At 67.1% G+C, this 56,438-nt stretch carries 50 protein-coding genes (2 of these 50 only partly in view); 21 read left to right on the top strand and 29 right to left on the bottom strand.

Features of this window, described 5'->3' with window-relative positions; all coding sequences use genetic code 11:
- Positions 1–2, top strand: a 2-nt sliver of a protein-coding gene (locus tag FHR95_RS13725; protein WP_040184579.1) for a nicotinamidase. The gene continues 565 nt to the left of window position 1, outside the view; a 2-nt sliver of its 567-nt coding sequence is all that appears in the window; its start codon lies off the left edge, out of view; only part of the stop codon is in view: it crosses the left edge, with 2 bases visible at positions 1–2.
- A protein-coding gene (locus FHR95_RS13720) for a nicotinate phosphoribosyltransferase (RefSeq protein ID WP_183314839.1) crosses the window boundary here: on the top strand, positions 1–1,345 show its 3' portion. 2 nt of this gene lie to the left of the window's left edge; the window shows 1,345 of its 1,347 coding nt (coding positions 3–1,347); only part of the start codon is in view: it crosses the left edge, with 1 base visible at position 1; its stop codon occupies positions 1,343–1,345. Before FHR95_RS13725 ends, FHR95_RS13720 begins: the two co-directional genes overlap by 4 nt.
- Positions 1,346–1,465: 120 nt before the next feature.
- Here FHR95_RS13720 and FHR95_RS13715 read toward each other — a convergent pair whose 3' ends face one another.
- The 3 genes from FHR95_RS13715 to FHR95_RS13705 all read right to left on the bottom strand — a co-directional run bounded on the left by FHR95_RS13715 (position 1,466) and on the right by FHR95_RS13705 (position 3,634).
- Positions 1,466–2,203 carry an SDR family oxidoreductase gene (locus tag FHR95_RS13715; protein ID WP_040184577.1) on the bottom strand — a complete coding sequence of 246 codons (738 nt, stop codon included), beginning with the start codon at positions 2,201–2,203 and terminating at the stop codon, positions 1,466–1,468.
- Positions 2,204–2,415: 212 nt separating this feature from the next.
- Positions 2,416–3,018, bottom strand: coding sequence for a TetR/AcrR family transcriptional regulator (locus FHR95_RS13710; protein ID WP_183314838.1), 603 nt, complete (start codon positions 3,016–3,018; stop codon positions 2,416–2,418).
- Positions 3,019–3,073: 55 nt separating this feature from the next.
- Positions 3,074–3,634, bottom strand: a complete 561-nt coding sequence (locus FHR95_RS13705) for a DJ-1/PfpI family protein (protein ID WP_040184574.1) — start codon at positions 3,632–3,634, stop codon at positions 3,074–3,076.
- A gap of 171 nt (positions 3,635–3,805) precedes the next feature.
- On the opposite strand from FHR95_RS13705, the gene FHR95_RS13700 reads away from it, so the two are divergent.
- The 6 genes from FHR95_RS13700 (at position 3,806) to betT (ending at position 10,508) form a co-directional block, all read left to right on the top strand.
- On the top strand, positions 3,806–4,489 hold the full coding sequence (locus tag FHR95_RS13700; RefSeq protein WP_183314837.1) for a hypothetical protein: 684 nt from the start codon (positions 3,806–3,808) through the stop codon (positions 4,487–4,489).
- Positions 4,490–4,546: 57 nt separating this feature from the next.
- Positions 4,547–5,473, top strand: a complete 927-nt coding sequence (locus FHR95_RS13695; protein ID WP_183314835.1) for a LysO family transporter — start codon at positions 4,547–4,549, stop codon at positions 5,471–5,473.
- 140 nt (positions 5,474–5,613) lie between these two features.
- Positions 5,614–7,053, top strand: a complete 1,440-nt coding sequence (locus tag FHR95_RS13690) for an ATP-binding protein (protein ID WP_040184572.1) — start codon at positions 5,614–5,616, stop codon at positions 7,051–7,053.
- A complete protein-coding gene (locus tag FHR95_RS13685; protein WP_052448635.1) occupies positions 7,050–7,769 on the top strand; it encodes a response regulator in 720 nt (239 codons plus the stop codon). Before FHR95_RS13690 ends, FHR95_RS13685 begins: the two co-directional genes overlap by 4 nt.
- A 94-nt stretch (positions 7,770–7,863) precedes the next feature.
- Positions 7,864–8,310, top strand: coding sequence for a hypothetical protein (locus FHR95_RS13680; RefSeq protein ID WP_183314833.1), 447 nt, complete (start codon positions 7,864–7,866; stop codon positions 8,308–8,310).
- Between the two features lie 149 nt (positions 8,311–8,459).
- Entirely contained in the window at positions 8,460–10,508 is a 2,049-nt protein-coding gene (gene betT, locus FHR95_RS13675) for a choline BCCT transporter BetT (RefSeq protein WP_040184570.1), read from the top strand.
- A 154-nt stretch (positions 10,509–10,662) separates the two neighbouring features.
- Here betT and FHR95_RS13670 read toward each other — a convergent pair whose 3' ends face one another.
- Positions 10,663–12,171, bottom strand: coding sequence for a carbohydrate porin (locus FHR95_RS13670; protein WP_040184569.1), 1,509 nt, complete (start codon positions 12,169–12,171; stop codon positions 10,663–10,665).
- A gap of 517 nt (positions 12,172–12,688) precedes the next feature.
- Here FHR95_RS13670 and FHR95_RS13665 point away from each other — a divergent pair.
- The 7 genes from FHR95_RS13665 (at position 12,689) to FHR95_RS13635 (ending at position 20,849) form a co-directional block, all read left to right on the top strand.
- Positions 12,689–13,957 carry an ABC transporter substrate-binding protein gene (locus FHR95_RS13665; protein ID WP_183314831.1) on the top strand — a complete coding sequence of 423 codons (1,269 nt, stop codon included), beginning with the start codon at positions 12,689–12,691 and terminating at the stop codon, positions 13,955–13,957.
- Between the two features lie 14 nt (positions 13,958–13,971).
- Complete coding sequence (locus tag FHR95_RS13660; protein WP_183314829.1) at positions 13,972–14,958, top strand: carbohydrate ABC transporter permease; 987 nt, start codon at positions 13,972–13,974, stop codon at positions 14,956–14,958.
- A complete protein-coding gene (locus FHR95_RS13655; protein ID WP_183314827.1) occupies positions 14,955–15,797 on the top strand; it encodes a carbohydrate ABC transporter permease in 843 nt (280 codons plus the stop codon). The genes FHR95_RS13660 and FHR95_RS13655 overlap by 4 nt, the downstream gene beginning before the upstream one ends.
- Before the next feature lie 25 nt (positions 15,798–15,822).
- A complete protein-coding gene (locus FHR95_RS13650; protein WP_183314826.1) occupies positions 15,823–17,439 on the top strand; it encodes an alpha-glucosidase in 1,617 nt (538 codons plus the stop codon).
- 57 nt (positions 17,440–17,496) lie between these two features.
- Positions 17,497–18,603, top strand: a complete 1,107-nt coding sequence (locus FHR95_RS13645; RefSeq protein ID WP_183314824.1) for an ABC transporter ATP-binding protein — start codon at positions 17,497–17,499, stop codon at positions 18,601–18,603.
- A gap of 121 nt (positions 18,604–18,724) precedes the next feature.
- Complete coding sequence (locus tag FHR95_RS13640; protein WP_183314822.1) at positions 18,725–19,774, top strand: substrate-binding domain-containing protein; 1,050 nt, start codon at positions 18,725–18,727, stop codon at positions 19,772–19,774.
- Positions 19,775–19,907: 133 nt separating this feature from the next.
- Positions 19,908–20,849, top strand: coding sequence for a carbon-nitrogen hydrolase family protein (locus FHR95_RS13635; RefSeq protein ID WP_183314820.1), 942 nt, complete (start codon positions 19,908–19,910; stop codon positions 20,847–20,849).
- Positions 20,850–20,884: 35 nt separating this feature from the next.
- Here FHR95_RS13635 and FHR95_RS13630 read toward each other — a convergent pair whose 3' ends face one another.
- From FHR95_RS13630 to exaC, 3 genes are all read right to left on the bottom strand, one after another.
- Complete coding sequence (locus FHR95_RS13630; RefSeq protein ID WP_040184560.1) at positions 20,885–21,304, bottom strand: secondary thiamine-phosphate synthase enzyme YjbQ; 420 nt, start codon at positions 21,302–21,304, stop codon at positions 20,885–20,887.
- Positions 21,305–21,394: 90 nt separating this feature from the next.
- Positions 21,395–22,003 (bottom strand): methyltransferase domain-containing protein, encoded by a 609-nt coding sequence (locus tag FHR95_RS13625; protein WP_183314818.1) that lies wholly within the window; start codon positions 22,001–22,003, stop codon positions 21,395–21,397.
- 166 nt (positions 22,004–22,169) lie between these two features.
- Complete coding sequence (gene exaC, locus FHR95_RS13620; protein ID WP_040184557.1) at positions 22,170–23,690, bottom strand: acetaldehyde dehydrogenase ExaC; 1,521 nt, start codon at positions 23,688–23,690, stop codon at positions 22,170–22,172.
- Positions 23,691–23,828: 138 nt separating this feature from the next.
- Here exaC and FHR95_RS13615 point away from each other — a divergent pair, with 138 nt between their 5' ends.
- Positions 23,829–24,509, top strand: coding sequence for a response regulator (locus FHR95_RS13615; RefSeq protein ID WP_183314815.1), 681 nt, complete (start codon positions 23,829–23,831; stop codon positions 24,507–24,509).
- On the opposite strand, the gene FHR95_RS13610 is transcribed toward FHR95_RS13615, so the two are convergent.
- Both FHR95_RS13610 and nosP read right to left on the bottom strand, forming a co-directional pair.
- Positions 24,501–25,904 (bottom strand): ATP-binding response regulator, encoded by a 1,404-nt coding sequence (locus FHR95_RS13610; RefSeq protein WP_183314813.1) that lies wholly within the window; start codon positions 25,902–25,904, stop codon positions 24,501–24,503. The genes FHR95_RS13615 and FHR95_RS13610 overlap by 9 nt on opposite strands.
- On the bottom strand, positions 25,834–27,030 hold the full coding sequence (nosP, locus tag FHR95_RS13605; protein ID WP_183314812.1) for a nitric oxide-sensing protein NosP: 1,197 nt from the start codon (positions 27,028–27,030) through the stop codon (positions 25,834–25,836). Before nosP ends, FHR95_RS13610 begins: the two co-directional genes overlap by 71 nt.
- 232 nt (positions 27,031–27,262) lie before the next feature.
- Between nosP and FHR95_RS13600 the strand changes: the two genes are divergently transcribed.
- Positions 27,263–27,766 carry a hypothetical protein gene (locus tag FHR95_RS13600; protein ID WP_183314810.1) on the top strand — a complete coding sequence of 168 codons (504 nt, stop codon included), beginning with the start codon at positions 27,263–27,265 and terminating at the stop codon, positions 27,764–27,766.
- A 16-nt stretch (positions 27,767–27,782) separates the two neighbouring features.
- On the opposite strand, the gene pgi is transcribed toward FHR95_RS13600, so the two are convergent.
- From pgi to ptsP, 4 genes are read right to left on the bottom strand one after another with little or no spacing between them, the layout of a single operon-like run.
- On the bottom strand, positions 27,783–29,462 hold the full coding sequence (pgi, locus tag FHR95_RS13595; protein WP_183314808.1) for a glucose-6-phosphate isomerase: 1,680 nt from the start codon (positions 29,460–29,462) through the stop codon (positions 27,783–27,785).
- Between the two features lie 47 nt (positions 29,463–29,509).
- Complete coding sequence (locus FHR95_RS13590; protein ID WP_040184546.1) at positions 29,510–31,282, bottom strand: PTS fructose-like transporter subunit IIB; 1,773 nt, start codon at positions 31,280–31,282, stop codon at positions 29,510–29,512.
- Positions 31,279–32,253: a 1-phosphofructokinase gene (pfkB, locus tag FHR95_RS13585; RefSeq protein WP_183314806.1), complete on the bottom strand. Its 975-nt coding sequence runs from the start codon at positions 32,251–32,253 to the stop codon at positions 31,279–31,281. Before pfkB ends, FHR95_RS13590 begins: the two co-directional genes overlap by 4 nt.
- A complete protein-coding gene (ptsP, locus tag FHR95_RS13580) occupies positions 32,253–35,162 on the bottom strand; it encodes a phosphoenolpyruvate--protein phosphotransferase (RefSeq protein ID WP_183314804.1) in 2,910 nt (969 codons plus the stop codon). The genes pfkB and ptsP overlap by 1 nt, the downstream gene beginning before the upstream one ends.
- A 219-nt stretch (positions 35,163–35,381) precedes the next feature.
- Between ptsP and cra the strand changes: the two genes are divergently transcribed.
- Complete coding sequence (cra, locus tag FHR95_RS13575; protein ID WP_183314802.1) at positions 35,382–36,389, top strand: catabolite repressor/activator; 1,008 nt, start codon at positions 35,382–35,384, stop codon at positions 36,387–36,389.
- A gap of 4 nt (positions 36,390–36,393) precedes the next feature.
- Here the strand turns inward: cra and FHR95_RS13570 are convergent, their stop codons facing one another.
- The 8 genes from FHR95_RS13570 to FHR95_RS13535 form a co-directional block, all read right to left on the bottom strand.
- Entirely contained in the window at positions 36,394–38,577 is a 2,184-nt protein-coding gene (locus FHR95_RS13570) for an ATP-binding protein (protein WP_343065219.1), read from the bottom strand.
- Positions 38,578–38,602: 25 nt separating this feature from the next.
- On the bottom strand, positions 38,603–39,121 hold the full coding sequence (locus tag FHR95_RS13565) for a putative pterin-binding protein (protein ID WP_040184529.1): 519 nt from the start codon (positions 39,119–39,121) through the stop codon (positions 38,603–38,605).
- 136 nt (positions 39,122–39,257) lie between these two features.
- Positions 39,258–40,076, bottom strand: coding sequence for a DUF2189 domain-containing protein (locus FHR95_RS13560; RefSeq protein ID WP_040184535.1), 819 nt, complete (start codon positions 40,074–40,076; stop codon positions 39,258–39,260).
- Between the two features lie 399 nt (positions 40,077–40,475).
- Positions 40,476–40,904 (bottom strand): universal stress protein, encoded by a 429-nt coding sequence (locus FHR95_RS13555; RefSeq protein ID WP_040184528.1) that lies wholly within the window; start codon positions 40,902–40,904, stop codon positions 40,476–40,478.
- An 11-nt stretch (positions 40,905–40,915) separates the two neighbouring features.
- Positions 40,916–43,513, bottom strand: a complete 2,598-nt coding sequence (locus tag FHR95_RS13550) for a TRAP transporter fused permease subunit (protein ID WP_183314800.1) — start codon at positions 43,511–43,513, stop codon at positions 40,916–40,918.
- Positions 43,514–43,651: 138 nt separating this feature from the next.
- Positions 43,652–44,632 (bottom strand): TAXI family TRAP transporter solute-binding subunit, encoded by a 981-nt coding sequence (locus tag FHR95_RS13545; protein ID WP_040184526.1) that lies wholly within the window; start codon positions 44,630–44,632, stop codon positions 43,652–43,654.
- 232 nt (positions 44,633–44,864) lie between these two features.
- Positions 44,865–46,253 (bottom strand): KamA family radical SAM protein, encoded by a 1,389-nt coding sequence (locus tag FHR95_RS13540; RefSeq protein WP_183314799.1) that lies wholly within the window; start codon positions 46,251–46,253, stop codon positions 44,865–44,867.
- Positions 46,254–46,487: 234 nt separating this feature from the next.
- Entirely contained in the window at positions 46,488–46,730 is a 243-nt protein-coding gene (locus FHR95_RS13535; protein ID WP_040184524.1) for a DUF2798 domain-containing protein, read from the bottom strand.
- 105 nt (positions 46,731–46,835) lie between these two features.
- Here FHR95_RS13535 and FHR95_RS13530 point away from each other — a divergent pair, with 105 nt between their 5' ends.
- Together FHR95_RS13530 and FHR95_RS13525 are read left to right on the top strand one after the other, a co-directional pair.
- Positions 46,836–47,660, top strand: coding sequence for a carbon-nitrogen hydrolase family protein (locus FHR95_RS13530; RefSeq protein WP_183314797.1), 825 nt, complete (start codon positions 46,836–46,838; stop codon positions 47,658–47,660).
- A 28-nt stretch (positions 47,661–47,688) separates the two neighbouring features.
- Positions 47,689–48,213, top strand: coding sequence for a macro domain-containing protein (locus FHR95_RS13525; RefSeq protein ID WP_183314795.1), 525 nt, complete (start codon positions 47,689–47,691; stop codon positions 48,211–48,213).
- A 4-nt stretch (positions 48,214–48,217) separates the two neighbouring features.
- Here the strand turns inward: FHR95_RS13525 and FHR95_RS13520 are convergent, their stop codons facing one another.
- From FHR95_RS13520 to FHR95_RS13510, 3 genes are all read right to left on the bottom strand, one after another.
- Positions 48,218–49,525, bottom strand: a complete 1,308-nt coding sequence (locus FHR95_RS13520; protein WP_040184520.1) for a TRAP transporter large permease — start codon at positions 49,523–49,525, stop codon at positions 48,218–48,220.
- On the bottom strand, positions 49,515–49,991 hold the full coding sequence (locus FHR95_RS13515; RefSeq protein WP_040184519.1) for a TRAP transporter small permease: 477 nt from the start codon (positions 49,989–49,991) through the stop codon (positions 49,515–49,517). Before FHR95_RS13515 ends, FHR95_RS13520 begins: the two co-directional genes overlap by 11 nt.
- 75 nt (positions 49,992–50,066) lie before the next feature.
- Entirely contained in the window at positions 50,067–51,089 is a 1,023-nt protein-coding gene (locus tag FHR95_RS13510; protein ID WP_183314793.1) for a DctP family TRAP transporter solute-binding subunit, read from the bottom strand.
- A 270-nt stretch (positions 51,090–51,359) separates the two neighbouring features.
- Between FHR95_RS13510 and FHR95_RS13505 the strand changes: the two genes are divergently transcribed.
- Entirely contained in the window at positions 51,360–52,220 is an 861-nt protein-coding gene (locus tag FHR95_RS13505; RefSeq protein ID WP_183314791.1) for a DMT family transporter, read from the top strand.
- A 1-nt stretch (position 52,221) separates the two neighbouring features.
- On the opposite strand, the gene FHR95_RS13500 is transcribed toward FHR95_RS13505, so the two are convergent.
- The 5 genes from FHR95_RS13500 to FHR95_RS13480 all read right to left on the bottom strand — a co-directional run bounded on the left by FHR95_RS13500 (position 52,222) and on the right by FHR95_RS13480 (position 56,241).
- Positions 52,222–52,767, bottom strand: a complete 546-nt coding sequence (locus tag FHR95_RS13500; protein ID WP_183314790.1) for a DUF192 domain-containing protein — start codon at positions 52,765–52,767, stop codon at positions 52,222–52,224.
- Between the two features lie 10 nt (positions 52,768–52,777).
- The gene (locus FHR95_RS13495) at positions 52,778–53,926 is read right to left on the bottom strand and encodes an ABC transporter ATP-binding protein (RefSeq protein ID WP_343065218.1); all 1,149 of its coding nucleotides are present in this window, start codon (positions 53,924–53,926) and stop codon (positions 52,778–52,780) included.
- Positions 53,919–54,587 (bottom strand): molybdate ABC transporter permease subunit, encoded by a 669-nt coding sequence (gene modB, locus FHR95_RS13490; protein WP_040184514.1) that lies wholly within the window; start codon positions 54,585–54,587, stop codon positions 53,919–53,921. Before modB ends, FHR95_RS13495 begins: the two co-directional genes overlap by 8 nt.
- Entirely contained in the window at positions 54,587–55,387 is an 801-nt protein-coding gene (modA, locus tag FHR95_RS13485) for a molybdate ABC transporter substrate-binding protein (protein ID WP_183314787.1), read from the bottom strand. Before modA ends, modB begins: the two co-directional genes overlap by 1 nt.
- 125 nt (positions 55,388–55,512) lie before the next feature.
- A complete protein-coding gene (locus tag FHR95_RS13480) occupies positions 55,513–56,241 on the bottom strand; it encodes a GntR family transcriptional regulator (protein WP_183314786.1) in 729 nt (242 codons plus the stop codon).
- Positions 56,242–56,438 lie beyond the last annotated feature (197 nt).

Genomic DNA, 56,438 nt, shown 5'->3' with positions numbered 1-56,438 from the left:
GAGCGAGCCGATTCCCCTGCAGGTCGAGGAGGGCGAGCTGGCCCTGCTCACCGACCTCTACCAGCTGACCATGACCCAGGCCTACTGGAAGGAGGCGATGCACGAGCGGGCCACCTTCAGCCTGTTCTTTCGCAAGATGCCGCCCACGCGACGTTTCATGCTGGCCTGCGGCCAGCAGCATGCCGCGGCACTGCTCAGCCGCTTGCGCTTCGGCGACCAGGCCCTCGAGCGCCTGGCCGATACCGGGCAGTTCGATCAGGGCTTTCTCGACTGGCTGAGCAACTGGCGCTTCGAGGGCGACATCTGGGCCCTTCCGGAGGGTACCCCGGTGTTTGCCAATGAGCCGCTGCTGGAAGTGGACGCGCCCATCGCCCAGGCCCAACTGCTCGAGAGCCTGGTGATGAACCTGGTGCAGCCGGAAACCGTGCTCGCCTCCAAGGCGGTACGCATCGTGATGGCGGCTCGCGGTCGCCCGGTGGTGGATTTCGGCATGCGCCGCATGCATGGCGTGGATGCCGCGATGCGGGGCGTGCGCGCCTACCGCACCGCGGGACTGGCCGGGACCAGCAACGTGCTCGGCGGCCTGCGCCATGACCTGGCGATCAACGGCACCATGGCGCACAGCTATATCCTCGCCCACGACGACGAGCGAGAGGCCTTCCGTGCCTTCGCGCGGCTCTACCCCGGCACCACCCTGCTGGTGGACACCCACGACACCCTGGAGGGGGTTCGCAAGGTAATCGAGATCATGCGCGAGGAGCCCGAGCTCGGCGTCAAGTCCATCCGCCTCGATTCCGGCGACCTGGGCGAACTGGCCAAGGGCGCACGCCAGTTGCTCGACGAGGCCGGGCACGACGACATCACCATCGTCGCCAGCAGCGGCCTTGACGAGTTCAAGATCGCCGCCCTGCTCGAGGACGGCGCGCCCATCGATGCCTTCGGCGTCGGCACTCAGATGGGCGTGTCGGCGGACGCGCCGGTGATCGACCTTTCCTACAAACTGGTCGAGTATGCCGGCACGCCGCGGGTCAAGCACTCGCCGGGCAAGATCAATCTGCCCTGCCGCAAACAGGTATATCGCCGCCGGGACGAACAGGGCCGCTTTGTCGGCGATATCATTGCCCTGCGTGACGAGGCCATCGACGACGGAGAACCTCAGCTGCGGCCACTGGTACGAGCGGGGCGGCTCGATGAGGACGAGATGGCCCTGGCCGACCAGGCTCGCGAGCGGGCCGCGGATGCCCTCGAATGCTTCCCCGAGGGCGTCAGACAACTCGCGGAGGGTGAGAGCGACTACCCCGTCACGCTCAGCCCGGAGCTCGAGCGTCTGCAGTCTCGATCCTGAGCGACCAACCGGTTAACGCGCGCAACCCGCGCAACGCAACAGGGCACGGCGCATTGGCGCCGTGCCCTGGTTCGTGATCACTGCTTGCCCGGCGGCACTGGCCCTCGCCGGGCGCGACGCTTAGAGCGGCTGCTTGGTCGGGCGGATGATCAGCTCGTTGACGTCGACGTCCGCCGGCTGCTCGATAGCATAGACGATCGCGCGGGCGATAGCGTCGGCATCGATGGCCATCTCGTAGAGCTCATTCACGTTCTGCGCGGTATCAGGATCACTGATGGTAGTGGTCAGCTCGGTGGCTACCGCGCCCGGCGAGATGTTGGTGGAACGGATCTCCTCGCCGCCCTCCTGGCGAATGCCCTCGGAGAGCGCCTTGACCGCATACTTGGTGGCGCTGTAGACGGCCGAGGCGGGAAAGACCACATGGCCCGCCACCGACGAGAGGTTGATGATGTGTCCGGCATGCTGCTCGCGCATGGTCGGCAGCACGGCGGCGAGGCCGTAAAGCACTCCCTTGATGTTGACGTCGACCATCTGCTCCCACTCGTCGACCTTGAGCTGGTCGAGCGGTGAGAGCGGCATCAGGCCCGCATTGTTGACCAGCACGTCGATGCGGCCATAGGCCTGCTTGGCGGCGCTGGCCAGGGCCTCGACCTGATCGCGGTCGGTCACGTCGGTGACCTGATAGATGGCCTCGCCGCCCTGTTCGACGATGGCATCGCGCAGGGACTGCAGGCGTTCCTCACGGCGAGCGCCGAGCACCAGCTTGGCGCCGCCCTTGGCCAGACGATGGGCGGTGGCTTCGCCCAGGCCGCTGCTGGCCCCGGTAATGATCACGACCTTGCCATGGATCTCGGACATGGACTCTTCTCCTCTGGATTGCATCGGGTTATAAGGCCCGCGGTTGCCGCGACCGAAGGCTCTGAGGCTTCACGCCGGCTGCTCGGCCAGTCTCGAATCGTCTGGCGTCGCAGCGGCGACAATGAAATGCCGGAAAGCGTTCTTTCCGGATCGCTTTTTTAGACCAGTCTACTAGTTGCCAAACACGGTTAGACGAAGACGCGGGCAGGAAATCAATCGACCGCGGGAAGCTCGCTGTCCAGTACCTGGCGAAACAGAATCGCCTCGAAGGAGTCCATGGGCGCCAGCGACTTGACGGTCTTGGCACGCAGGATGGCACCTTCCCAGCCGGCCATGATGAAGCCTGCCAGCGCCTCGGCATCGAGCTCATGCGGCACCTCGCCGGCGCGGCGAGCCTCTTCGAGGCAGGCAACCAGCCGCCGCTCCCAGGCCCGGAACACCTGATCCAATCGGGCTCGGAAGACCTCGCTGCGCGCCGAAAGCTCTTGGCCCAGGTTGCCGATCAGACAACCACGGGCATGATCGCAGGAGAGCATGTCGGCCTTGCCGGCGGCGAAGTAGCGACGCAGGCGCACGAGTGGCGCCGCGTCGGTGGACTCGAAGATCGCCGCCAGACGTGCATCATACTGCTCGGCAAAGGCGTCGATCACGGCGAGGCCGAAGTCCTCCTTGCTGGCGAAATAGTGATAGAAGGACCCCTTGGGGACCCCGGCACGACTAAGCACCGCGTTGATCCCGGTGGCGTTGAAGCCCTGCTCGGCAATCAGGTCGGCGCCGATCTCGATCAGCTTGTCACGGGTGGCGTGCGTCTTCATGCCGGCCAGATTAGACCAGTCGTCTAGTGACGTCAAACCGCCGTGCCATGCGGTCTCAGTCGAGCATGGCGGCGAAACGCTTGAGCCAGGCAGGGTGAGCCGGCCAGGCGGGGGCGCTAACCAGCTTGCCGCTGGCCACCGCCTCATCGACGTTGATCTCCGCATAGTCGCCGCCGGCCAGGCGCACTTCCGGCGCACAGGCCGGATAGGCCGAGACCCGATACCCCTCGAGGGAGACCGCCGCGGCCAGCAGCTGGGCGCCATGGCAGATGGCCGCCACCGGCTTGTCATGGTCGAAGAAGTGACGAACCATCTCCAGCACCCGCTCGTCGAGGCGCAGGTACTCCGGCGCACGCCCGCCGGGAACGACCAGCCCATCGTAGTCGGCGACCTCCACCTCGGCGAAGGTGGCATTCAGGGTGAAGTCGTGGCCGGGCTTCTCGGAGTAGGTCTGGTCGCCCTCGAAGTCATGAATAGCGGTACGCACCTTGTCGCCCTCGCGCTTGTCGGGACATACCGCATCGACCGAGTGGCCCATGGCCTGCAAGGCCTGGAAGGGCACCATGATCTCGTAGTCCTCGACATAGTCACCGGCGATCAGCAATAGTCTGGCCATGGTAGTCTCCTCGAATGGGTTTGACGTTAGCGGAAGTCCCACCCCCGCATGAGCAGCCTAGCAGTCCCTCGGGCCGGCCGCCGGTGCAGCGCACACGAAACGTGCCGTCGGGAACCCCCGTTCGCGGGAAGACTCTCATCACTGCCTCATCGCTGGCCACGGAGTCCTCGCATGTCCCCACTGCAGCGCCGTTGCGCCACCCTCGCCCTGCTCCTGCTGCTGGCCGCCGGCAGCGCCCTCGCCGCACAGCCGCGTGCTTTCGATGCCCGCTACCGTCTCGAAGTCGCCGGCTGGCCCAGCACCAGCGTCCAACACCGCCTGAGTCGTGATGGCGCCCACTGGCAGAGCGACATGCGCGCCTCCATCGCGGTGGCTCGCGGCCATGAGCGCAGCCGATTCATCGCCGACGAGACCATCCGTGCGCTGCACTATGCCAGCAGCTACCGCCTGCTGGGGATCGGCAAGAACTATGAACTGGAGGGCGAGGCGCTGGCCCGGCTACCCGACCGCCAGAGTGCACTCTTCGACCTCTCCCGACGCGCCGTTGGCGACGACTGTGAAGCATCCTGCCGACTGCGCTACCTGGATCACCGCGGCCGCGAGGAGCAGATCGACTACCGCCGACTGGAACGAAGCATGCTGGAATTGCCCGCCGGACGCTTCGAGGCGATCCGGGTGGAGGTCACCGAACCGGACGCCCCCGAGCGTCGCATGGTCTTCAGTTTCCACCCCGACGTGCCGGGGCTACTGCTGGCCATGGAGTACCATCGCGACGACGAGCAGCGCAGCCAGCTGACCCTCACCCATCTGACGCTCGACGGCACCGACCTCGCTTCCTCCCCGAAGGGAAATTGACTAGAGTGGACGGCTTTCGGTCGCCGCCGGCGGCCGCTGGACGAGAAGGGAGTCTCGATGCTGAGCGGTCTGTTGATCGTGTTGCTGCCGCTGGTGCTGGGGTATCTGGTGCCGGTGCGCAACGCCCTGCTGCTGCGCCTGATCAATCGCGGCGTGAACGCGTCGATCTACGTGATTCTGCTGCTGATGGGCGTCAGCCTGGCGGGCCTGGACGACCTGGCCGGGCAACTCTCGCGCCTGGGCGGCCAGGCCCTGCTGCTGTTTGCGGTGATCTCGACCTGCAACCTGGCCGCCCTGTGGTGGCTGTCGCGGCGTCTGGGCCTTAGCGCGACCCCCACCTCGGCGATAGCGGGCGCGCCCATCAGCAAGTGGGCCGCCATGGCGGGCTCGCTGGCGCTGGTGGCGGTGGTGGTGGCCGGCGTGGTGCTCGGTCTGCTGCTGGCGTGGCTCACCGGCAGCGGGCTCTTCGCCCTGGCCGAGACCCTCGCCGAAGCGGTGCTCTACGCCCTGCTGGCGCTGATCGGCTGCCAGCTGCGCAATTCCGGCATGCCGCTGCGCCAGATCGTGCTCAACCGCTTCGGCCTGGCGATAGCCGTGACGCTGGCCGCCAGTTCGCTGGTCGGTGGACTGCTGGCGGCGCCGCTGCTGAACCTGGCCTGGAACGAGGGAGTGGCGCTGGCCGCCGGTTTCGGCTGGTACTCGCTCTCCGGCATCCTGGTCGGCGACCAGCTGGGCCCGCTGATGGGCGGGGTGGCCTTCTTCAACGACCTGGCCAGGGAACTGGTCGCCTTCGTGCTGATCCCGCTGATCATCCGCCGCCATGCGGCACTGGCGATTGGCTATGGCGGTGCCACCTCCATGGATTTTACCCTGCCGGTGATCCAGCAGCATGGCGGCGTAGCCTGCGTACCGGTAGCCGTGGTCAGCGGCTTTCTGCTCTCGCTGCTGTCGCCGCCGCTGATCCTTCTGCTGCTCTCGCTGTGAGCGTGCGCCTGTCGCTCGCGGCAAGGTGACAGAGGCTGCCCCGATACTGCACATTGCTTGCACTGTCAGTGACCGATGGCTGCACGCCCAGCGGCGATAGTGACTGACACTTTCGCCGCCTCTGCTCCTGGAGCTCTTCCATGCGCTCGCCACGCCTCCCCCGCCCAGCCGTCTCACGGCTCGGCATCAAGCTGTTCGCGATCATTCTGCTGGTCAACGTGGCCATCGCCGGGCTGGTGTTCCTGGCGGTCTCGCGCAGCCTCGACCAGGGCTTCATCGAGTACCTCGATCAGACCCAGACCCGCCGCGCCGAGACCCTGGCCGAGGGGCTCGCCGAGGAGTGGGCCAGCCGCGGTGACTGGCAGTGGCTGCGCCAGTCACCGCGGGCCTGGCACCGTCTGGTACGCCGCCAACTGTGGCCCGGCGATACGCCGCCGCCGGAGGGCATCGAGCGGCGTCTGGGGGACCCCAAGGACTTCGTGCTACACGATGCGACCGGCCTGCCGGTGATCGGTCTGCCGCCCGACGGCGACCAGGAGGCGGCAGCGCTGCGCTGGCTGCCCATCGAGCATGCGGGCGAGCGGGTCGGAATGCTTGGCTACCGGCCACCCCAGCAACTGATGGCCCGCATGGACCGCATCTTCCTCTCCCGCCAGCAGCGTAACCTGGGCATCATCGTAGCCTCACTGGGCCTGGCCTCGCTGCTGCTGGCCGGAGGCCTCTCCTGGTGGCTAGGGCGGCGCACCCGCGGCATGGCGCGGGCCACCCGCCGCCTCACCGAGGGTGACTACACGACGCGCCTGGCGGAGCACGGCCGCGACGAGCTGTCGAGCCTCGCCCACGACTTCAACGTACTGGCCGCCACCCTGGAGGCCAGCCGCGAGGCGCGCAACCGCTGGGTCTCCGATATCGCCCACGAACTGCGCACGCCGCTGGCCGTGCTGCGTGGCGAGATCGAAGCCATGCAGGACGGCATCCGCTCCCTGGACCAGGACAACCTGCACTCGCTAGCCCAGGAAGTCGGCCAGCTGGAGCGCCTGGTGGCCGACCTGCGCCTGCTTTCGCAGAGCGATGCCGGCGCCCTGGAGGTCCAGCTGGCGCCGCTGGACCTGGCGGAGAGCCTCGCCTCGCGCCTCGACGAAGCCAGTGGCTGGCTCGGCGACAGCGCCATCCGGCTGGAGCGCGATATCGAAGGACCGGCCTGGATCCGCGGCGACACCCAGCGGCTGCGCCAGCTGTGGAACAACCTGATCGACAATACCTGCGCCTATACCGCGGCCCCGGGACGGCTGCGCGTGCGCCTGTCAGCCCATCAGGGGCAGGTGCAGGTGACCTGGGAGGACAGCGCGCCGGGGGTGCCCGAGGCCGAGCTGCCACGTCTCACCGAGCGGCTCTACCGGGTCGAGGGGTCGCGGAGTCGCGCCAGTGGCGGCAGCGGCCTGGGGCTGTCGATCGCCATCGCCCTGGCCCGTGCCCACGGTGCGCGCATGGAGGCCTCCCCTTCGCCGCTCGGCGGGTTATGCTGGACCCTGACCTTTCCCGCCATCAAGGACCACCCGCTCAGGGAGGATGCCGTATGAGCACGCCGGACGCCCACCAGGACCTGGACCAGGACCAGGTCCTGATCGTCGAGGATGAGCCCAAGATCGCCCGCCTGGTTGCCGACTATCTGCAGGGCAGCGGTTTCACCAGTCACCATCTGGACCACGGCGATGCCGTGCTGCCGTGGCTCGAGGATCGCCCGACACGCCCGGAGCTGGTGCTGCTCGACCTGATGCTGCCGGGGACCGACGGCCTGACGCTGTGCCGGGAGATCCGCCAGCGCTGGCCGGCAGTGGCCATCATCATGCTCACCGCCCGGGTCGAAGAGGTCGACCGCCTGCTGGGCCTGGAACTGGGTGCCGACGACTATATCTGCAAGCCCTTCAGCCCCCGTGAAGTGGTGGCCCGGGTCAGGGCGGTACTACGCCGCAGCCGGGCTGCCAGCTCTCCCGCCGATGGCAGCAGCGACCTGATCCTCGACGAGGAGGGCTGGCGAGCCCTGGCCGATGGTCGGGATCTAGGTCTCACCGCGGTGGAGTTCAAGCTGCTGAAGGTGATGATGCACTCCCCCGGGCGCATCTTCACCCGCGAGCAGCTGATGGACCACATGTATCGCGACCACCGCATCGTCTCCGAGCGCACCGTCGACAGTCACGTCAAGAAGCTGCGCCGCAAGATCGCCGAGGCCTGGCCAGAGCGCGAGGTGATCCGCTCGGTCTATGGAGTGGGCTACAAGTATCAGCCGGAAGAGTGAGCCCTGGCGAATGCACGACCTTTGCACCGTCGCTGCATGCCGCTTGCACCCGCGGCGACGAGAATGGCAGCGTCACCCACAAAGGAGAACCGCCATGACACGCTCTTTCACCCGCACCCTGCTGGCTCCCGCCCTGCTCGCCGTCGCCATCGCCCCCCTGGCGCTTTCCGCCAGCGCCGCCCCCGGTGGCGAGGACGGGAAGCAGGGCTGGAGCAAGGAACATCGCCAGCAGCACGAGCAACGCCGCGAGACACTGCAACAGCGCCTGACCGAGCTGGTCGACAGCTGGGAACTCTCCGAGGCCGATCGCGAGGCGCTGCGCGATGCCCGCAAGGCGGTCTATGCCGATATGCAGGCGCTGCGCGAGGGCGACGTCGGCTCCCGCCAGGAACGTCGCGAGGCCGTGCGTGAACTGCGCGAGGAGCACCACGAGGCGCTCGCTGAAATCCTCAGTGACGAGCAGATCGAGGAGATGCGCACGGTTATCTCCCGCCACGGCAAGAACGCCGGCGGTCGCCAGGGCGAAGGCGACGCCAACTGACGCCTGCCCCCTCTAAAACGCTCCTGTTACTCCCTGTTTCGCCCGGCCTCGCGCCGGGCGTTTTCGTTCGAGCCTTGAAGTTCCAGCGCGGGGTCTGTATTTTATTTGAACGTTCATTCAATAAAAATTCACCGACACTGGAGTTCTGCATGTCGCTTGATCCCTCCCTCCCCGAACGACGAGACCGGCTCAACCGGGTCGTCTTCCATGGCAGCATGGCCGGCATCCTGGTCTTCCTGGTGCTGACCATGCTGTTCACCGAACAGGCCGGCGCCTTCTTCGATACTGGCCTGGCCTGGGTCAACGACACCTTCGGCTGGTACTACATGCTCGCCGCGGTGATCTACCTGGTGTTCGTCATCGTCATCGGCGCCTCTCGCGTGGGCAGTATTCGCCTGGGGCCCGACCACGCCAGACCCGAGTTCTCGCTGGTCTCCTGGGCCTCGATGCTGTTTGCGGCCGGTATCGGCATCGACCTGCTGTTCTTCTGCGTGGCCGAGCCGCTTGCCCACTACCTGGCGCCGCCCGATCTCGCCCCCGCGAGCGAGGCGGCCATGCGCGCCGCCCTCCCCCAGACCTTCCTGCACTGGGGGCTGACCGGCTGGGGCATGTACGTGCTGATGGGCATGGCCCTGGCCTACTTCAGCTATCGCCATCGCCTGCCGCTGGCGATCCGCAGTGCCCTCTACCCGCTGCTCGGCCAGCGCATTCACGGCCCCATCGGCAATGCCGTGGACATCACAGCCGTCATCTCCACGGTGTTCGGCATCGCTACCAGCCTCGGCATCGGCGTGATGCAGCTCAACTACGGGCTGACCTACATGTTCGATGTGCCGGAAAGTCTCTCCGTGCAGGTAGTGCTGATCGCGCTGGTCGTGGTGCTCGCGACCATTTCTGTGGTCAGCGGCGTCGAGAAGGGCATCCGTCGTCTCTCGGAGTTCAACATGCTGCTGGCGGCCGCGCTGCTGCTGTTCGTGCTCTTCCAGGGTGACACCCTGCACCTGCTCGATGCCCTGGTGCTCAATGCCGGTGACTACCTGGGCGGCTTTGTCGGCGCGAGCTTCGACACCTATGCCTTCGCCGGCGAGGAGGCCCAGCAGTGGAAGGGCTGGTGGACCATCTTCTTCTGGGGCTGGTGGATCGCCTGGACGCCCTTTGTCGGCCTCTTCCTGGCGCGTATCTCCCGCGGTCGCACCATCCGCGAGTTCGTCATCGGCGCGCTACTGATTCCGCTGGGCTTCATGATGGCCTGGATGTCGATCTTCGGTAACAGCGGCATCGAGATGGTGGCCGACCAGGGGCTGGCCATTCTCGGCGAACAGGCACTCAACACGCCGCAGACCACCATCTACACCCTGCTCGAGCAGTATCCCTACATCGGCCTCACCGCCTCGGTGGTGACCGTGCTGGGCATCGTTTTCTTCATCACCTCGGCCGATTCCGGCGCCCTGGTGCTGGCCAACTTCACCTCGATCCTGTCCGACGTGAACCATGATGCGCCGATCCGCCTGCGAATCTTCTGGTCGGTGATCATCGGCCTGATCACCATCGCACTGTTGATGGCCGGTGGGCTTGGCGCCCTGCAGAGCGCCGTGGTGATTACCGCGCTGCCCTTCTCGCTGGTGATCTTTGCCATCATGGCCGGCATGGCGCGAGCCCTTAAGCTCGAGAGCAGCAAGGCCGACGCGCGCCGCCAGGTCAGCGGCACCGCTCCCGGGGGCGACTGGCGTGAACGCCTCGACCGTGCCCTGGACACCTCGACCCGGGCCGGTGCGGCGGCAACGCTGGAACACGCCATCCGCCCGGCCCTGGCCCAGTTCGCCAGCGAGCTCGAAGCACGAGGACAGCGGGCCTCGGTGAGCGAGGAGCCGCTCGAGAACGAGCCCCTGCCGCGCCTGACGCTGCAGGTCGACTTCGACCAGGCCCAGAGCTTCGTCTACCAGGTGTGCGCCAGCCGTCTGCGCACGCCGAGCTTCCTGCCGGTGGACGACGACTACTATGTGCGCCTCGACGTGCATCTGGCCGAGGGCGGCACGGGACAGGACCTCAACGGCTACACCCGGGGCCAGGTGATCGGCGATGTGCTCTCCGAGTACGAACGCCACCTGCACTTCCTGGCGCTGTCGGACGACGGCGGCGCCGTGCAGGCCATGCCGGGTGCCACGGGCGAGCCGCCCGCCAGCGCTACACCGGCGTAATCACCCGGCGTAAACCCTGGTCGCATCTGACAACGGCGACGCCTCTGGCGTCGCCGTTGGCGTTTCCGGCCGACAAAAAAGCCCGCGGCATCACGGCACGGGCAAGCATCGAAGCAGCAGACAGCCAACGCCCGGCAGGCGCCGGGCGTCCCCCTCAGAACCAGACTTCGGTCTGCACGCCAAAGGTCCACTGGCTACCGGTGAACTCGTCGCTGCCGAAGGCGTCACCCGCGCTATAGTCGTTGAGCTCCTCGTCCCAGTCGCTCCAGCTGGCGAACAGACGGATCTCCGGGCGCTGCCAGAAGCCACCCACCTGAGGCTTGAAGGTCGGAGCGAGAGTGAACTTGGTGTAGTCGCCCTCGACGGCAGTGCGGCCCTCGACGCCCTGGGGATCAAGGTCCATCCACTGGTAGCTGGCCTCGTACTGCATCTCGAAGTTCTGGGTCAGCTCATTGGCCAGGCGCACGTTGAGGGTCGCCCAATCATACTGGTCGCCCTCGACGTAGCGGTCTTCGCTGGTCTCGGCAAGGATTGCCGGGGCCACGCGCCATTTGGGGGCCAGGTAGGTGGTGCCGTAGAGGGCCAGGCGGGTGGCACTGGCATCCTCGGTCAGGTCGCCACGTGCACCGATGCCCTTGGTCTCGGCGCCCAGGCCCTGTCCGTGTAGCACGGCGGCCTTGAAACTGCCCTCGCCCAGGCCGAAGAAGCTGTCGCCATGGTAGGCCACCATGGTGTGGACGCCGTTGTCGGCGGCGGTGTCGCCGCTGTCGAGCGCGCGCTCATCGAGGTCGGCGGCGGACATGCCGTTGAGCATCCACTGCCAGTTACCGAAATAGTTATTGGAGGTCAGAATAAGGTTGTCGGTATCGCCGCTGTCATCGCCTGGCGACTCGCGGGTCACGGGGAAGTCGCTGAAGCTGCGGCCGTAGAGCGAGAGGTTGGATGTCCAACTGTCGGCCAGCTGCATGTCGTAGATCCCCGCCCCGGTACCGGACAAGAATACGATGTCGCTGTCGAGCCAGTGGATATCGAAGTTGTCGCGATCGAAGCGCTTGCCGGCCCAGATGGCAGCGTTCTCAAAGACGCCGGTGAAGCTCGGCAGGTCGCTGAACTCGGCGTAGACCTGGCGCACGTTGAGGTTGGATTCATCGGCGGTCCAGTCGTTGCTGGTGGTGGTACCGTCGGCGATCATCGTCCGATAGTGGGCCTTAGCGCCGTTGTCGAAGCGCATCTTGTAGTTGAAGATCGCCTCGGCGTAGGTGTCCGGCTCGTTGCCCAGGCGTCCCACGGCCCCCCCGAGCGAACCGGCCGGGGTCACGTAGGGACCGCCTTCGGCGCTCTTGCCGTCCTCGCCGATCAGCAGGCCCGAGCGGGCGTAGACGTTGAAGGAAAAGCCTTCCTCCCCGCTGGCCTGGCGCTCGACCTTGGCCAGGCGTTCCTCGACTTCCTCCTGCGAGACTCCCTCCTCCTCGGCCTGCTGCTCGGCAAGGGCGGCGCGCTGTTCGGCGGCATCGGCCCGCTGCTCGGCGGCAGCGATACGCGCTTCCAGTTCGGCGAACCGCTGTTCGAGGGAGACGTCATCGGCGCCCGCCATCCCGGCGAGACCCAGGCTGGCGGAAGCAATGGCGATGGCGAGCGGCGTCTTGAGCGTGACAGTGTGCATTGTCGTTCTCGTCCTTTGTTGTTGTCGCGACTGGTGGTCATCACGAAGGGTAGGGGCCTGTCCCCGAGGGCCGGACCTCGGGGCCCGGCACGGATCACACCAGGAACTTAATCGATTCAGATCGCGGTCACAAAAATATTTTGTAATCTTACTACCAATGTCTAACCGATCGTCGTGAAACGCGCACATTAGCTGTAATAAAACCACAAGTCGCGTCCTGCCAAGGCGTACTCTGCCTGACAGGCGATACGACGCGGCACGTGATGAGCCCTGGACATACCTCTCCCTCATGCCGGGACATTGTCGTGCGCACAGCCCGTCGGCACGACGCCGCCTGACGGCCTGAAGAGCTGCGACCAAAGTCGCGGTTGAACTCCGGCGTAAACGGCAGCTAACTTGTCGCCACGATCTTAATCGTTTAAGTGCTTCGAGAGCCGCCGCACGTTCTGCCTGCCGGCGACCCATCGCGACCGGCTCTACTGAAACAGCGACAACAACAAGCCATGAGGAACGCCATATGCTCAAGAAGACCCTGATTACCGCCATCGCCCTGGGCGGCACCGCTGCCGGCGGCAGCCAGGCGCTGGCCGCAGAACTGACCATTTCCTGTGGTGCCGTGGGTGCCGAGCTCACCCTGTGCGAGCAGGGCGTCGCCCAGTGGGAAGAGCAGACCGGCCATGAGGTCGACATCGTCTCCACGCCCAACTCTTCCACCGAGCGCCTGTCGCTCTACCAGCAGATCCTCTCCGCGCAGTCGAGCGACATCGACGTGATGCAGATCGACGTGGTATGGCCGGGCCTGCTGGCCAACCATCTGCTGGACCTCGGCGAGACTCTCGGCGAGGAGGCCGCCGCCGGCCACTTCGAGACCATCGTCGCCAACAACACCATCGATGGCCGCCTGGTGGCGATGCCCTGGTTCACCGATGCCGGCGTGCTCTACTACCGCAAGGACCTGCTCGAGCAACACGGCGTCGAAGCCCCGGAGACCTGGGAAGAGATGACCGAGATCGCCACCGAGATCCAGGCCGCCGAGCGTGAGGCCGGCAACGACCGGATGTGGGGCTACGTCTTCCAGGGTCGCGCCTACGAGGGCCTGACCTGCAACGCCCTGGAGTGGGTCGCCAGCTACGGTGGCGGCACCATCGTCGACGCCGAGGGTGAGATCACCATCGACAACGAAAGGGCCGCCGAGGCGCTCGACCTCGCCGCCAGCTGGATCGGCAACATCTCGCCGAAAGGTGCCCTCAACTACACCGAGGAGGAGGCCCGCGGCATCTTCCAGAGCGGCAATGCGGTGTTCATGCGCAACTGGCCCTATGCCTGGTCACTGGCCCAGAGCGAGGAGAGCAACGTGCGCGACAAGGTCGGCGTGGTCAAGCTGCCCAGCGCCGAAGGCCAGGAAAGCGCCGCCACCTTGGGCGGATGGAACCTGGCGGTGTCCCGCTACACCGAGAACCCCGAGCTCGCCGCCGACCTGGTGGCCTTCCTGACCGGCGAGGCCGAGCAGAAGCGCCGGGCCATCGAGGGCGCCTACAACCCCACCCTGGCCTCTCTGTATGACGATGAAGAGGTGCTGGCGGCCGTGCCCTTCTTCGGCACCCTCTACGACACCTTCACCAACGCCGTGGCGCGGCCCTCCGCCCCCACCGGCGACAACTACGGCCGGGTCAGCAACAGCTTCTTTAATGCCGTGCACCAGGTGCTCTCCGGTGACCAGAGTGGCGCCGAGGCCGTCTCTCAGGTGGATAGCGAACTCTCGCGCATCAAGCGTCGCCGCTGGTAACCCAGGAGGTCTCCATGTCGACTCCCGTAACCGAGCCCACCCCGCAGGCGGTGCGCACTGCGACGCCCCCTCCCCAGGGGGGGTATCGAAGCACCAAGGTACGCCGTCAGCGAGTCCGCGCCGCCTGGCTGTTCCTGGCGCCCATGCTGGTGGCCCTCGCGCTGGTCGCCGGCTGGCCACTACTGCGCACCTTCTACTTCAGCTTCACCGATGCCTCGCTGTCGGACACCGCCGGGGCCGCCTTCATCGGCATCGAGAACTACCTGGTCTACGACGATGGGGTCTGGTACGGCCTGCTCACCGACCCGGTGTGGTGGACCTCGGTGTGGAACACGCTCTATTTCAGCGCCGTCTCGGTATCGCTGGAAGTGGTGTTCGGCGTCATCGTCGCCCTGCTGCTCAACGTCGAGTTCAAGGGCCGCATGCTAGTACGCGCCGCGGTGCTGATTCCCTGGGCCATTCCTACCATCGTCTCGGCCAAGATGTGGGCCTGGATGCTCAACGACCAGTTCGGGATCATCAACCACCTGCTGATGGCGATCGGCATCATCGACACCCCCATCGCCTGGACCGCCAGCGCCAGCTACTCCATGTGGGCGGTGATCATGGTCGACGTCTGGAAAACCATCCCCTTCGTCGCGCTGCTGGTGCTGGCCGCCCTGCAGATGCTGCCCAAGGACTGCTATGAGGCTGCCGAGGTCGACGGCATTCACCCGGTCAAGGTGTTCTTCCGGGTCACCCTGCCGCTGATCACTCCGGCACTGCTGGTGGCGGTGATCTTCCGCCTGCTCGACGCCCTGCGGGTGTTCGACGTGATCTATGTGCTGACCTCCAACTCCACCAGCACCATGACGATGTCGATCTACGCCCGCCAGCAGCTGGTCGAGTTCCAGGACGTCGGCTATGGCAGCGCCGCCTCGACGATGCTGTTCCTGATCATCGCCCTGGCCGTGGTGATCTACCTCTATCTCGGCCGCCGCCAACTGGGAGTGGACCAATGAACCAGTACCAGCTGACCAAGCTCGCCAAACGGGTCGGGTTCTATGCCCTGATCGCCGTGGTGATGGTCTATGCGATCTTTCCCTTCTACTACGCGGTGATCACCTCGCTGAAACCCTCGAGTGAGCTGTTCACCGTGAGCTACTGGCTGGACTCGCTGGACTTTTCCAACTACGTGGCGATCTTCAGCGAGGGCAGCTTCGTACGCGCCATCTTCAACTCCATCCTGGTCTCGATCAGCGTGGTGGCGATCGCCCTGCTGCTCGGCATCACCGCCTCCTACGCGCTGGGCCGCGTCCGCTTCCGCGGGCGTACCACGGTGCTGCTGGTGATCCTCGGGGTGTCGATGTTCCCTCAGGTGGCAGTGCTCTCGGGGCTCTTCGAGGTGATTCGTGGGCTTGGCCTCTACAACAACCCGGCCGGCCTGATCCTCAGCTACACCATCTTCACCCTGCCCTTCACCGTCTGGGTGCTGACCACCTTCATGAAGCAGCTGCCCATGGAACTGGAAGAGGCGGCAATCATGGACGGCGCCAGCCCGTGGGTGACGATCACCAAGGTGTTTCTGCCGCTGATGTGGCCGGCCATGGCGACCACCGGCCTGCTGGCCTTCATCGCCGCCTGGAACGAATTCCTCTTCGCCCTGACCTTCACTCTCACCGACGACCAGCGCACCGTGCCGGTGGCCATCGCCCTGATTTCCGGCGGCAGCCAGCACGAACTGCCCTGGGGTCCGATCATGGCCGCCTCGGTCACCGTCACCGTGCCGCTGGTGATCCTGGTGATGATCTTCCAGAAACGCATCGTCTCCGGCCTGACCGCCGGTGCGGTCAAGGGCTGACCCCATGACATCCAAGGAACCTGGCATGCAAGACAACCTGACCTGGTGGCGCGGCGGCGTCATCTACCAGATCTACCCACGCAGCTTCATGGACGCCAACGGCGATGGTATCGGCGACCTGCCGGGCATCACCGAGAAGCTGGACTACGTCGCCAGCCTGAACGTAGACGGCATCTGGCTCTCGCCGTTCTTCACCTCGCCGATGCTCGACTTCGGCTATGACGTCAGCGACTACCGCGACGTCGACCCGATGTTCGGCACCCTGGAGGACTTCAGGGCCTTGCTGGCGAAGGCCCACGCGCTGGGCCTGAAGGTGATGATCGATCAGGTCATCAGCCACTCCTCGGACCAGCACCCGTGGTTCCAGGAGAGCCGAAACGATCGCCACAACCCCAAGGCCGACTGGTATGTCTGGGCCGACCCCAAGCCCGACGGCACACCGCCCAACAACTGGCTGTCCATCTTTGGCGGCCCGGCCTGGACCTTCGATTCCCGCCGCCGTCAGTACTATCTGCATAACTTCCTGACCAGCCAGCCGGACCTCAACTTCCATAATCCCGAGGTCAGGCAGGCGCAGCTGGACAACATGCGCTTCTGGCTGGAGCTTGGCGTGGACGGCTTTCGCCTGGATACCGTCAACTTCTATTTCCACGATGTCGAACTGCGCGACAATCCGCCGGTCCCCGCCGGTGAAACCAAGACATTGGGGGCCCCGGACGCTAACCCCTACACCTGGCAGCGCCATGTCTATGACCTGAGCCGTCCGGAGAACCTCGACTTCCTGAGCGAGCTGCGTGCGCTGATGGACGCGTTCCCCGGCACGACCACGGTGGGCGAGATCGGCGACGACAACCCGCTCGAGCGCATGGCCGAATACACTGCCGGCGGCGACAAGCTGCACATGGCTTACACCTTCGACCTGCTCAATGCGCCCCATTCGCCGACCTATTTCCGCGAAGTGATCGAGCGGTTTCAGCGCCTGGCGGGCGACGCCTGGCCCTGCTGGGCGACCTCCAACCACGACGTGGAGCGTAGCGCCACCCGCTGGGGTCGGGACGAGGACCCCGTGGCCTATCCCAAGGTGATGCTGGCCATGCTCTTCTCGCTGCGCGGCAGCGTCTGCCTCTACCAGGGCGAGGAGCTCGGCCTGCCCGAGGCCGAGGTACCCTTCGAGCGCATCCAGGACCCCTACGGCAAGGTACTGTGGCCGGAGTTCAAGGGTCGCGATGGCTGCCGCACGCCGATGCCCTGGCGCCAGGCCCCGCAGGGTGGGTTCTCGCCCGTCGAACCCTGGCTGCCGGTGGAGGAGCGCCACCTTCCGCTGGCCGTCGAGGCGCAGGAGAATGACCCCGATTCGCCCCTCGCCGCCACCCGCACGCTGCTGGCCTTCCGCGCCGCGCATCCGGCGCTGGTCGACGGCGACCTCACCCTGGTCGACGTCGGCGAGGAGTTGCTCGGCTTCGTGCGCGAAGGTGACCAGGAACGCCTGCTGTGCCTCTTCAACCTCGGCGACACGACCCTGAGTACGACGCTGCCTCAGTCCGGCATCCCGCTCCAGGGGCACGGCTTCGTCTCGTCACTCAATGGCGACACCCTGACCCTGCCACCCTATCAGGCGGCCTTCCTGGCCCTCGACCACTGACAGCACACAACAAAACACAACTAAGGCCGGTCCCCGAGGCCGGCTAGGAGTCGCAAGATGGCAAGCGTGACCCTGGAGAAGCTCAACAAGACCTTCGGCAACACCCATATCATCAAGGATGTCGACCTCCAGGTCGGCAACGGCGAGTTCGTGGTCTTCGTCGGTCCCTCGGGCTGCGGCAAGTCGACCCTGCTGCGCCTGATCGCCGGACTGGAGTCGATCTCCGGCGGCGAGCTGAAGATCGGTGACGACATGGTCAATGATCTGCCGCCCCGCGAGCGCGGTGTGGGCATGGTGTTCCAGTCGTACGCCCTCTACCCGCACATGACGGTCTACGAGAACATGGCCTTTGGTCTCAAGTTGGCCAAGATGGCCAAGGAGACCGTCGATGACCGCGTGATGGCCACGGCCCGCATTCTGCAGCTCGAGGAGCTGCTGCATCGCAAGCCCAAGGCGCTCTCCGGCGGCCAGCGTCAGCGCGTGGCGATGGGCCGCGCCATGGCAAGGGAGCCGCGCATTCTGCTGTTCGACGAGCCGCTGTCCAATCTTGACGCCTCACTGCGTGTGCAGATGCGCAACGAGATTGCGCGCCTGCACCATCGCCTGGGGTCCACCATGATCTACGTCACCCACGACCAGGTGGAAGCCATGACCCTGGCCGACAAGATTGTGGTGCTGCGCGACGGCCGCATCGAACAGGTCGGCAGCCCCCAGACGCTCTATCTGCAACCCGCTACCAAATTCGTCGCGGGGTTCATTGGCTCGCCCACCATGAACTTCCTGCCGGCCGAAATGCTCGACGGTAACAAGCAGGGTTGCCGGGTGAAGACCCCTGGAATCGGCGAGCTATCACTGCCCCAGGATGCCAGCGCACAGCGCACCGGTGCCGAGCTATCGCTGGGCGTACGCCCCGAGCATCTACGCTTGGCCGACGCTGAGGGCGACAACCGCTTCGAGATTGTCAACGTCGAGTACCTGGGCAACGAGGTCTATGTCTATCTCGAACCCAAGTCAGGCGACACCCTGCTGATCCACCGCAGCGAGGCCCCCTGCCGCTGGAGCCTCGGCCAGCAAGTTGCCCTGGTGCCGGAGCTCGAGCATGTGCACCTGTTCGACGCCCATGACCAGGCCCTCGAGCTTGCCTCGAGCCGGCGTGCTGCCTGACGGCGCTGCGCGCCGATGTTCTCGAACGGCCGCCCTGGCCTTCCCCGGGCGGCTACCTTCCCCCTGGCGGTCCATGCTAGGCTGCTAACTAAATCGTTACAGCCTAATGGAGCCGCCCCTCGTGCCTTCCTCTCGTCGCATCACATTGAAGGATCTGGCTCGCGAACTTGGCGTCTCTACCGCCACCGTCTCCAATGCCTTCAATCGACCCGACCAGCTCTCCCCCAAACTACGCGAACACATCCTCACCGAGGCCCAGCGCCTGGGCTACAGTGGCCCCGATGCCCAGGCCCGCAGCCTGCGGACGGGACGTTCGCGAATCATTGCCGTCATCCTCGCCGAGAGCCTGACCTACAGCCTCAACGACGCCGTCTCCAGCGAACTGCTCTCGGGCATCGCCGAGGTGCTCGATACCCGTGGCCATACCCTGCTGCTGCTCTCGGGGCGGCAAAACGCCGCCAGCGTGCCTGGCGCATCGAGCATCGCGGATGGCTTCATCATCTATGGCCTGATGCCGAGCCTGAAGCTGCTTTCCGACCTCCCTGCCGAGCGCCCCCTGGTGGCGGTGGACTTCAGCATCGAGGACCACGCCAACGTGCATATCGACAATGAGCCGGCGTGCTATGCCATCGCCCGCCACGCACTGAAGGTGCCGACACGACGTCCGGCGGTGGTCAACCTGCGGCTGACGGAGCAGCCCTGCAACGGCCGTATCGGTGACGGCCAGACGCTACTCCCGGCCGAACGCACCATTACCCGGGCCCGCCTCGCCGGCTTCCAGCGGGCCTTCGTCGAGGCCGGTATCGACCCGGCCGAGGTGCCGATGTGGAACATCGAGGAGAACACCTTCGACGTCTGCACCCCGGTGATCGAGGAGATCCTCGATTTACCCGATGCCGAACGACCGGATCTGCTGCTGTGCATGTCCGATCGCATCGCCCTGACCGTGCTGACGCTCGCCGAACAGCGCGGGCTGCGCATCCCCGAGGACCTGCGCATCACCGGCTTCGACGGCATTGCCGAGGGTCAGTATCGCGCCCCTCAACTGACCACCGTCCGCCAGGACAGCACCGAGAAGGGCCGCATCGCGGCACGCATGATCCTCGGGATGGAACCCGCCGAACCTCGTGTCATGGCCACCGAGCTGCTGATTGGAGACACCTGTCCCTGACACACTGGTTGATCCGGCCGTATGATTGCGTCCCGATGCCAGGCGCCTCATCCTCCTGCCGCTATAGTGAAGAGAAGGCTAGTGCCCGTGACCGGCGCCCTTCGGCGCTCGCACCGCGCACGAGGATCCTGTCATGACCACACACGTCGCGGTGATCCAGACACCCCCGGTATTGCTCCAGCGAGACGCGACCGTGGAGCGAATGTTGGCGTCGATCGAGGAGGCCGTCGGTTCCGGGGCAACCCTGCTGGTCTTTCCCGAAGCCTATATCCCCGGCTATCCAACCTGGATCTGGCGACTCGCCCCGGGCGGTGACATGGCGCTGACCAGTGAGCTGCATGCCCGACTGCGCGAGAATGCCGTCGACCTGGCCGGGAACACCCTCGAGCCCATTCAGGAAGCGGCCGCCCGGCATGGGGTGACGCTGGTGACGGGCCTCAACGAGATCGACAGCCGCTACAGCGGTACCACCCTGTTCAACAGCGTGGTGGTGATCGGCCCGGATGGCCGGCTGCTCAATCGCCATCGCAAGCTGATGCCGACAAACCCCGAACGCATGGTCTGGGGCATGGGCGATGCCAGCGGGCTCAAGGTGGTCGAGACCCCTGCCGGACGCCTCGGCAGCCTGATCTGCTGGGAAAGCTACATGCCGCTGGCGCGCTACGCCCTGTATGCCCAGGACCTGGAGGTCTTCATCAACCCCACCTGGGACTCCAGCGACATCAACCTCGCCTCGCTACGCCACATTGCCAGGGAGGGCGGCTGCTGGGTGATCGGCACGGCCACCGCCCTGCAGGGCAGCGACATCCCCGCGGCCTTTCCCGAACGCGACCGGCTCTTCACGCCGGAGGAGTGGGTCAATGTCGGCAATGCGGTGGTCATTGCCCCGTCGGGGGACGTGGTCGCGGGGCCCCTCAATCGCGAGAAGGGCATGCTGCATGCCGAGATCGAGATCGAGAGCGCGCGCCGGGCACGCCGTTCGCTGGATGTCTGCGGCCACTATGCCCGGCCGGACATCTTCTCGCTGTCGGTGAATCGTGCTCCCCAGCCCCCAGTGGTATTCACGGAGACCTGACGAGCACGCAGGAAGCCATGAGCGCGCGACGCAGATCAGGCGCCGTTGAGGGTGGCGATAAGCCGTCGCGCGCCGCCTTGCTCCCGATGCTCCCCCAGCCAGATCCCCTGCCAGGTGCCCAGCGCCAGGCGGCCGTCGCGCACCGCCAGGGTCAGCTGGGTGCCGAGCAGGCTGGCGCAGACGTGGGCCGGCATGTCGTCCGGTCCCTCGAGGGTATGGCGGAAGTAGGGCAGATCCCCGGGGATCCGCTCGCGCAGGAAGGCATCCAGGTCATGGCGCACATCGGGGTCGGCATTCTCGTTGAGGGTCAGCGACGCCGAGGTGTGCAGCAGCTGCAGGTGCAGCAGCCCCATGGCGACTTCCTGCAATCCGGGCAGGCCGTCGACCACCTCGGCGGTGATAAGGTGAAAGCCACGCTCGCGCGGGGCGAGACGCAGTTCCTGCTGCTGCCACATGTCGCGTCCTCTTGAAGGGTAACGGGATACCGCCATGCTAGTGCGCTACGCCGCCAAGGCAAGGGAGCGTCGCTGCCGCCAGGATTCGACTCAGCGCGAGAAGCGCGCCACCTGGGTCGGCTGGCCAAGGTGGGCGTGCATCTCACCGATCCCCGAGAAGCGCACTCGGTAGCCGTTGCGCTGTGCCACGCCCTGTGCCCAGGCGCGAAAGCGCGACCGATGCCACTCGAACTTGTGGTCAGGGTCGCGGAACTCCCCCGGCGCCATGCCGTAGAGGGGGTTGTACTCGTGGTTGGGGGTGGTCATCACCAGCAAGTGCGGCCGCAGCCCCGCGAAAACCGCGCGCTCGACCCGGGAGAGCGCCTCGGGCGGGACATGCTCGATGGTCTCCACCATGGCCGCGGCCTCGAAGCCCGCCAGGCGCGGCTGGGGGTCGGCGAAGGAGCCGCAAACCAGTTCGAGGCGTCCCGCCCGGACGGCCGGGAGGTCTTCCAGACGCAGCTTGGCCTGGGCCAGCAGCTCGCCGGAGCGCTCCAGGCCCACCACCCGCTCGAACTGGTCATCGCGCAGAAGGTACTGCAGCAGCCCGCCGGAGCCACAGCCCAGATCGAGCACCCGTCGCGCTCCGCTGGCCCTGACCCTTGACGCCACGTACTGCAATCGCTGCTGGTGAAGGTCAGGGTCTTCGAGATCGCTCATCGCCATGCTCTCTTCGCCGGGAACCGGGCGGAAGATGATGACCCAAAGCGGCCCAGACGTGTAGCGGCGAGCCAAAAAAGGCTGTAGCGGCGAGCCAAAAAAGGCGCGACTCGCGTCGCGCCAGAGGCCTGCTCACTCCTGCTGGGGCGTCGTTCGACGCCGTCGGTCAGAAGAAGCCGAGCGGGTTGATGTCGTAGCTGACCAGCAGGTTCTTGGTCTGCTGGTAGTGCTCGAGGGCCACCTTGTGGGTTTCGCGGCCGACGCCGGACTTCTTGTAGCCGCCGAAGGCGGCATGGGCCGGATACTGGTGGTAGCAGTTGGTCCACACGCGGCCGGCCTGGATGCCGCGCCCCATGCGGAAGGCGACGTTCATGTCGCGGCTCCAGACGCCCGCGCCCAGGCCGAACTCGGTGTCGTTGGCGATGGCCAGCGCTTCCTCCTCGTCCTTGAAAGTGGTCACCGCCACCACCGGACCGAAGATCTCCTCCTGGAAGACGCGCATCTTGTTGTTGCCCTTGAGCAGCGTCGGTTGGATATAGAAGCCTTTGTCATAGGCCGGGTCGAAGCTCTCCTTGTCTCCGCCGGTGAGGAACTCGGCGCCCTCCTCCCGGGCGATCTCCATGTAGGACATGATCTTGTCGAACTGCTCCTGGGAGGCCTGGGCGCCGACTTTGACGTCGGTATCCAGGGGGTTGCCGCGGGTGATCTGGCCCACCTTCTCCATCACCTTGGCCATGAAGGCGTCGTACATGCTCTCCTGGATCAGCGCCCGGGACGGGCAGGTGCACACCTCGCCCTGGTTGAAGAAGGCCAGCACCAGGCCCTCGGCCGCCTTGTCGATGAAGGCCGGCTCGGCGTTCATGATGTCGGCGAAGTAGATGTTCGGCGACTTGCCGCCAAGTTCCACGGTGGAGGGGATGATGTTGTCGGCGGCACACTTGAGGATATGCGCGCCCACCGGGGTGGAGCCGGTGAAGGCGATCTTGGCGATGCGCTTGCTGGTGGCGAGTGCCTGGCCCGCCTCGGCGCCGTAGCCGTTGACGATGTTGACCACCCCCGGCGGCAGCAGGTCGCCAACCAGTTTCATCAGCTCCAGTATCGAGGCCGGGGTCTGCTCGGCGGGCTTGAGCACCACGCAGTTGCCCGCGGCCAGCGCCGGCGCCAGCTTCCAGATGGCCATCAGCAGCGGGAAGTTCCAGGGAATGATCTGCCCCACCACGCCCAGCGGCTCGTGGAAGTGGTAGGCGACGGTGTTGGCGTCGATGTCCGCGGCAGTGCCCTCCTGGGCGCGGATGCAGCCGGCGAAGTAGCGGAAGTGGTCGACGGCCAGCGGCAGGTCGGCGTTCAAGGTCTCGCGCACCGCCTTGCCGTTGTCCCAGGTCTCGGCCACGGCCAGCATCTCCAGGTTCTGCTCCATGCGATCGGCGATCTTGAGCAGGATATTGGAGCGCTCGGCGGCAGAGGTCTTGCCCCAGGCCGGAGCGGCCTGATGGGCGGCATCCAGCGCCTTGTCGATGTCCTCGGCACTCGAACGGGGAATCTCGCAGAACACCTCGCCGTTGACAGGGCTGACGTTGTCGAAGTACTGGCCCTTCACCGGCGGCACGAACTCACCGCCGATGTAGTTGCCGTAGCGTGTCTCGAAGCTGACCAGCGAACCGGACTGGCCGGGGTTGGCGTAGATCATGGCGTGACTCCTGAGTATTGTCGTTGTGGCGATACACCCCTCAGTGTTTGTCAGCGCCGCCTTGTGCGACATACTCCGGTGGCAGGAGAGGGCCTCCTCCTTCGGGAGGAGGCGTGACGAGCCCACGAGGGATTGCCCATGCACACCCTGATGGTCGCCGATGACCATCCGCTGTTCCGCGAGGCGATCGCGGCGGTGATCGAGGCCGGCCTGCCCGACAGCCGGCTGCTGGAGGCGGAGAGCCTGGACCAGGCCTTGCGCCATGCCGCGGCCTGCGCGGAGCTCGACCTGGTGTTGCTTGACCTCGGCCTACCCGACGCCAGCGGGCTCGAGGGCCTGCAGGCGCTGCGCGCGGCACATCCCTGGCTGCCGGTGGCGATCCTCTCGGCCGACCAGGAGCGGCGCACCATCCTCGACGCCCTCGACCTGGGCGCGGTGGGCTACATCCCCAAGTCGACGCCGCGTCGGGACCTGCTCGCGGCGCTGGCCCAGCTGCTGGAGGGCCAGGTCTACCTGCCGCCGGAGATCATGCGGCGTCCCGCCGTCCCGCAGCCCTCCATCGGGGCCGGCATGCCCACGCCGGGCCCTCGCTTCGCCGAGCTGACCGACAAGCAGCTCGAGGTGCTGCTGCGCCTGAGCCGCGGCGCCTCCAACAAGGTGATAGCCCGGGAGCTCGACATCGCCGAGACCACGGTGAAGACCCATGTCTCGGCAATCCTGCGCAAGCTTGGCGTGCCGGGCCGAGTCCAGGCGATCCTCGCTGCCAATGATGCCGACCTGGAGGCCCTGCTGGCCGAGCGCCACGCCGCGTCACGCTGAGTCACCGTCCAGCAGGTCGGCCAGCGCCATGCGCAGCCGCAGCGGCTTCAAGGGCTTGAGCAGGCAGCCATAGTCGAGCTGCCGGGTCAGGCCCTTGATCGTCGCATCGTGGTTGGCGGTGATCACCAGCACCGGGAGCCCCGGCTGGCGCTCACGCAGCCGCGCCGCCACTGCCAGCCCATCGGGCGCCTCCTCACCCAGGTGGAAGTCAACGAGCAACACGTCCGCGCGCGCACCGGCGGCCTTCTCCTCCAGGTCAGCCAGCGAGGTCGCGGTCACCACCCGGCAGCCCCAGCCCTCGAGCAGCGCGGCCATCCCCGAGCAGATGCCGGGATCATTGTCGATGACCCAGATACGCGCCCCCTCCAGGACGCTACCCTGCCCCGGCGAGACCACCCCGCCCTGGAGAGGCGTCGATGCCACCGGCAATCGGCCATGGGGGACCCGCACCGAGAAGAGCGAGCCGCGGCCCGGCACGCTGACCAGCCGCAGGGGATGGCCGAGCATCCCCGCGATGCGGTCGACGATGGCCAGGCCCAGCCCAAGGCCACGATCCTCGGCGTCGCGATTGCCGCCCAGGCGCTGGAACTCCTGGAAGATCGCCTCACGCTGGGCCTCGGGGATCCCCGGTCCACTGTCCCCCACCAGGATCTCGATCCCCTCGGGGCGGCGTCGACAGCCCAGCAGGATCTTGCCGCGCCCGGTGTAGCGGATGGCATTGGTCAGAAAGTTACGCACCACCCGGGCCAGCAGCGCCAGGTCCGAGGCGACCACCGCGTCGCTGCCCACATAGTGCAGCTCGAGACCGCGAGCCGCGGCCATCTGACGGTACTCCTCGGCCAGCACGTCGAGCAGCCGGGCGACGGGAAAGGGGGCAATATCCGGCTCGAGCACCCCGGCATCGAGACGCGAGATGTCCACCAGGGTGCCGAGCAGCCCCTCCACGTCCTTGAGCGAGCGGCCGATATGGCCCACCAGCCGGGTCGAGGGGTCGGGCAGGGGGTGTTCCTCCAGGGCGCTGGTAAACAGCCGGGCGGCATTCAACGGCTGCAGCAGGTCATGGCTCACCGCGGCCAGGAAGCGGGTCTTGGAGAGGTTGGCGGCCTCGGCTTCCGCCTTGGCGGCATGCAGCTCGGCGAGGGTGCGCTGCAGCGTCTCGGTGCGCTCGCGCACCTGCTCGGCGAGCAGCACCGCATGCTCGAAGGCCGCATAGGGCGCGCCACCCGCCACGCCCGCCGACTCCACGCGCTCCATCAGGGCGGCCGCGATCCGCCGCAGGCGAGCGTTCTCCTCAAGCAGCTCCCGCTCCCGCGGGCCGGCATCGTCAGGCGCCTGGCGTGACCGGGCGAGATCCAATGGCAACCCCGGTGAAGGTCTGGTTGATGTGCATGCCATGGTGCTGTTCCCCATAGGTATTGAAGCCGATCACCCGCGAGCGGCACAGCAGCTCCGAGGCCGACGCCACCTGTCCCAAGGCCTCCAGCTCGAGCCGGCGCAGGAAACAGTCGCAGCCGATGATCAGCGCCGGTTCACCGAGACGCGCGGTGAGCCCGGCGAAGACCGCCTCGAGGTCCTCCAGCAGCGGGGCCGGCTGCATGGCGGTGAGCACGATGCCGTTCTCTACCGCGCAATAGAAGCTAAGGCTGCCGTCATCGTTGACCCGCTGGATGGAGCGCACGAAATGCGACTCGCCCAGGCGCACCGCCAGCGGGTGACGGGCGAACACCTCCGGCGCCAGGGCCTCGACCGGCAGGCCCACCAGCCGGGCGTACTCCTCGGCGGCCGGCAAGGCGTTGAGCTCCAGTACCCGACGGCGCTCGCGGTCGGCGCGGGTGACCACCAGCTTCTCGTCCCGGGGGCGCAGGTGGTGGGTGGTGAAGACCTCGAAGGGCAGTCGGGTGTTGATCATGACCACCACCGCTGCCTGGCCGTGGAAGCGGCCGTCGGCATGCACATGGGTATGGGCCAGGCGGTTGTCGTCGCCGGCCGAGCCGCCGAAGCTGGGGATGCGTCCCAGAGCAGCATCCAGGGTCGCCAGCACCTGCTCCTCGCAGCTGGAGAGGCCATCGAGCAGGGTCAGGGCGAAGCTCTGCTCCCCTACCGGGGCCAGGGCCCGGCCGCGACAGTCGTCGAGCAGGCCATCAACCAGCCGCTGGGCACGCAGCAGGTCGAAGCCCGCCAGGTCCTCGACCAGCGCACAGGAGACGGCGAAGTGGCGGCGGTCGAAGCCGATGGCCACGATACAGCCCCGCCCGTAACCATCAGGCGTGATCTCCCCGGCGGTGGTGCAACCCGCCACCGCCACGCCCTCGAAGGCCTCATTGAGGGCCGTGGAGAGCGCGGCCAGCGGATACTCGGCGCTGCAGAAGAACAGCACGAAGCCGAGCTCGGCATGCCGCAGCGCGCTCGCCAGCTCACCGGCCACCTCGTCGGGGTCACGCCGCCGGCTCACCGCCGTGCGCAGCGGCGGCTCCGCCTCTAGCGGGCCGGGGACAACGGGGGTGTCAGAGAGATCGAGCATGGCGGCCTGCCTGTGCGGTTTCAGGCAGTGTATGTCGCCGCAGCGAGCGGCGACAATGCCGGCCTCCGGCCAGGGCCAGAGTCAGGCGCTCCCGGTGCGATCATGAGAGCCTTGGTACTTTTGGCTGATCCGGTGACGAAATTGATCGACGTCAAGGCTGGATCCGACCCTGGACGGCTACCATTTCGGACGGTGCCCGGAAGAGGCCCGGAAGACAATAAAGGAGATCGCCATGCCTGCCATCACCCCCGGGACCCAAGCCTACTCATACCCCGCGGCCGAGCAGCTGCTGCTCGCCCACGAACACGAGTCACGCGAGATGGAGCGCTATCGCGGCCTGGCCCTTAGCTTCCTGCCCGCCTACCCTCACGTCGGGCGCCTGATGGCGTCGCTGGGTATCGAGTGCGAACAGCGCAGCAGCGCCCTGGAGGCACTGGCCGAGCAGCTGAGCCTGGATCAGTGCCTGCCGACCGGCCCCTTCCGCGACTCGACGCTCGCGGGAGCAAGCCAACTGCACCTGTTCATCACCGACGACGTCATGGCCGGCCTGACGCTGAGCCATGCCCTGACATTCGCCCACTACTCGCGGCGATTCAGCGAACTGATGGCCCGCTACGGCCAGCTGCCGGCGCTCGACGCCATGCTCACGCAGTTCATCGAGCGCAAGCGCACCGCCTGCCAGCTGCTCGAGGAGGAGGCCCAGGCAGGCGCCTACGCCGTCCCTGCCCGAGCCTGATCCCCGGCATCACCCTTCAACGACCGGTCGTGGCCTTGCGCGACCTGCGCCGAGGCCTTCCGGCCCTCTCCTCGCCGCCTGACGGGCCGCCGCCCGACGGCTCGCCGCCGCGGGGGAAGTGATCGCGCACCAGCGCCAGCAGGCCCTGGGTGGAGGCATCGAAGTCCTGGCTGTGGGCGTCGATGCGTTCGCTGATCTCGCCGGCGATGCGCTTGCCCAGCTGCACCCCCCACTGGTCGAAGGAGTTGATGTTCCAGATCACCCCCTGGACGAACACCTTGTGCTCGTAGAGCGCGATCAGCGCACCGAGGTTCTTCGGCGTCAGCTCGTCGAGCAGCAGCACGCTGGAGGGGCGGTTGCCCGGGCAGCTGTAGGGGTCGAGGCGGCTGCCGGTCTGGCTACCCTCCATGAAGGCGTTGGCCTGGGCCAGCATATTGGTGAGCAGCGCGAAGTGGTGCTCCTCCATGCCCGGCTCGGGCTTGAGCGAGGCGATGAAGTCGATCGGCACGTAGCGGGTACCCTGATGCAGCAGCTGGAAGAAGGCGTGCTGGCCGTTGGAGCCGGTCTGGCCCCAGACGATCGGCCCGGTCTTGTAGTCCACCGGGTGGCCGAAGATGTCCACCGACTTGCCGTTGGACTCCATGTCGAGCTGCTGCAGGAAGGCCGGCAGCTGATGCAGCGCCTGGTCGTAGGGCACGATGGCCTGGGTCTCGGCGCCCTGGAAGTTGATGTGCCAGATGCCGATCAGCGCCATCAGCACCGGCATGTTCGCGGCGAAGGGCGCGGACAGGAAGTGCTGGTCCATCTCATAGGCGCCCTCGAGCAGCTCCATGAAGCCGTCGAAGCCGATGGAGAGCGCGATGGGCAAGCCGATGGAGGACCACATCGAGTAGCGCCCGCCGACCCAGGCCCAGAACTCGAAGACGTTCTCCTCGCGGATGCCGAATGCCATGGCCGCCGCCTTGTTGGTGGAAGCGGCGATGAAGTGCGCCCCCACGTCGGCGTCGGGGCCGGCGTTGTCCAGGAACCAGCGGCGCGCGGTATGGGCATTGAGCAGCGTCTCCTGGGTGGAGAAGGTCTTGGTGGAGACGATGAACAGGGTGGTGGCCGGGTCGAGGCGGCTGAGCACCTTCTGGATATGCGCGCCGTCGACGTTGGAGACGAAGTGGAAGCCGAGCCCCGGATGGCGGTGCTTGAGCAGTGCCCGGCAGGCCATGTTGGGGCCCAGGTCCGAGCCGCCGATGCCGATGTTGACCACGTCCTTGATGCGCTGGCCATCGAAGCCCGTCCACTCGCCGTTGCGCACCGCCTCGGAGAAGGTGCGGATCTGCTCGCGGGTGCGCTGGATCTCCGGCATCACGTCCTGGCCGTCGACCTTGAGCGGCCCCTGGCCGAGGTTGCGCAGGGCGGTATGCAGGACGGGTCGGTCCTCGGTGACGTTGATGATGTCCCCGGAGAACATCTGGGCGCGGCGCTGGACCAGCGCCGAGTGCTCGGCGAGCTCGATCAGCGTGGCCAGCACCTCGTCGGAGACCGGCTGCTTGGAGTAGTCGAGGAAGAGCCCGCCGACGCGCAGGCTCATCTTCTCGAAGCGTTTCGAGTCGGCGGCGAAGTAGTCACGGATGCGATCAAAGGCGGTCTCGGCCTGCAGGCCCTTGAGGGCCTGCCAGGTGACGCTGCGGGTGAGCTGGAACATGGGGAAACCTCTGCTGGTAATCGGTAGGCGCGCTTACGCCGCGTGGCTCAGGCCCTGGCCCCGACGGCCACGGCCTGGCTACCGCGCTTGATCGCCGCATAGCCCAGGCCCGTCACCAGCGAGCCGATGATGATGGCGGCGAGATACCACAGGACCGGGTTGATGGCGTTGGGGATCAGCAGCACGAAGATGCCGCCATGTGGCGCCATCAGTTTGGCCCCGACCAGCATCGATAACGCACCGGTGATCGCCCCGCCCACCATGCATACCGGGATGACCCGCAGCGGGTCCTTGGCGGCGAAGGGAATGGCCCCCTCGCTGATGAAGCAGAAACCCAGCGCGAGGGACGCCTTGCCCGCCTCGCGCTCGGGTTCGGAGAACTTGTGGCGCGCCACGAAGCTGGCGATACCCATGCCGATGGCCGGCACCATGCCCGCGGCCATGATCGCCGCCATGGGGCCATAGGTCTCGGAGGCCAGCAGTCCCACGCCGAACGTATAGGCGGCCTTGTTGACCGGGCCGCCCAGGTCGAAGCACATCATGGCGCCGAGCAGGATGCCCAGCAGCACGGCATTGGCCGAGCCCATGTTCTCGAGGAAGGTGGTGAGCGCGGAGAGAATCGCCGCAACCGGCTCGCCGACGATGTAGATCATGGTCAGGCCGGTGACCAGGCTTGCCACCAGGGGGATGATCAGGATCGGCTTGAGGGACTCGACGCTCGATGGCAGCTTGACGTAGCGCGTCACGGCCAGTGCCACGTAGCCGGCCAGAAAGCCCGCCAGGATGCCGCCGATGAAACCGGCACCGATCTCCGAGGCGAGCATGCCACCGATCATCCCCGGGGCGATGCCCGGTCGGTCGGCGATGGAGTAGGCGATATAGCCGGCCAGTACCGGCACCATCAAGGCGAAGGCGGTGCCCCCACCGATCTGCATCAGTGCCGCGGCCAGAGTGCCCTCCTCCTGGAAGGCCTCGATGCCGAACACGAAGGAGAGCGCGATCAGCAGGCCCCCAGCCACTACCATCGGCAGCATGAAGGAGACCCCGGTGAGCAGGTGCTGGTAGACGCCCTTCTCCTTGCCGCCCTTCCCCCGGCTGCCCGTCTTCGTCTCGCTCTGATCCGGTGACGAGGCGCCACCCGCCTGCTCCACCTCGGCCTCCTCGAGTGCCGCCTCGATGGTCGGTTTCGGCTTCTTCAGGGCGTTGCCGGTGGAAGTCCGGTAGACGGGCTTGCCGGCAAAGCGGGCCGCATCGACCTCGATGTCACAGGCCAGGATCACCAGGTCGGCCGCGGCGATCTCCTCCTCGCTGAGCTGGTCCTGGGCGCCTACCGACCCCTGGGTCTCCACGCGGATCTCGTGGCCCAGCGCCCTGCCCGCCTCGGCCAGCGCCTCGGCGGCCATGAAGGTATGGGCCACGCCGGTGGGGCAGGCGGTCACGGCGACAATCCTGCGGGCGCCGTCGCGTCGGGCGCCGGCTACCTGCGGGACAGGCTCCTGCGCCGGTGGCTGGAAGTCGCTGGCCTCGCGACTGGCCCGCTCGAGGAAGGCACGCGGGTCGGGCAGTGCCTGGTCGATGGCGGCACGGTACAGCCGCTTGCCGGCGAACCGCTCCGGCGCCGGCACGTGATCGGCGGCAACCACCACCAGGTCGGCCTCGGCGATCTGCTCGGCGGTGACCGGCGTGAGCGGTTCGAGTTCGCCGTGCATCTCGACATGGACCTGCCAGCCGAGGCGGCTGGCCGCCTGCTCGAGTCGACGGGCGGCAAGGAAGGTGGTGGCCATGCCGCTGGGGCAGGCGGTGATGATGATGGCGTTCATGCGAGAGCTCCCCCTGCGTCGACGTCGTTGAGACGGCGCACGCGGGTCTGTTGTTGGAGTTGCGGGAAATCGGAGGCACGGGGGTCGCCCACGCCCACATGACGGACGGATTCGGCGGACAGCGCGGTGGCCAGGCGCAGCACCTGCTCGGGGGGATGCCCCGAGAGCACGCCGTGCAACATGGCGGCGACCAGGGTGTCGCCGGCGCCCACGGTGCTGGCCACGTCGAGGCGCGGCGGCAGGGCCTGCCAGGCCCCGCGTCGGCTGACCCAGAGCACACCCGCCGGGCCGGCGGAGATCAGCGCCTCCTCGACGCCGTGGGCGTAGAGCCTGAGTGCCGCAGCGAGCCGGGCGTCGGCGCTGGTCAGTGGTGTGCACGCCCAGGCGGCCAGTTCCTGCTCGTTGGGCTTGACCGCCGAGGGGTGTGCCTCGATGGCCGCCGCCAGGGCCTCGCCGCTGGTATCGACCCACACCGGAAGATCGGCCGCGCGCAGGCGGGCAACCAGGGCGGCGAGGTCCTCGGGCGATATCCCCGGCGGCAGGCTGCCGGCGATCACCACCGCCTCGGGACGCTTGCGGGGATCGACGGCGCGGGCGTCGAGCCAGTCGAGCAGTCGTTGCCAGGCCGCATCGTCGATCGATGCACCCGGACCATTGATGTCGGTAACCCGCCCGTCGGCCTCGGCGACCTTGGCGTTGATGCGGGTTTCACCCGGCACCCGGATGAAGGCATCCTCCACCGCCAAGGCCTCGAAGGCACGCAGGAAGGGACCGTCGTTGTCGGCGCCGAGAAAGCCCGAAACACAGACGTCGTGGCCGAGTTCGACCAGTACCCGAGCCACGTTGACGCCCTTGCCGGCGGCGTCGAGGTGCGTCTCGCGGGTACGATTGACTTCGCCCAGCTGCAGACGGTCGAGGCTTATCGAGAAATCCAGGGCGGGATTGAGGGTGAGGGTCAGCACACGAGCCATCAGCGCACCTCCAGAGCGTCGCGGACCGCCTCGCTGGTGGCCTGGGCCAGGGCCAGCTCAGCCTGGCCACGCGCCTCCTCTAGGTCGACCTCGGCGAGCCGCGCCTTGACCAGGGGCACCTGGCGGGCGCTCACCGACAGCTCGTCGACGCCGAGCCCTACCAGCACCGGCACGGCGACGGCGTCACTGGCGAGCTCACCGCAGACTCCGACCCACTTGCCGTGAGCATGGGCGGCGGACACGGTCATCTCGATCAGCTTGAGCACCGCCGGGTGCAGTCCGTCGGCCTGGGCGGAGAGCTCGGGGTGGCCGCGGTCGATGGCCAGGGTGTACTGGGTCAGGTCGTTGGTCCCCACCGAGAAGAAGTCCACCTCGGCGGCCAGGGTCGGCGCCAGCAGGGCACAGGAGGGCACCTCGATCATCACCCCGAGTTGGACGTCGGTGGTCCGCTCGGCCTCGGGAATCTCCTCGAGCAGGCGGTCGAGGATCGCCTTGGCCGCGCGGAACTCGCTGACGTCCTTGACCATTGGCAGCATGATGCGCAGCGGACGACCCTTGCTCGAGGCGTCCGCCGCCGGAGCGCCAGCCGCAGGAGCGCCTGCCGCCGCCAGTAGCATGGCGCGGAACTGGGTCTCCAGTACGTTCGGGCGGGTCAGCGCCAGGCGGATGCCGCGCAGGCCGAGGAAGGGGTTGTCCTCCTGCGGCACCGGCCAGTAGGGCAGCGGCTTGTCGCCACCGACATCCAGGGTGCGCGCCACCAGCGGGCGCCCATCGAGGGCGTCCAGGGCTTCCCGGTACTCGGCGACCTGGGTCTCGAGGTCCGGCTCCTGGGCATGGGCCATGAACAGGAACTCGGTACGCAGCAGGCCGACGCCCTCGGCGCCGCATTCCACGGCATCGGCCGCGTGGGCAGTGTTGCCCAGGTTGGCGGCCACCTCGACGCGGTGGCCGTCACGAGTGCGCGCCTGCTCGAAGCGCGCTTCCCAGGCCTCGGCCTCGCGACGTCGGCGCTCGGCCAGACGCTGCTCGGCGGCCTCACGGCGCTCGGCGGAGGGGGCCGGGATGACCCGGCCGCGCTCGCCGTCGAGGATCAACTCGCTGCCGTCCTCCAGGGTCAGCACGCGACTGCCGCCCCCCACCACGGCGGGGATGCCCAGCGCCCGGGCCAGGATCGCGCTGTGCGAGGTGGCCCCGCCGCGGGCGGTGAGTAGCCCGCGCACCCGGGAGGTATCGAGGCGCGCCACGTCCGAGGGCCCGACATCGTCGGTGACCAGGATATAAGGGTGGGCCGGCGGCTCGGGGAGCTCCACCCGGCAGAGGATGCCCAGCACGCGGCGGCCGACGTCGCGCAGGTCGGCGGCGCGCTCGGCGAGCAGGCGGTCGGCGAGCCTCTCCTGGGCGCGGGCGGCGGTCTCAATGGCCTCCCACCAGGCGGCCTCGGCGGAACTGCCCTCCTGCAGCTGTTCCCGGGCGGCCTCGAGCAGCTCGGGATCCTCCAGCATCTCCTGGTGCATGGAGAGAATCTGTGCCACCTCGCCACCGCGGGCCTCGTGCACCAGGGCCTCGAGCTGCTCGCTACCCTCGCGAATCGCCTGCTCCAGACGACGAGCTTCGACGGAGGGGTCCTCGGCGTGCCGAGGATAGTCGAAGTGCGGCGTGCGCAGCACGAAGACCGGCGCGATGGCAAGCCCCGGGGAGGCGGCCACGGCCGAATGGGGCTGGTCGGCCGGTAGCGGCGTCGGAGCCGGCGCGTCCACGACCGCCGCCGTCTGCTCGCGGCTTTCGTCGAAGGGCAGCACCTGCTCGCCGAGCCCTTCGGCCACGGCCTGGCAGACCGCCTCCAGCGCGGCCTCGGCCCCGGCCCCCTCGGCGGAGAAGATGAGTGGCTGCCCGCGGCGCGCGCCCAGATTGATCACCTTGGTCAGGCTGCTGGCCGAGACCGCATCGAAACCGCCATCGGCCAGGCGCACGCGGATCGTCATCCCCTGGGCACGCGCGATCTGCACCAGCTGCTTGGCCGGTCGGGCGTGCAGGCCATGGGCATTGAGCACACGGGCCTGGCGGGTGCGAGCCGCGGCGGTTTCACCGGCGAAGCGTGCCAGCAGCGTCTCGGCATCGAGGCCGCGCAACTCGCCGGCACTGTCGGTCTCCAGCAAGGCGAGGAGGCGCTCCATCAGCCCGCGATGCGCATCGCCCCGGGCGGCCAGGCAGAAGACGCCATTGACCGGTTCCCCCCTCTCCTCCAGGTGCGTATCGGTGGTCGCCAAGGACAGCGCCGGCACCTCGACGCCGCGTTCACTGCTGACCAGCCAGAGCCCCTGTCCGAGCCCCAGCGGGATACGCTCGGCGACGCTGGCCACGAACTCACTGTCCACGCAGCCGGCCTGACGCAGGCGTGCCGCGCCGGCCAGCGCCAGTTCCTGGCGGTCGCGGGCCGGAAAGCCCAGGCAGAGGGTGCCGGCATCCAGGCGCGCCTCGACCACCGCCCGGGAGAGCAGCCCGGCGATCTCGCCACGCGAGTCGGCCGCGGCCAGGCGCTCGGCGACGCCTTGGCGGTCCAGCACATGGGTCAGCTGACGCAGGATGTCCAGGTGTTCGTCGCTCTGGGCAGCGATGGTCACCAGCACGTGCACGCGGTTGCCGTCGTGCCACTCGATGCCCGCCGGGAACTGCAGCACGCGCACGCCGGTCCGGCGCACGTGCCGGCGGCTGTCGGGGGTGCCATGGGGAATGGCGATGGCATTGCCCAGGAAGGTCGAGGACTGCGACTCGCGGTGGAAAAGGCCATCGCGGTAATCGCGCTCGACCAGGCCCGCCTCGTGCAGGGCCTCGGCAGCCTGGTCCAGCGCCATGCGCCAGTCGTCGGCCCGGCGGTCGAGCAGGATATCGTCCTGGCGGAGGGTCAGCATGGGTCTCTCCTGTTCGCTCGGGTGACGGACGGTAGTCGCCTCTCGCTCAGCCACTCGGAGAATTGCCGTATTCGCTGGCTGAATCGTGTCACCTGTGATGTCATTCATGCTGAATCGATTCATACTGGTTGGCAAGGCCGATAAACTACGACTTTGGCAGGGGGTACAAGCCACCGCCCGCAACGTAGCATCACCCTCTACCCGTTACCGAGGACGCTAATGACACTCGCCGAAATCGCCAGCCTGGCCGGGGTCTCACGTACCACGGCCAGCTATGTCATCAACGGTAAGGCCCGCGAGCGGCGCATCAGCCGGGAGACCGTCGATCGGGTCATGGCCGTGGTGCAGCAGCACGGCTACCGGGTCGACGCCCAGGCTGCCGCACTGCGACGCGGGGCAAGCCGGCTGCTGGGGCTGATCATCCCCGACCTGGAGAACGTCAGCTATGCGCGCCTGGCCAAGCGACTCGAGCGCGGTGCTCGCGAAGCGGGCTACCGGCTGCTGATTGTTGGCTCCGACGACGACCCGGAGAGCGAGCGCGAGCTGGCCCTGGCGCTGCGCGCCCAGCGCTGCGAGGTGCTGATCACCGCCAGCTGCCTGCCCATGGAGGACCCCTTCTATGCCGAGCTGATGGCAGCCGGCCTGCCGGTGGTCGGCGTGGACCGCAGCCTCGACCCGCGCCGCTTCGCCAGCGTGGTCAGCAACGACCGGGAGGCCGCCGAGCGGCTGACCCGCTCGGTGCTGGACGACGGGGTGACGCACATCGCCTGGCTGGATGCGGTACCGGCCCTGTCGATCAGCCAGGAGCGCCGTGCCGGCTTCCAGCGGGGCCTGGCCGACCATCCACCGGCGCAGGTGATCACCTGCGGCGCTCGGCGCTACGACCGCGTCGAGGGAGCCCGGCTGATGCGCGAGCTGCTCGATGGCCACGGCATGCCCGACGCTCTGGTCACCGCCTCCTACACGCTGCTCGATGGGGTCTTCGACGTGCTGCTGGAGGATGGCGGCCTGCCGCCGGCACTGCGCCTGGCCACCTTCGGCGACAGCCGCCTGCTGGACTTCCTGCCCCTGCCGGTCAACTCCGCGGTCCAGGACCACGACCGCATCGCCATCCTGACGCTGGCGTGTGCCCTCGCCGCGTCGCGGGGCGACTACCGGCCGGGCCAGCAGGTGGTCGAGCGCCACCTGCGCTGGCGTCTCCCCGGGCGCGTTGCCCCCCGGGCCTGAGGCGTCACTCGCCCGACGACCAGGCCTCCAGCGCCGTCAGGGTCTGGGCCAGACAGCGATGCAGAGACCCCAGGCAGAGGGCCATCTCGTCCAGCCGCTCCTCCCTGCCCAGGCGCTCCAGCCGCATGGCCAATCCGGCCACCTTCACCGCGCCGAGGCTCGAGGCCTCCCCCTTGAGCTGGTGGGCAAGATACTCGACTCGGCGTGGTGCCCCCTCTGCCACCGCCTGCTCGAGACCGGCAAGGTGCGCTTCGGACTGCTGACGGAACAGGGTAATCAGGGCGGCCAAGCCCTCGTCGCCCAGGCTCTCGCCCAGTGCCGAGAGGGTGGCGGGCTCCAGTGGCTGGTCGGCGGGCCGCTCTCCTGCCGTGGCAGCAGGGTGCCCGTAGACGGGGGAGTAGCCCGGTTGGCGCAGATAGCGCTGCAGGGTCGCCATCAGGGCGTCCTGGAACAGCGGCTTGGTGAGGTAGCCATTCATGCCAGCCGCCAGGCAGCGGGCCCGGTCGCCGCCCGGCCCGCCGGCGGTCATGGCCACTACCGGCACCTCGGCCGACCAGCCGCCGCGGGCACGCAGCCGGCGAGTGGTCTCCAGGCCATCCATGCCGGGCAGCTGTACGTCCATGAAGATCAGGTCGAAGCGCTCCCGGTCTGCCGAGCGCAGCGCCGCGTCTGCCGAGTCGGCCACGCTGACCCGACAGCCCAGCCGCTCGAGCATGGCCCGGGCGACCTGCTGGTTGACCAGATTGTCCTCGACCACCAGCAGGCGGGCGTCTGTCACCCGCTGTTCGGGGGCCGCCGCCACGGCGTCTTCCACTCCCGCGCGGGTGTCGGCAGGGCTCAGCGGCAGCACGAACCAGAAGCGGCTGCCGCGGCCCACCTCGCTCTCAAGCCCGATGCGTCCGCCCTGTGCTTCCACCAGCCGTTTGCAGATGGCCAGTCCCAGGCCGGTACCGCCGAAGCGTCGGGCGGTAGAGGGGTCGCCCTGCTGAAAGGGCTCGAACAGCTGGGTCTGGCGGCGAGGGGTGATCCCGCTCCCCGTATCGATTACCTCGAAGCGCAGCTGCTCCTCGCCCTCATCACGCACGCAAAGGCGAACCTCGCCCTGCTCGGTGAACTTGATGGCATTGGAGAGCAGGTTGAGCAGCACCTGGCGCAATCTTCCGGCATCCCCCACCACATATGACGGCAGGTCAGGGTCCAGGTCACACGACAGGCGGATACCCCGCACCTCGGCCCGGGGCATGAACAGCGAGATGGCGCTATCGATCAGCGCTTCCAGAGCGAAGGGGCGCGCCTCGAGTTCCAGGCGCTGGGCCTCGATCTTGGAGAAGTCCAGGATGTCGTTGATCAACTCGAGTAGCAGCCGGGCACTGTCATGAATGGTGTCGGCGTAGTGACGCGCGCGGTCGGGCAACGGCTGGTCCTGCAGCAGGTCGCTCATGCCGATGACGCCATTGAGCGGCGTACGAATCTCGTGGCTGACCGTGGCCAGGAACTCCGACTTGGCACGGCTCGCGGATTCTGCCCCGCGGGCGGTGATTTCCAGCTCTCGGCTCAGCGTCTCCAGGTCGCGCCGGGCGGCGGCATTGTCGCGAGCCTCGCGAAACAGGAAGGCGACCACCAGCGAGGCCGCCAGGCTCATGGCCAGGATCAGCAGCAGCAACACCCCGTAGAGGGTCTGTAATTGCTTGCGTTCGCGGGTAGTGGTCTCGGCGAGATGACCATTGATGGCGACGATCAGTCGCTCGGTCACACCGCTGAGGGTCTCGAGTCGCCGAGACAGGCTGGCGCGAGCGGCATCATCAAGGCGCTCGAGACCATGGATCTGCTGGTCCAGTGCCTGCAGGTGCCGCTCGATCTCGGGGATCAGCTGCTCCGCCACCCGGATATTGCCGAGCAACTCGGTGATGTCACCATCCTGCAGCAGGGTGAGGCGGCTGTAGAGTAGCTCGAAGCGCAGGCGCAGGGTCTGCAGTGCGTCGCTTTCGAGGTCTGAGCGCGCAAGGAAGCTGCGCAGCTGAACCGTGTCGCGGTCGAGCTTGTAGGCGTGCCAGGCGGCATTGCCCCCCACGCTCTCGGCCAGGCTGTCCTGACGCCAGGCCACCAGGCCGACTACCACCAGGGCGGCGGCGAAGAACACCAGGGCGGCGATGGCACCCAGCTTGAGACGCAGGGGATAGCGCAGCACTTCAGGTCTCCGCAGTCGGCCAGGGTCAGGGCACGATGATCCGCTCGACGTGCCACACCGAGCGGAAGCGGATGGCCTCGGTAAGCAGTTCAGGGTGGTCGTCGAAGGGGTAGAGCACGAAGAGTGGACCGTACTCACGGATGCTCAATGGCTCGCCGTCGCGGCTCATGGCCAGGATCACGTCATGTCGCCGCAAGTCTACCACCGGCACCTCGGCCTCGTAGTGGTTGAGGGCCCGGATGCGCACCTGCTCGGCATCATCGGCGCCGACTCTCTCGAGCAAGGCACGAATCAGCGGGCCTTGGTAGCGTCCATTGCCACGGTGCCAGGGTGTGTGGGTCTCGATGATTCGCGTCGGCAGGGCCTCGAGCATGGCACGGTCGAAATGCGCCTCGTCGCCCGCGTTGGTGTGGGCGATATCACCACTGAGGGTCAGCAGCACCCTACCGCTGGGCGCCGGCAGTGGCGTGGCAAGGACAGGGGAGAACGGCACCAGGACCAGATAAAGCAGTAACAGCGAACGAAGGGCGATACCGGTCAGCATCGGCGGATTCCTGCGAACGGAAAAGATGCCACAAGAGTACGCGATTCGCCGGCTGCGGTCAGGGGAGTGGATATCAAAACCCCCAGGGGGCACTTGGCGCCCCTGGGGGTTTCTCGTATCTCCCCAGCAGAAGGGGTCAGCTCGGCACGTCTTCCAGCGGCTCGATGCGCACCAGATCCTCATAGGCGTGCCAGCTGGCGTGGCCCAGTACCGGCAGGATCAGCGCCAGGCCAATGTAGAAGGTCATCACCCCGATCAGCACGCAGCCGGTGAGGATCGCCGCCCACAGCAGCATCGGGCGGAAATTATTGGACACTGAGCGAATACTGGCCTCGATGCCTTCCATGAAGGTCAGGTCCTGGTCCATCAGGGTCGGAATGGCCACGACGCTGATGGTAAAGGCACCGAACGCCAGCACGGCACCGATCGCGGTCCCCACCGCCAGCATCATCAGACCGTTGGGGGTAGTCAGCAGGGTGGCATAGAGCGTCTCGGGGCTCGGGGCCTCGAAGCCGAAGAACAGCGCAAACAGCAGGGTGGCCAGACGTATCCAGGCGAGGAAGAAGATCATCATCATCACGCCCATCATCGCCAGCTGCCCCGCATGGCCCTTCCAGGCACCGAAGGCATCACCCAGATTGGGCACCCGACCCGCCTCCAGGGCGCGGCTGACGCCGTAAGAGCCCACTGCTACCAGCGGTCCGATGAACATGAAGCCGGCCACCAGCGGCAGCAGCCAGTGCCAGAGGCCTAGCGTAAAGGCACCCGCCGTCACGGCGACGCTCAACCCCACCCAGAACATGCCATAGGCCAGGCTGACTGCCGTGGCCTGGCGAAAGTCCTCGAACCCTGCCGTCAACCAGGCTCGGGGCTTGTCCATGCCAACCGACCGGATGCTGATCTTGACATTGGGCGCGGCACCCTTGCCCTGCTCTTTTGCCGTCGCTGCATTCATGGTCATACCCCTGTTTCCACCTGTTGAGTCCCGGCGCTGCCGGGCCCGTCCAAGGCTGCACCATGGCACAAGACCATCGTACGCCCTTCTTCGTTTAACATCTGGTTAATGTAGACGAGGACAGCCATTCATGCAGGCGATGTTGCCGCACCGCACTCAACGCAGAATGTCCTGGCGGCGCAGGCTTTATCCCAGGGTCTTGCCCAGGGTCATCATCAGCACGAAGCCGGCCAGCACCAGACAGGCGGGGCTTCCATTGCGCCGTGGTCACCCTTGCCACTTGCTGTCTCGGCCGGTGGTGCAGCACCGGGGGCAGTATCCTCACGCGCGAACGCCTCCCGCAGGGGAGGCGTTCGACGGGTACGACACACAGGGGACTGCGGAAGGTAGCGGTCCCGCTCAGCGCACGATCATTACCGACATCTTGGAGTGGTGCACCACATGCTCGGCATTGGGGCCGAGCACATAGTCGGCGAACTTGCGCTTGTTATGCGATGCCATGACGATCAGATCCACCTCGAGCTTCTTCGCCGCCTTGATGATGGCCTCCCAGGGGGAGCCATCGACGATCACGCTCTGGGCCGTGATGTCTTCGGGGACGTGTTCACGAATGAACTCGTGCTGGGCCTCGGTGACCGCCTCATGGGCCTTCTTGGCGAAGTCCTTGGGAAAGTAGGAACCGACCAGCGGCATGCGGTAGTCCGGCAGCACCGTCACCACATGCAGGGAGGCGCCGAAACTTCGGCAAAGCTCCACTGCCGTCGGCAGCGCCTTGGTCCAGGAGGCCTCCTCGTTGAGGTCGACCGGCAACATGATCTTTTGGTACATGACGCTCTCCTTCAGGCTGTTGCCGCGGCGGCAGTGCGATCACGCCGCCGGCGCTGCATCACTACGATCAGGCCGAACACCAGGAAGGCCGGAATCCACATCAGCTCCTTCGTCCAGCGATCCACCGGGGCCAGCACCTCGATGATCTCCTGGTCGAAGTCGAAGCCCAGATCCGCCGCCTGACTGCCGTAAGCCACCATGTCGACCACCGCCCGCTCATCCTCGATGACCAGCTCCAGGCCCAGATTTTCCAGGCGCTCCTCGCCCGTCTCGCCTTCCGGCACGGGCAGTTGCATGTAGGTGGTCAGCGGATCACCGAAGTCCCCCTCGCCGAGGATCTGCAGTCGCAGGGTGCTCTCCTCGTCGACGTTGCCCAGCGCCTCGACGAACTGGGATGGTGGCACCGACTGGTAGGGGTCGTGGATCATGTCCATCCAGAAGCCCGGCCGGAACAGCGTAAAGGCCACCAGCAGCAGCACGATGGACTCGTACCAGTGGTTGCGGGCGATCATGAAGCCCTGGGTGGCCGCCGCGAAGATCAGCATGGCGATGGTCGACACCACGAAGATCACCACCCCCTGCAATAGCGAGACGTCGATCAGCAGCAGGTCAGTATTGAAGATGAACAGGAACGGCAGTGCCGCGGTGCGCAGGCTGTAGTAGAAGGCCTGGAAGCCGGTGCGGATCGGGTCGCCGCCCGAGACCGCGGCCGCAGCGAAGGAGGCTAGCCCCACCGGCGGTGTGACGTCCGCCATGATGCCGAAGTAGAACACGAACAGGTGCACCGCGATCAGCGGCACCAGCAGGCCATTCTGCTCGCCCAGCTGGACGATCACCGGCGCCAGCAGCGCCGACACCACGATGTAGTTGGCCGTGGTGGGCAGGCCCATGCCAAGGATCAGGCTGAGCACCGCGGTGAAGATCAGGATCAGCATCAAGTTGCCCATGGAGAGGATCTCCACCACGTCGGCCAGTACCAGGCCGACACCGGTCTGGGAGACCGCGCCGACGATGATGCCGGCGGTGGCGGTGGCGATGCCGATGCCGATCATGTTGCGGGCACCGGTGACCAGGCCGTTCCACAGGTCCAGGGCACCCTCGCGCAGGTCCGTCGCCATGTCGCTGTGCCCGCGGAAGATCGCCATGATGGGACGCTGAGTGAGGATGATAAAGACCATGAATACCGTCGCCCAGAAGGCCGACAGCCCCGGCGAGAGGCGCTCCACCATCAGGCACCAGATCAACACGATCACCGGCAGAATGAACTGCAGGCCGACCATCACCGTGGGCCGGGTCTGGGGCAACGTGTAGATGGGAGTATCCGGGTCGTCGAGCTCCAGCTCGGGATAGTTCGAGGCGACCTTGAGCAGCCCCACGTAGATCGCCGCCAGCCCCACGGCCACCACCCAGGGAGTGGCACCACCCAGCACCGGCTTGAGCCAGCCCAGGCCGTAGTAGACCACGAGTGCCGTGATCATCATCAGCAGTAGCCCACCGAGGAAACCGATCACCTTGCGCACCAGAGGCTTGGCAGGATTGCTGCTCTCCAGCCCCTGCAGACCGGCCTTGAGGGCCTCGAGGTGGACGATGTAAATCAGCGCAATATAGGAGATCAGCGCCGGCAGAAAGGCATGCTTGATCACTTCCACATAGGAGATACCCACGTACTCGACCATCAGGAAGGCCGCGGCGCCCATGACCGGCGGCATGATCTGGCCGTTGACCGAAGAGGATACCTCCACCGCACCGGCCTTCTCGGCGGAGAAGCCGACGCGTTTCATCATCGGCACGGTGAAGGTACCGGTAGTCACCACGTTGGCGATGGAGGAACCGGAGATCAGACCGGTCATGCCCGAGGCCACCACGGCGGCCTTGGCCGGGCCGCCCTTGTAGTGGCCCAGCAGCGAAAAGGCGACCTTGATGAAGTAGTTACCGGCGCCAGCCTTGTCGAGCAGGGCACCGAACAGCACGAACAGGAAGACGAAGCTGGTCGAAACCCCCAGCGCGATGCCGAAGACCCCCTGGGTGGTCAGCCACTGGTGATTGACCAGACCGAAGAGGCTGACCCCGCGGTGGGACAGGATGCCCGGCATGTAGGGCCCGGCCAGCGAGTAGAAGATGAAGATCGAGGCGATGATCGCAAGCGGCGGGCCGAGCGCCCGTCGTGTGGCTTCGAGCAGCAGCAGGATACCGGCCACACCGATGATCACGTCTTGCAGGATCGGCGCACCCGGACGCTGGGCCAATTGTTCGTAGAACATGAACATGTAGGCGCCGCAGAAGGCCGCCGCCGCCGCCAGGACCCAGTCCTGAACGGGGATCCGATCGCGGGGCGAGCGCTTGAGCGCCGGATAGGCCATATAGGCCAGGAAGAGCGCGAAGGCCAGGTGGATGGAGCGTGACTCGGTGGCGTTGAAGACCCCAAAACCCAGCATGAACGGTAGCGGGGACGCGATCCACAGCTGGAAGAGCGACCAGGCGGCGGCAATGCTGACCAGCAGCTTGCCCGGCGTCCCAGCCGGCTTGCGAGCCCCTGAATCGGAAGAGGCAACCATATCCTCGAGATCGACCTCCGATCCCGTGGTCCTCTTGTTGTTATCCTCACTCATAAGCGTGCCCTGCTCTAAGTTACGTTTGTCCTGGAAAGCCCTGTTGGTGATGCCCTCCGGCATCCCAAACAGAATGCGCGGCCCCCTCGGGTGACCGCGCATTCTTCACCGAGGTGAATACCCCTCAGACGGGTCGCATTACTCGATCCAGCCCTGCTCGCGATAGTAGCGCGCGGCCCCTTCATGCAACGGTGCCGAGAGACCGGAGGTGACCATCTCTTCCGCATCGAGGCCCTCGAAGGCCGGATGCAGACGCTTGAAGCGGTCGAAATTGTCGAAGATCGCCTTGACGGTCTGGTAGACAACCTCGTCGTCAGCCTCGGCGGTGGTCACAAAGGTGGCTGCCACGCCGAAGGTCTCCACCGGATCCGGGTTGCCCTTGTAGAGGCCACCGGCAATGACCGACTTGGAATAGTAAGGATACTCCTCGACGATCTCGTCGATGGCCGGGCCGTTCAGCGGGATCAGGCGCGCATCGACGGTAGTGGTGGCCTCCTGAATGGAACCATTGGGGTGGCCCACCACATAGACCATGGCATCGACGTTGTTGTCGGCCAGGGCCGCGGCCTGCTCAGCGGCATCCAGCTGGGAGGCCAAGGCGAAGGTATCCTCGGTCCAGCCCTTGGCGTCCATCACCACTTCCATGGTGTTGCGCTGGCCGGACCCCGGGTTGCCGATGTTGACGCGCTTGCCTTCCAGGTCGTCGAGTTCCTCGATGCCGGAATCGGCGCGGGCCAGCAGGGTCAGCGGCTCGCCGTGAACGCGGAAGACCGCACGCAGGTCCTCGTAGGCGTCGCCCTCGAAGTTGCCGGTGCCGTTATAGGCCTGGTACTGGACGTCGGACTGCACCACACCCATGTCGAGCTGACCGGACTTGATGCCGTTGACGTTGGCCACCGAGCCACCGGTCGAGGGCGCGTTGCACTTGATGTTGGCGTCTTCCAGCCGGTTCACCAGGCGACACACGGACTGGCCGACCACATAGTAGACGCCGGTCTGGCCGCCGGTACCGATGGTGATGAATTTCTCTTCATCCTGGGCCATGGCCGGCGACGCGAACATCGCGGCCCCCAGGAGCGCGCCGGAGAAGGCAGCAGCAGAGAATGCATGGCGTTTCATGAACACACCTCTTTATTGTCGACAAACGTGTTGTGCAAACAGGTTCCGATATGGCAGCCCTTGCGCGACCGCCGGCGGCCTTGGCCGCCCTTTCCTACTTTAGCGAAAAAAACGGGCGCTTGATGGGTCTTTTTCCATGAGTTCGAGTCTAGACCCCAAAGCACGTTGAGTGAGCGTTAATTTTTAGCGACGCTTCTCACGCAGGGCCTCGCATCCGGGACTATGAAACGCCTCACGACGCCTTCATGATCAACGCCTGCTTCTCGTCCTTCATGGCCGCAAACTCGGCCTCATAGAAGAACTCGCTCTCCCCCAGCGCGGGCTCCAGGTGGTTGAGCCAGGTGGCGGCCTCGTCGTACTTGGCAAAGAAGGGCCGCTGCACCCAGTCGCTGTCGCGGCCCTGGATAAAGCGCAGCACGAAGACCTTCTCGCCATGGATCTCGGTGACGCCCTGGATCTCCACCTTGCCCGGATCGGCCGACATCGAGGGCCCACGGGCGGTTCGCGCCAGCCCCGGCACCTGCTTCATGGCCTCGCGATAGAGCTCCCAGGCGCGCACCAGCGGCACCTCGAAATAGTGGCGGGCGCCGGTGTCACGCTCGACGAACATGTAGTACGGGATCATCCCCAGGCGCACCTGGGTGGTCCACATCCTCGCCCACTGGTCGGCATCATCGTTGATGTGCTTGAGCAGGGGAGCCTGGGTGCGAATCTCGGCCCCGGTGGCGCGAATACGGCGTATCGCCTCGCGGCAGATGGGCGTGTCCATCTCCTTCCAGTGATTGAAGTGCGCCATGAAAGCGACGTGCTTGCCGGCCGCAGTCAGTTCGCGGAACAGCGCGAGAATATCCTCGGCATCGGGATCGGTGACGAAGCGGTAGGGCCAGAAGGTCAGACTCTTGGTGCCGATGCGAATGTCCTGCACATGGTCCAGCTCCGGCGCCATCAGCCCCTCCAGGTACTGGCGCAGGTGTTTGGCCTTCATCACCATGGGGTCGCCGCCGGTCAGCAGCAGGTCCGTGACTTCCTTGTGCTCGGCGAGATAGCGGTGGAGTGAATCCGCCTCACTGGAGGCGAACTTCAGCTCCTTGTCGCCGACGAACTGCGCCCAACGGAAGCAGAAGGTGCAATAGCTGTGGCATACCTGGCCCTGACTGGGGAAGAACAGCACCGTCTCGCGGTACTTGTGCTGCATGCCAGGCAATGGCTCGCCGTCGAGCAGCGGCAGGTTGAGGTCCATCTGCCCCGCCGGATGAGGGTTGAGTTCGGAGCGGATTCGCTCGATCACCGGCTTCATCTCGGCGGCGGGGGCCTCGCGGCGCACCAGCGCCGCCATCTCGTCATAGTGCTCGGGACGCAGCATGCCGCGCTGCGGAAAGGTGAGCTGGAAGACCGGATCCTCGGGAATGTTGTTCCAGTCGATCAGTTCCTCGATCACGTACTCATTGACCCGGAACGGCAGCACCTGACTGACCACCCGCATATCAAAACGCAGGTCGTCGGGCAGGCCCTGGATGGCGTCGATCTTGTCGAGCTGACGGTGGGTGTAGACCTTGAACTGGCGGGCTTCGAAGGCCTCGGCCCGGGAGCCGTCGAGATCGATGTTCACGCGCTGGTTCATGCCACCTCCTGATGTCGTTGTGCAGCAGCAGGGCGGCCAGAGGCCCTGCAAGGCGGACGAGAACGTCCGCTGCGCCGGCAAAACCGGCACACCGCGAGTGGTTCGGGGGGAGGCCATTGGTACAGGCTCGCTGCTATCGCTGCAAGTTTCTGCGTCGATTTGCAACGAATGTCACGTCTATGACGGACAAATGCAACGAATGTGAAACACCAAAGACAAGGCGCGCTACCCGTGTCAGCGCTGCGCTCGGGGGTGGCGGATCAACAGGGCGGCCAGGCGCTGCAAGCGCGGCGCGCCAATCAGGATCAGCATGAAGGCAATGGGCCAGGCAATGTAAAAGGCATGCCACCAGCGGCCGGCGAACCCCTCGCCCAGGCCGGTATTGACCCAGGTGATGACGAAGGTCATCAGGGTGACCATGTAGACGGACATCAGCACGGCAAACACCAGGGGAGCGAAGCGAGGGGGAAATAGCATCGACAACTCCGGACAGGCAAAAAGACAGCGGTTAGACTCACGATTCTACGCCAGCACCCCGGTGAATGCCGTGCGGTGCGCCCATGGGTCGCAACAGGAGCCCGCATGCAGATTCTCGCCGGCCAGATCACCATTCCTGCCACCCGAAATCGAGCCGACCAGCTCAGCCACCTCAGCCGTCTGACCGAACGCATGCGTGACGCCTGCCGCCAGGGCGTCCCGGACCTGATAGTGCTGCCGGAACTGGCGGCCCAGGAGTATGGGGATGACGCCTTCGCCTGCCTCGATGATCTCGACGACGACCTGGCCGGCCCCGTCGTCACGACCTTCTCTGACCTGGCGCGGGAACTCGGCACCACCATCGCCTTCGGCATGGCGCGGCGCAGCAACGGCCGACGCCATATCAGCCAGGTGCTGGTCGGCCCCGACGGCCGCCTGGCCGGCGTCTACGACAAGCTGCACTGCGCCCAGTTCGGGGCCTCCGGCGAGGCCGCCCACTTCTCGCCGGGCGAGGGATTGCTGGTCACCGAGATCGCCGGCTGGCGGGTCGGGGTAGTGATCTGCTACGACCTGCGCTTTCCCGACCTGGCCAGGCGCCTGGCCGATGCGGGCGCCGGGCTGATCCTTCACCCGGTGGCCTTCACCCGGGACTTCAGCTTCACCAGCTGGCACGCCTTCGTCACCACCCGCGCCATGGAGAACCAGCTCTACTGGCTGAGCCTCAACCGCGCCGGCGACGACTGGGGCCAGTCGCTGTTCTGCCCACCGCTGGTGGACGGCGACCACCCTTCCCTCGCCTTTGGCAACGACGAACAGTGGCAGTGGCTGACCCTGCACAAGGACGAACTGACGGCAGCGCGCACACGCCTGCCACTGTCACGGGATCGCCGCGACGACCTTGAAGCCCTACCGCTCTGGCGACCAGACTGAACCCATCAGCCGACAGGAGGAAAGCGAGATGGGCACCATCGAATGCGTCCAGGGTGATATCGCCCGCCAGACCGACATCGACGCCGTGGTCAATGCCGCCAACGCGCAGCTGCGCAGCGGCGGCGGCGTGGCCGGTGCCTTGCATCGCGCCGCGGGCCCCGGTCTCGCCGAGGAGTGCCAGCCGCTGGCACCAATCCGCCCCGGGCAGGCCGTGATCACCGGCGCCCATGAGCTGCCCAACCGCCACGTCATCCACTGCCTGGGCCCGGTCTACGGCGTTGACGAGCCCGCCGACGAGCTGCTGGCCGCCTGCTACCGCAATGCCCTGGAGCTGGCGGAACGTGAGGGATTGCGCTCGATTGCCTTTCCGGCGCTCTCCGCCGGGGCCTTCGGCTATCCGGCCGCCGAGGCGGCCCGCGTGGCACTCGCCACCGTGCTGCAGACCTTGCCCGATTGCCCGGGCATCGAGCGGGTGCGTTTCGTGCTCTTCGATGCCGACAGCACTGTGCTCCATCAGCGGACGCTTGAGGCCCTGAAGCGTGGCAATGGGTAACCCCCTACCCCAGGTTGTAGCCCAGCACGCGCGGTAGCCAGAGGGCAATCTCGGGAAACACGGCGACCAGCGCCAGCGCGCTTGCCATGGCGGCCACGAACAGCAGTGCCCAGCCCACGGTCTGCTCCAGGCGCACCTTGGCGACCTCGGTGGTCACCATCAGGTTCACCGCCACGGGCGGCGTGAACTGGCCGATGGCGATATTCATCGCCAGCAGGATGCCGAACCATACCGGGTTCCAGCCGAAGTGCTGCATCACCGGGATCAGGATCGGCATCATGATCAGGTAGATGGAGATGGCATCCAGCAGCATGCCGGCCACCAGCACCGCCAGCATGATCAGCACCAGCAGCAAGGGGCCGCTGTCGGAGAGTCCGACGATCCACTCTGCCAGGTGACGGAAGGTGCCGAGCATGGTGCCGGCCCAGGCGAAGATGCCGGCCAGGGCGATGATCAGCATCACCACGCCCGAGATCACAGCGGCCTCGCCGAGCAGCGCCCAGAGATCTCGCCAGCGCATCTCGCGGGTCAGGAAGAGCCCCACCAAGGTGCCGTAGGCGACCGCCACCACCGCGGCTTCGGTGGGCGTGAAGAGTCCGCTGCGCAGTCCGCCGAGAATCAGCACCGGGGCGAACAGCGCCGGCAGCGCCTGCCGGAAGCTCTCGCCCACCCGAGGATGCTCCGCGCCCTCCACGGGCGTGCCGCCTTCCCAGCCATAGCGCCGTGAGACCAGCAGCGCCGGCACCAGCAGCGCCAGCCCGGCGAGGACACCGGGGAAGAGCCCGGCGGCGAACAGCGCCCGCAGATCCACCCCCGGTACCACGATGGAGTAGAGGATCAGCGCTACCGAGGGAGGGATCAGGATCGCCGTGGAGGCCGAGGCGGCGATCAGCGTCGCCGAGAAGGGCCGGGGGTAGCCCGCCTTGGTCATGCTCGGCAGCATCACCATGGCCACCGCGGCGGCATCGGCGGGGCCCGAGCCGCTCATGCCACCCATGATCATGCAGACCAGCACCGCCACCAGGGCGAGGCCACCGTGGCGCGGTCCGATCAGCGCCTGGGCGAAGCGCACCAGCCGCGCCGCCACCCCCGCCCGCTCGAAGATCAGACCGGTGAGGATGAACAGCGGAATGGCGATCAGCGGATACTTGGCGATGCTGTTGTAGGTATTGGTACCCAGCGTCGCCAGCATCGCCGGCGAGAGGCCGGCCAGTATCCCCACGGCGCCGGACAGGCCCAGCGAAAAGGCCACCGGGACCCCGGCGATCAGCAGCCCGGCGAAGGCCAGCAGCATCCACAGATCAGGATTCATCCTCGAGCCTCCCGCGCAGGCGATCCCGGGTCTGCTGCAGCTGGCGCAGCAGCATCAGCCCCGAAAGCAACGGCAGCCAGCCGAGATACCACCACTGCGGCAGCCCCAGTCCCGGCGAGAGCGAGCCCCACTGGAGCTCCTGCCAGGTCATCCGGGCGCCGTACCAGGTGATCAGCCCCAGCACGACGACCCCGCAGCCTCCCTGAAAGAGGATCAGCGCCTGGCGACCGGCGGCCGGCAGGGCCCGCTCCAGCAGGCCGATGCGGATATGGCCGTTGCGGCGCAACGCCACCGAGGCGCCGGCGAAGGTCAGCACAACCAGCAGGAACACCGAGAACTCCTCGGTGAAGGCGAAGGAACCACCGGTCAGGTAGCGCACCAGCACGTTGCCCAGGCTGATCAGGCTGATGATCAGGATCGCCAGGCTCGCCAGCAGGCGCTCGAGTCTTGCATCGGGACGTTTCATGGGTGTCGCGGCATCAGGGGGTGGGAAACGCCATCGGCCCCGCGATGGGGCCGATGGCACGGGAGCGGGAGGCGCTTACTCGCCCTGCATGTCGGCGCGTGCCGCCTCGACGATCTCGGAGCCGATACGCGGCACCCACTCGTCGTGGACGCTCTCGGTGGCCTCGACGAACGCCTGGTGCTGCGCCTCGTCGAGCTCGGTAACCGTGACGCCGCGCTCCTTGATGGCCGCCAGGCGCTCGGGCTCCTGCTCGCGGGTCATCGCGATCTCCCAGGCGCCGGCCTCCTCGGCGGCCTCCCGCAGCACGGTGCGCTCCTCCGCAGAGAGCGAGTCCCAGACCTGCTGGTTCACCGCGAAGACGAGGGGGTCGTTCATGTAGTTCCACAGCGTCAGATACTCCTGACCCACCTGATCGATGCGCGCCACGTCGAACACCGAAAGCGGGTTTTCCTGGCCGTCCACCGCGCCGGTGGTCAGCGCCGGCTTGGCATCGGCCCAGCTCATCTGGGTGGGGTTGGCGCCCAGTGCCGTGAAGGTGTCCTGAAACAGCGGTGACCCCACCACGCGAATCTTCAGACCCTCGAGGTCCTCGGGCGCGTCGATGGGACCCTGCGAATTGGAGAGCTGGCGAAAGCCGTTCTCGCCCCAGGCCAGGGGCACCACGCCGCGGGACTCGATGGCCGCGAAGACGCTCTCCCCCGCCGCGCCGCCGGTCACCGCATCCACGGCCTCCACGTCCGGCATGAAGAAGGGCAGCGAGAAGAGGTTGAGCTCCGGGACCTGGGGCGACCAGTTGATGGTCGAGCCTACGGCAGCGTCGATCAGGCCCGAACGCATGGCCGAGAACTCGCGGGTCTGGTCGCCGTTGACGAGCTGGGAGTTGGGGTAGACGCGCAGCGTCAGCTCGCCGTCGGAACGCTCGGCGACCAGCTCGGCCCACTTCTCGGCGGCCTGGCCCCAGGGGAAGGCGTCGGAGAGCACGGTGGAGACGGAGAGCTCGCGGGCCTGAACGGAAGACGAGACAGACAGCGAGAGCGAGACGACGGCGACGCCGGCCAGCGCGGCGGTCAGTCGAGGCAGGTAACGAGACGAGTTCATGGCGTGTCCTTGCGGTATCGGGCTCTGGGCAGGTCCGTGCGGCAACCTGCCCGGCGGTAGTGTCCAGATGCCTGTCGCAGGCGGCCGACCTCGCAATCGATCAGCGTCGGATCCGACAGGCATCCGAGGGGCGTCATCGACGCCCGCGCACTTCAAGATGCCCTGTCATACCATGGTCATGCAAGACAGGACGCAGGCCCGCCCTGTCCCCGGGTTCAACGCACTTGCTATGCTGGGCCACTTATCCCCTTCCAACCCCGAGGAGGCCCCTTGCCGCTTCGCGACCTGGCCCTGGGCCTTGCCGTCATCGTCATCTGGGCGCTGAACATCATCGTCATCAAACTCGGGGTGGCCGAACTGCCGCCGCTGCTGTTAACCACGCTGCGCTTCACCCTGGTGGCCGGACTGCTGGTCCCCTTTCATCCGGTGGCGCGCCACCAGTTGCCCTTCCTGCTGCTGCTCTCGCTGACCTTCGGCTCGCTGCATTTCGCCCTGCTGTTCATCGGGCTGGGCCAGGCCGAGGCCGGTACCGGGGCGCTACTGGTGCAGATGGGGACGCCCTTCGCCACCCTGCTTGCCGTGGTCTTCCTCCATGAGCGCCTCGGCCCTCGGCGGCTGGCCGGCCTGGTGCTCTCCTTTGCCGGGGTCGCGGTGCTCGCCGGCGGCCCCACCCTGCCTTCGGTCCTGCCCACCGTCCTGCTGCTGGCCAGCGCCCTGGGCTGGGCCATCTCGCAGTTGCTGATCAAGCGCGGCCCCAATGTCTCGCCGATGGCGCTGGCCGGCTGGGTGGCGCTGTTCGCCACGCCGCAGGTGGCGCTGGGCTCCTGGTGGTTCGAGCAGGGCCAGTGGCAGGCAATGACCGAGGCCGGCTGGGCCGGCTGGGGAGCGGTCTTCTATACCGCCGTGATGTCCTCCATCGTGGCCTACGGGCTGTGGTACGGCCTGCTGCGGCGCCACCCGGTCAACCGCGTGGTGCCATTGACCCTGCTGATGCCGGTGTTGGCGGTACTGCTCGGCGCGGCGCTGATGGGCGACAGCCTGGGCCCCCACAAGCTCGCCGGGGGCGGGCTGGTGATCGCCGGCCTGGCACTGATCGTGCTGCGCCTCGGCCCGCGCCGCCCTGCGGCCTGACTCACTGGACCGTGGCGCCGGTGCAGAGCCCGCCATCACCCGGCCAGCTGACGCAGTCTCCCGCCACCACGCCCATCGCCGCGAAGGCCCCGGCATTGACCTCCAGGGCCGCCCGATAGGGCACTGCGGGACGTGTCACCGGGCACTCTCCGGGCTGGGTCGCCGTGCACGGCTCCATGCGGTGAATCTCGGCGATACGCCCCGCCTCGTCGATGAAGGCGATATCCAGCGGGATACGCGTGCGGTACATCCAGAAGCCGTTGCGCGAGGACTGAGGGCGATCGTAGAGGAATAGCATGCCGGCCCCCTCGGCCAGCTGGTCGCGCTCCATCAAACCACGACTACGTTGCGGAATGGTGCGGGCCATCTCCACCGCGAGCCGCCGAGGGCCCTGCTCGGCGTGGATCACCAGGGGAGCGGTCTCGAGGGTCTCAGACTGAACATCGGACGCCGAATCAGATCCGGCCGCGGTCAAGGCACGCGGCAGCAGGGAGGCGGCGGGCAGCAGGGCCAGGCTAAGCAGCAGCTGGCGTCGGTTGGCGTTCATGGCGGTTTCCTCAGCGATGGGGACTCTCGGGATGGGTGACAGGGGCGTCGGGCATCAGGTGGATGCCGGCGGCCAGCAGCGAGACCCCGACGCCCTCGCCGCGGGCCAGCCCATTGCGCCGCGCCGCGTGGGTGGGAAGCTCGAAGCGCAGGGTATCGTCGCAGTGATCGAAGGCCAGCGCCACGGAGGTAATGCCGCCCAGCACTGCCATCTCCACCACCCGGCCCTGGACAGGATTCTCGCGCTCGCCCCGTGAGGGGCGGCCACGGCGATGGAGCACGACGTCCGAGGGTGGCAGGTACCAGCTGACCGACTGGCCAGGGGCCACGGCCGCCAGCCCCTCCGCGACCTCCAGTAGCCAGGGGCCCCATTGCAGGCGGCGCCCCTGCTCGCCCGCCACCACGCGGCCAGTGAAGACGTTGTGTCGATCGAGCAGCCTCGCCACCTCGGGGCTCGCCGGCCGTCGGAAGAGCTGCTCGGCCGGCGCCTGCTGCAGACTGCGACCGGCGTGCAACACACAGAGGCGGTCGGCCAGGGCAGCGGCCTCGTCCAGGTCGTGGGTGACCAGCACGATGGGAATACGGATCTCCTCGCGCAGCAGAGCCAGTTCGCGCTGCAGGCGGCGACGAGTCACCTGGTCCACCGCCGAGAAGGGCTCGTCGAGCAGCAGCACCCGCGGGCTCCGCGCCAGGGCCCTGGCCAGGGCCACCCGCTGGCGCTGGCCCCCGGACAGCTCACCCGGAAACCGGCCGGCCAGGCCATCGAGACGCACCCGGGCCAGCCATTGCTCGGCGACGCGCCCGCGCTCCGCGGCGGGCAGATGGTCCAGGGCCACCTTGACGTTGCCTCGCGCATTCAGGTGCGGGAAGAGCGCATAGTCCTGGAACACCAGCCCGACGCGACGCTGCTGGGGCCGCAGCGAATGCCCCGCCTCGGCATCGAACCAGGCCTCCCCGGCGCAGCGGATCACGCCCCGCGCCGGCCGATAGAGCCCGGCGATGGCCCGCAGCAGGGTGGTCTTGCCGCTCCCCGAGGGGCCGACCAGGGCCAGCAGTTCGCCGGCCTCACAGTGAAAATCGGCATCCAGCGGAATCGGGCCTGCCTGCTGCAGCGAGACCGCCAGGCGGCCATCGGTCGCGACGTGGCTTGGCTCAGGCACGGCGCCACCTCCGGCGTCCTGCCAGGCCATAGACCACGCCGATGGTCAGGAAGGAGACCAGCAGCAGCATGGCCGACATGACGGCGGCGCCGGACTCGTCGAAGGCCTGGACCCGATCGTAGATGGCGATGGCCAGGGTGCGGGTCTCGCCATCGATCGCCCCACCGACCATCAGGATCACGCCGAACTCGCCGAGGGTATGGGCGAAGGTCAGCGCCAGGGCAGAGATCAGCCCCGGCCATACCAGCGGCAGCTCGATGCGCAGAAGCGTGCGCAAGGGCGAGAGGCCGCTGCACCAGGCGGCCTCGCGCAGGTTGGGGGGAATCGTCTCGAAAGCGCGCTGGATCGGCTGCACGGCGAACGGCAGGTTGGCCACCAGCGAGGCGATCAGGATACCGGTGAAGGTGAAGTTGAGACCGCTGCCGGTCAGCGACTGCCAGGCGCTACCGAAGGGCGCCTCCACGCCAAAGGCCTCCATCATGTAGAACCCCAGCACCGTTGGCGGCATCACCAGCGGCAGCGCCACCAGCGCCTCGCACAGCGGCTTGCCACGAAACTGCGAGAGCGCCAGGGTGCGGCCCAGCCAGAGCCCTAGCGGCAGCAGCAGCAGGCAAGTCAGCCCCGCCAGGCGCAGCGAGACCGAGAGCGCTGTCCAATCCATCAGTGGCCGTCCGCCGCATCCGGCGTCTGGAAGCCGAAGCGCTCGAGGATGCTGCCCGCCTCCTCGCCCTGCAGCCACTCGTAGAGCGCGCGGGCAGACTCGCCGGCGCCCGTGACCAGCGCCATGCGCTGCGTCAGAGGCGCGTGCCAGTCGGCAGGAATCGGCACGTACTCGCTGCGCTCGGCCACGGCCGGCGCGAGCGCCAGTGACAGGGCCACCAGGCCACCTCGGGCCTCGTCCGCCAGGGCGAACTGCGCTGCCTGCGCAACGCTCTCGCCCATCACGCGCAGCGCCTCGCTGTCCTCCCACAGGCCGGCATGCGTCAAGGCCTGGCGCGCTGCCACGCCATAGGGCGCATGCTCCGGATTGGCCAGGGCCACCCGCGGGCGCTCCTCGCCTGCCCGGTAGGCAGCGATCGCCGCCTCGACGGCGGCGAGCGGTGCCTCCCCAGCGGGCAGCGGCTCGCGGCCGGAGCGCTGGATCCATGCCAGCCGACCGACGGCGTAGATTTCCCCCGCGTCTTCGGTAAAGTCCGCCTCATGCAGCGCCAGCACGCTCTGCTCGTCCGCTGAGAGGAAGAGCTCGAAGGGAGCGCCCTGGGCAATCTGTCGACGGAAGTTGCCGGAGGCGCCGTAGTTGACCCGTACCGGCGGACCACCCTGGGCCCGGAAGCGCTCGACCAGTTCGGGGAAGGCGAACTGCAGAGACGAAGCGACGGCCACGGTGGGCGCCTCGGCCAGGGCCAGCGAGGGGATCAGGGCGAGCCAGGCGACGAGGGCCCAGCGCAGGGGAGAGAACATGCAGGATTCCCGAACGGCGATATGGTCGCTGCATTGTCGACCAGGCCTACCCCGGGGGACAAGGCGATGCCGGGGAATCCGCCCCGGCCTTGTTGCACGTCAGGGGATGGCGGTGGTGGCGGTCATCAGGCCTGCTCCCTGGAGCGCCCGAGGATCGCCATCAGGTCGATGCTGGCCTCGCGAGGGCTTAGGTCCAGCAGCCCCTCGAGGCTTTCCAGGTGATGCTGGATGCCCTCTCGCGCCGCCTCGGCTTCTCCCTTCTCGAGGGACACCAGCAGCGCCGTATGGTCGCCCGCCAGAAAGCAGGAAGCCAGATTCGGCCGCTTGTAGAGTGCGATGACGATGGAAGTGCGCAGAATCAGGTCGGTTAGCATGGCCCCCAGCACGCGGTTGGGCGAATGCTCGCCCAGCAGGTGGTGGATGGCCAGCGAGTGCTCGATGCGCGCCGGCTCGTCGCCCCGCCCATGCGCCTCGATTTCACGCCGGACTTCCGCCTGGAGTTGGACGTGCGACGCCTCGTCGAGATTGCCCGCCAGCAGCGCGGCGATCTCACCCTCCACCAGGCGGCGCGCGGCGAAGGTCTCGCGAGTCTCCTCGATGCTCGGCGCGCGAATCCGCGCCACCTGGTTGGGGCGCTGGTCTACCACGTGCTCGGAGGCCAGCCGGGTCAGGGCCTTGCGCACCACCGAGCGACTCACGCCGAAGACCTCGCCGAGGGTCACCTCGGGCAGCCGCGTGCCGGGCGGCAGACGCTGCATCAGCACCGCCCGTCGCACCTTGGCGACGATATCCCGGTCGCTGATGCGACGCCCGGCCCTGACATCGGCCAGCACCTCCTCCTGCCATTCCTGCATGCCCTGTCCCCCACCTGTGTCTGCCATCAGCGTGTCATGCCGCGAGCGGAATGACACCACCAAACAGAATCATTGTATACAGGATTCAGGCTTCAGGCACGACGAGGATCTTCAGGGTGTTGGTGCCGCCATGGGCATTCATGTGATCGCCCCGGGTGAGGATCACGTGGTCGCCGGGCGCGGCGATGCCCTGCTCC

The organism is Halomonas fontilapidosi (assembly GCF_014192285.1).
Lineage (GTDB): Bacteria > Pseudomonadota > Gammaproteobacteria > Pseudomonadales > Halomonadaceae > Halomonas > Halomonas fontilapidosi.
Note: the sequence above shows the minus strand (reverse complement) of the source record. Positions and strands in the feature narration are given on the sequence as shown.

Excerpts from the sequence above, each read along its gene's own strand:
- FHR95_RS13715 (WP_040184577.1), bottom strand. The coding sequence starts at position 2,203 with ATGTCCGAGATCCATGGCAAGGTCGTGATCATTACCGGGGCCAGCAGC.
- FHR95_RS13710 (WP_183314838.1), bottom strand. The coding sequence starts at position 3,018 with ATGAAGACGCACGCCACCCGTGACAAGCTGATCGAGATCGGCGCCGAC.
- FHR95_RS13705 (WP_040184574.1), bottom strand. The coding sequence starts at position 3,634 with ATGGCCAGACTATTGCTGATCGCCGGTGACTATGTCGAGGACTACGAG.
- FHR95_RS13700 (WP_183314837.1), top strand. The coding sequence starts at position 3,806 with ATGTCCCCACTGCAGCGCCGTTGCGCCACCCTCGCCCTGCTCCTGCTG.
- FHR95_RS13695 (WP_183314835.1), top strand. The coding sequence starts at position 4,547 with ATGCTGAGCGGTCTGTTGATCGTGTTGCTGCCGCTGGTGCTGGGGTAT.
- FHR95_RS13690 (WP_040184572.1), top strand. The coding sequence starts at position 5,614 with ATGCGCTCGCCACGCCTCCCCCGCCCAGCCGTCTCACGGCTCGGCATC.
- FHR95_RS13685 (WP_052448635.1), top strand. The coding sequence starts at position 7,050 with ATGAGCACGCCGGACGCCCACCAGGACCTGGACCAGGACCAGGTCCTG.
- FHR95_RS13680 (WP_183314833.1), top strand. The coding sequence starts at position 7,864 with ATGACACGCTCTTTCACCCGCACCCTGCTGGCTCCCGCCCTGCTCGCC.
- betT (WP_040184570.1), top strand. The coding sequence starts at position 8,460 with ATGTCGCTTGATCCCTCCCTCCCCGAACGACGAGACCGGCTCAACCGG.
- FHR95_RS13670 (WP_040184569.1), bottom strand. The coding sequence starts at position 12,171 with ATGCACACTGTCACGCTCAAGACGCCGCTCGCCATCGCCATTGCTTCC.
- FHR95_RS13665 (WP_183314831.1), top strand. The coding sequence starts at position 12,689 with ATGCTCAAGAAGACCCTGATTACCGCCATCGCCCTGGGCGGCACCGCT.
- FHR95_RS13660 (WP_183314829.1), top strand. The coding sequence starts at position 13,972 with ATGTCGACTCCCGTAACCGAGCCCACCCCGCAGGCGGTGCGCACTGCG.
- FHR95_RS13655 (WP_183314827.1), top strand. The coding sequence starts at position 14,955 with ATGAACCAGTACCAGCTGACCAAGCTCGCCAAACGGGTCGGGTTCTAT.
- FHR95_RS13650 (WP_183314826.1), top strand. The coding sequence starts at position 15,823 with ATGCAAGACAACCTGACCTGGTGGCGCGGCGGCGTCATCTACCAGATC.
- FHR95_RS13645 (WP_183314824.1), top strand. The coding sequence starts at position 17,497 with ATGGCAAGCGTGACCCTGGAGAAGCTCAACAAGACCTTCGGCAACACC.
- FHR95_RS13635 (WP_183314820.1), top strand. The coding sequence starts at position 19,908 with ATGACCACACACGTCGCGGTGATCCAGACACCCCCGGTATTGCTCCAG.
- FHR95_RS13630 (WP_040184560.1), bottom strand. The coding sequence starts at position 21,304 with ATGTGGCAGCAGCAGGAACTGCGTCTCGCCCCGCGCGAGCGTGGCTTT.
- FHR95_RS13625 (WP_183314818.1), bottom strand. The coding sequence starts at position 22,003 with ATGAGCGATCTCGAAGACCCTGACCTTCACCAGCAGCGATTGCAGTAC.
- exaC (WP_040184557.1), bottom strand. The coding sequence starts at position 23,690 with ATGATCTACGCCAACCCCGGCCAGTCCGGTTCGCTGGTCAGCTTCGAG.
- FHR95_RS13615 (WP_183314815.1), top strand. The coding sequence starts at position 23,829 with ATGCACACCCTGATGGTCGCCGATGACCATCCGCTGTTCCGCGAGGCG.
- FHR95_RS13610 (WP_183314813.1), bottom strand. The coding sequence starts at position 25,904 with ATGGCATGCACATCAACCAGACCTTCACCGGGGTTGCCATTGGATCTC.
- nosP (WP_183314812.1), bottom strand. The coding sequence starts at position 27,030 with ATGCTCGATCTCTCTGACACCCCCGTTGTCCCCGGCCCGCTAGAGGCG.
- FHR95_RS13600 (WP_183314810.1), top strand. The coding sequence starts at position 27,263 with ATGCCTGCCATCACCCCCGGGACCCAAGCCTACTCATACCCCGCGGCC.
- pgi (WP_183314808.1), bottom strand. The coding sequence starts at position 29,462 with ATGTTCCAGCTCACCCGCAGCGTCACCTGGCAGGCCCTCAAGGGCCTG.
- FHR95_RS13590 (WP_040184546.1), bottom strand. The coding sequence starts at position 31,282 with ATGAACGCCATCATCATCACCGCCTGCCCCAGCGGCATGGCCACCACC.
- pfkB (WP_183314806.1), bottom strand. The coding sequence starts at position 32,253 with ATGGCTCGTGTGCTGACCCTCACCCTCAATCCCGCCCTGGATTTCTCG.
- ptsP (WP_183314804.1), bottom strand. The coding sequence starts at position 35,162 with ATGCTGACCCTCCGCCAGGACGATATCCTGCTCGACCGCCGGGCCGAC.
- cra (WP_183314802.1), top strand. The coding sequence starts at position 35,382 with ATGACACTCGCCGAAATCGCCAGCCTGGCCGGGGTCTCACGTACCACG.
- FHR95_RS13565 (WP_040184529.1), bottom strand. The coding sequence starts at position 39,121 with ATGCTGACCGGTATCGCCCTTCGTTCGCTGTTACTGCTTTATCTGGTC.
- FHR95_RS13560 (WP_040184535.1), bottom strand. The coding sequence starts at position 40,076 with ATGAATGCAGCGACGGCAAAAGAGCAGGGCAAGGGTGCCGCGCCCAAT.
- FHR95_RS13555 (WP_040184528.1), bottom strand. The coding sequence starts at position 40,904 with ATGTACCAAAAGATCATGTTGCCGGTCGACCTCAACGAGGAGGCCTCC.
- FHR95_RS13550 (WP_183314800.1), bottom strand. The coding sequence starts at position 43,513 with ATGAGTGAGGATAACAACAAGAGGACCACGGGATCGGAGGTCGATCTC.
- FHR95_RS13545 (WP_040184526.1), bottom strand. The coding sequence starts at position 44,632 with ATGAAACGCCATGCATTCTCTGCTGCTGCCTTCTCCGGCGCGCTCCTG.
- FHR95_RS13540 (WP_183314799.1), bottom strand. The coding sequence starts at position 46,253 with ATGAACCAGCGCGTGAACATCGATCTCGACGGCTCCCGGGCCGAGGCC.
- FHR95_RS13535 (WP_040184524.1), bottom strand. The coding sequence starts at position 46,730 with ATGCTATTTCCCCCTCGCTTCGCTCCCCTGGTGTTTGCCGTGCTGATG.
- FHR95_RS13530 (WP_183314797.1), top strand. The coding sequence starts at position 46,836 with ATGCAGATTCTCGCCGGCCAGATCACCATTCCTGCCACCCGAAATCGA.
- FHR95_RS13525 (WP_183314795.1), top strand. The coding sequence starts at position 47,689 with ATGGGCACCATCGAATGCGTCCAGGGTGATATCGCCCGCCAGACCGAC.
- FHR95_RS13520 (WP_040184520.1), bottom strand. The coding sequence starts at position 49,525 with ATGAATCCTGATCTGTGGATGCTGCTGGCCTTCGCCGGGCTGCTGATC.
- FHR95_RS13515 (WP_040184519.1), bottom strand. The coding sequence starts at position 49,991 with ATGAAACGTCCCGATGCAAGACTCGAGCGCCTGCTGGCGAGCCTGGCG.
- FHR95_RS13510 (WP_183314793.1), bottom strand. The coding sequence starts at position 51,089 with ATGAACTCGTCTCGTTACCTGCCTCGACTGACCGCCGCGCTGGCCGGC.
- FHR95_RS13500 (WP_183314790.1), bottom strand. The coding sequence starts at position 52,767 with ATGAACGCCAACCGACGCCAGCTGCTGCTTAGCCTGGCCCTGCTGCCC.
- modB (WP_040184514.1), bottom strand. The coding sequence starts at position 54,587 with ATGGATTGGACAGCGCTCTCGGTCTCGCTGCGCCTGGCGGGGCTGACT.
- modA (WP_183314787.1), bottom strand. The coding sequence starts at position 55,387 with ATGTTCTCTCCCCTGCGCTGGGCCCTCGTCGCCTGGCTCGCCCTGATC.
- FHR95_RS13480 (WP_183314786.1), bottom strand. The coding sequence starts at position 56,241 with ATGCAGGAATGGCAGGAGGAGGTGCTGGCCGATGTCAGGGCCGGGCGT.